The organism is Pseudoalteromonas sp. G5_S1_14_S5, assembly GCF_054968605.1.
This window is the reverse complement of the sequence record NZ_JBQKUM010000007.1, coordinates 1-56,357: the sequence shown is the minus strand read 5'-3', so window position 1 is coordinate 56,357 and position 56,357 is coordinate 1. Positions and strand designations below refer to the sequence as shown.

Below are 56,357 nucleotides of genomic sequence, written 5' to 3'. Positions count from 1 at the left end.
AGAACCGCAATCGCAGCCATTTGGTCGAGCGTTGCTTCAAACATGTTGGAAACAGATGCGGCAGCAAGCGCTGCTAGAACGTTAGCACCAAGCCATACGCTACGACGACGAGCCGATTTTACGACCGGTGCGAAGGTATCTTCGTCATCATCCATACCCGCCATACTCATCATTGAGTGTTCGGCATCTTCACGGATAACATCAACCACGTCATCGATGGTGATACGACCAACGAGATGTTGGTTGCTGTCGACAACCGGTGCTGAAACCCAGTTACGACGTTCAAATAAGCTCGCGATATCTGAAGCGCTGGTCTCGACAGAGATGGCTTCATCTGCATCGTCCATCACTTCTGAAACTGCGATATCAGGCTGAGTCGTAATCAGTGTCGTCAGTGACAAATTACCAATAAGGCGCTCTTCTTCATCAATGACATACAGAGCATCGGTTGCATCAGGCAGTTCGCCACGCATACGCAAATAACGCAGTACAACATCAACATCGACATCACCACGAATCGTGATTACGTCGGTATTCATGATCGCACCAGCAGAGTCTTCTGGGTACGATAGGGCGGTTTCAACTAGTGCACGATCGGCGGAGTCCATTTGAGAAAGGACTTCGCGAGAAACATCGTCAGGTAGGCTTCGAAGTACGTACGCGACGTCATCAGTCTCCATGCCCTCGGTCGCTTCGGCCAAGGTCTCTGGTGCCATTTTTGATACAAGAGCATCTTTGACGTCTTCGTTTAGTTCATCAAGAATTTCACCGTAGTCTTCTGGATCGGTGAGTTGCCAGAGTACGTCACGACTTTTGCGAGGGGAGGCTTCTAAAAGGTGTGCAATATCCTCAGGCTCCATGTCCTGAAGTTGTCGGCGTACGTGTACAAATCGGCCGTTTTCTAGGGCTTCGCTGACTTCTTGGAGGGTTTGGTGAGCTTGGTCGAATTCTAATTGCTCTGCCATATTTTCCTCCTATCTCATTATTCTTACAATGTTTGGAATAGTAACTTAATTCTTGGGCTTATTTAAATCATAAACTTAGGTAGAACTAAGATTTAATATAGGTTGGTTCACCGTTTGATTTTACGTCGTTATGAGTAAAGCGTCTTAGCTACTCACCTTCATCAAATTTATCTTCGATAAGGTGGCAAACGGCATCAAGTGCTTGTTGTGAATCAGTCCCCGAAGCTTGAATCGTGATGTGTTGTCCCTGTGCGGATTCCAGCATCAATAGTCCCATCACGCTGTCTGCGGTAGCACTTTTATCTTCTTCACTATGAATTGTGATAGTGGCATCAAAGCTTTGTGCAAGCTCAACCAACTTTACGGCCGCTCTAGCGTGAAGACCCAAGCGGTTTTGGATCAGTACAGTTCGAGTTAATTCCATGGTTAGCCCTGTTGGTGCTTCTCTAAAGAGGCATGTCTGATTTGAACTTGATGCCCAAGTTGTTCGAAGTATTCGCCAATTTTCTGCGTTAGATACACCGAGCGGTGCTTACCACCAGTACAGCCAATGGCAACCGTTAGGTAACTGCGATTGTTTTTCTCTAACATTGGCAGCCAATGTTCAACAAAGCCTTGAATCTGTTGTTTGAGTTCAATCACTTCTTGATGTTGCTCTAGGAAGGAGTGAATCGGGGCATCAAGGCCTGTCATTGGTCGTAGGTCAGGTTCCCAGTGAGGGTTTGGCAAGAAGCGAACGTCAAACACGTAGTCGGCATCGCTTGGCAGACCAAATTTAAAGCCAAAAGACTGAAAGACGATGATCAGCTCTTGCTTCTCTTTGCCTTCAATTCTAAAGCGCACTTTTTCACTCAACTCGTAGAGGTTGCAGTCACTGCTATCAATCACAATGCTCGCTTGTCCTGCTAGAGGGCTGAGAAGTGTCTTTTCTAAATCAATAGCCTGCTCCAGAGAAAGCTTCTCTTGGCCAATTGATAAAGGGTGGATTCTGCGGGTTTCACTGTAGCGCTTGAGGAGCGTCTGCTTACAGGCATCGAGGAACAATACATCAACATCGATGTTGGTAGCTGACTCGAGTTGCTCAAGCGTGTCGGTGACTAACTGAGGCTCTTTCGGTAGGTTACGTATATCAATACTTACCGCAACGTTTTGGTTGCTTTCGCGTACTGATTCGACAAAGTTGTTGAGCAGGTTTACCGGTAGATTATCGACACAGTAGTAGCCCAAGTCTTCTAGGACTCGTAAAGCTACACTTTTACCGGCCCCTGATTGGCCACTAACCACGATTAATCGCATGTTATTGCTCGCAAGTTGGCACTTGAATCATGATGTCGTAAAGCTCTTGATCGCTCTGAGCATTACGTAACTGTTTAAGCGTCTGCTTGTCGTTTAGTCGTTCTGCCATACAAGAAAGGGTTTTCAGATGCTCTTTACACTGTTCGCTAGGAACCAGCAGAGCAAATAGTAGGTCGACAGGACGGTTATCAATCGCATCAAATTCGATCGGATCTTGGCATTGCAGTAATACAGCAATCGCTTTATCACTGACATTCATACGAGCATGGGGTATGGCGATACCATTACCAATACCGGTACTGCCCATCTTCTCGCGGCTCAACATGCATTCGAATAGCTCTGTTGAATCTTGACCACAGCTCTCTGCTGCGATTTGACTGATGAGCTCAAGAGCTCTTTTTTTGCTTGTGCATTGGACTGCACTTTTGGTGCAGTCCAATGAAAGTACTTCGCTTAATTGCATGTTAGTGACTACTTAGCTTTTCTTTGTGCTTGTTGAGTTGGCGAACGAGTTTATCAACCAACGCATCAATCGCAGCATACATGCTTCCATCTGTTGCTGTTGCATGAATCTCGCCTTGGTTTACGTGAAGGGTCGCTTCTGCAATTTGATTGATTTTCTCAACTTTTAAAACAACCTGAACACTATTGATATGATCAAAGAAGCGTTCAAGCTTGTCGAATTTGGTGTGAACATAGTCTTGCATTGAATCGGTAAGATCAACGTGATGGCCTTGAATATTGATTTGCATAGACTTTCCTTTTCAGTTGGTGCCCGATAATAGCGATTGAGTTAAGAGTAACTCAATGAGCTTATAGTAGGCGTTTACGCTGACTCGATGGGGCAATGCCCAGAGACTCACGGTATTTCGCTATCGTACGTCTAGCTACCTGAATTCCTTGGTCAGCCAGTAAAGCAGCTATCTTGCTATCACTGAGAGGCTTAGCGGTATTTTCTGCCGCAACAAGCTTCTTAATGAGTGCTCGAATTGCTGTCGATGAACATTCACCGCCATTGTCAGTACTGACATGGCTCGAGAAAAAGTATTTCAGTTCGAAGATGCCACGAGGCGTATGCATGAACTTTTGAGTTGTCACACGAGAGATCGTGGATTCGTGCATATCAACGGCTAAAGCAACATCGTTGAGTACCATTGGCTTCATCGCTTCTTCGCCATGTTCGAAGAAATCGCGCTGATGTTCAACAATGCATCGCGCAACTTTGAGTAGCGTCTCATTTCGGCTTTCCAAGCTTTTGATTAACCACTTCGCTTCTTGCAAGTTTGAGCGAATGTATTGGTTATCAGCGCTGTTGCCTTTACTGCCTAAGTCAGCGTATTGCTGATTGACTTTCAGCTTTGGCACACTATCCGGGTTAATGGTCACTAACCATTTACCTAGATCTTTAAATACCGACACATCAGGAACCACATATTCGGTTTCGTCTGGCGTAATCTTACTGCCAGGTCGTGGGTCCAGTTGTTGAATGAGCTGTAGAACCTCACGTAGCTCTGCTTCTTTCAACTTGGTTTCCTTGATCACGAGTTTGTAATCACGATTACCGAGTTGGTCAATATGGCTAGTAAGTACTAACTGAGCTTCTTCAAGCCAAGGTGTGTCTTGTGGGAAAGTCGCCAGTTGTAGCAGTAAGCAATCTTGAAGATTTAGCGAGCCAACACCCAATGGATCAAACTGTTGGATTCTTTTGCGTACTGCTTCGATTTCATCAAGCTCTATGTCTTCACTGTCGAAGTTTTCAAGGATATCTTCACAAGATACGGTGAGATAGCCATAGTCATCAATGGCATCGATTAGCGCGAATGCAATGCTTCGGTCTGTTTCTGTGAAGGGGGTGAGGTCGAGTTGCCAAAGTAGGTAATCGTGCAAGCTTTCGGTGGTTTCACCTTGATATACAGGCATGTCGTCATCGATAGCAATACCAGTGTTACCTGTATTTGCGCTGTAGACATCTTCCCAAGTTGTGTCGATCTCGAGCTCGTTTCCAATCTCTGATTTTTCGATTAAGTCTGAGCTGTCAGGTAAGTCTTGCTCTGCGGCTTCAACTGTTTCTTTCTCGTCACTGCTAGGCTTTTCTTCCGATGATGGCGTTTCTTCATTGCCTTCTTCGACATCGAGTAATGGGTTAGATTCAAGTGCTTCTTGGATCTCTTGTTGCAAATCTAAAGTAGACAATTGCAGCAAACGAATCGCTTGCTGCAATTGAGGCGTCATTGCTAACTGTTGGCCTAGCTTAAGTTGTAATGAGGGTTTCATTCAGTGTTACTTACCTAGTTATTATTCTTAGAACTCTCGATACTCTCTATATAATCATAGACGGAATTGTTCGCCTAGATAAACTTGTTTAACTTGTTCGTTATTGAGAACATCTTCAGGAGTACCCTCTGCGATCAGGTGTCCTTGGCTCACGATGTAGGCCTTTTCACACACGTCTAATGTTTCACGAACGTTGTGGTCGGTAATCAAAACACCCAAACCGCGATCGCGCAGGTGTTCGATGATTTTCTTGATATCGATAACAGAGATCGGGTCAACACCAGCAAACGGTTCATCTAGCAAGATAAACTGAGGGTTTGCTGCTAGAGCGCGAGCGATTTCAACACGACGACGTTCACCACCCGAAAGTGCCATACCATTACTGTGACGGATATGTTGGATGTGGAACTCTTCTAGAAGGTCTTCTAGTTTGTCCTGACGCTGTTCATTAGTCATCTCATTACGGGTCTGTAAAACCGCCATGATATTGTTCTCTACAGACAGCTTACGGAAGATTGATGCTTCCTGAGGCAGGTAACCGATACCAAGACGCGAACGGCTATGCATTGGCAAGATACTGATATCTCGGTCGTCAATGCTGATGGTACCTTCGTCACGAGCAACTAAGCCTACAATCATGTAGAAGGATGTCGTTTTACCGGCACCATTAGGACCAAGTAAACCGACGATCTGGCCTGACTCAACCTGTAGGCTTACGTCAGTCACTACTTTACGTTTGCTGTATGTTTTCGCTAGGTTTTGCGCTTTAAGGACGGCCATGGCTACTTATTCACTTCCGTTGGTTGTAAAACCGTTGATACTCGCTTGTTCTCACCACTGTCAGCGACTAGCTTCTGAGAGCTAATCTGGTAAGTGATCTTAGAGCCACGGATGACACTGCTATCTTGAGATAGCATTGCATTCTTGGTCATGATCAGTTTGTCGGCAACAAGCTGGTAATGCAGGTCGTCCGCTTCACCGTAGAGCGTCTTTCCGTCATCATTCAGCTGAGAGAAGGTCGCCGGTTTACCGAAGCCTTGAATGTCTTCAATTTCACCGTTTACGGCGTTGCGGGTAACAATAACCTTATCTGCATTGATATTGATGCTGCCTTGTTTAAGGTTTACATCACCAATGAAGGTTACTTGGTTACTTTTCATATCCAATTGCTGGCTGTCTGAGTCAATGTAGACAGGTTGCTCGCTATCAGAAGATAGGGCGTAGACATTTGGTGCCGCAAGAGTCAAAGCGAATAAACTAAGGTGTAAGAGTTTCATATCTACCTTGAACAGAATTAAAGAGAGTCGCATTGTTGGTACCGAAGTTACCTTTTATTGCTTGACCCTCATTTTCAAAAAATGTACCGATCATATGGACCGGAGTATCTGAATAAAAATCTCGGCTTTTCAGCTCAATAACCATTTTGTCTGTGGTCATTGTATCGAAGCTTGCCCCTGGCAGTAGATTCTTTGCCACAACGTTGTCATAAAAAGTGACAACTTGATTTTCATCCATAATCGCGAGATCAGCGGTGACTTGCCATTCAATTGTGTGTCCTTCTCGGAAGACCGAAAGAACAGGGTTTTGAAAGTGCGTGTCGCCAACTACTGAGAAGTGTTCTAAATATGTCGACTCAACTTGGTAGCTGCGAATACCTGACTCATCGTAACTGATGTTGTTTAGGCTGTTGCCGCTAAAAGCAGGTAGCTCCAAATTTGGAGCCACTTGTATCGCCGATGTTTGCTCTTTTTCGAACAAGTAGTAGGTCGACCAAGAGGCAATAAATATTAGTATTAAATAGATAATACGATTAAAACTCATATGCTTAAACCTTTGTGCACGTCGAGTTCATTTCTTGCTTGTAAAATCAGGTCGCAGACTTCACGAACTGCACCATGACCACCGTTGATGGTTGTCACGTAGTTTGCTCGCTGTGCGAGTAGCGGGTGACCATCTGCCACACAAACCTTTAAGCCAACTTTTTCCATTACCGGCCAGTCGATGAGATCGTCGCCGATATAACCTGTATTTTCAGGGGCAACTGAAAGCTTATCGCAAATATCTTGGTAAGCCTTAACTTTATCGTCTTGGCCTTGATAAATAAGTTTGATACCGAGAGCCGTCATTCGATTCTCAACAATCTGAGACTTGCGACCTGTGATGATTGCGATTTCAATGCCCGCGTTCATCAGTGATTTGATGCCGTAACCGTCACGAGTGTGAAAGGTTTTTAGCTCTTCACCATTGTTGCCCATGTAGATGCGGCCATCAGAGAACACGCCATCTACATCGCAAATTAGGAGTTTGATGTCTTTTGCGATTGCAAAAACATCTGAGTCAACAGTGCCGTATAGAGTTTCGACTTTCTGTGTCATTACATTACTCCAGCTTTCAATAAATCATGCATATTCAGAGCACCAACTAGTTTGTCATCTTGGCATAGCATCAAGCCATTGATGCTTTTGGCTTGCATTAAGTTTAAACCTTCAACAGCAAGCATGTTTGGATCGGCAACGGTAGGATTTAGCGTCATCACATCGCCAATTTGAGTACTATGGATATCAACGCGTTTATCCAAGATGCGGCGCAAATCACCATCGGTAAAAATACCGGCCATTTGGCCACCTTGGTCTACGATGGCTGTCATGCCCAAGCCTTTCTGAGATATCTCTAGTAAAGCATCTCTTACTAATGCATCCGGAGCGACAATAGGGAGTGCGTCGCCCGTGTGCATGATGTCGTCCAGTTTCAATAGTAGCTGACGACCTAAAGCGCCACCTGGATGAGATAGGGCAAAGTCTTGAGCTGTGAAGCCTCGAGCTTGTAAAAGTGCGACGGCTAATGCATCACCCATCACTAAGGTAGCTGTTGTGCTGGTTGTTGGTGCTAAACCTAGCGGGCAAGCTTCTTCCGACACAGAAATTTGTAAATGGATATCAGACAAGGTCGCCATATTCGACAGAGGCTTACCTGTCATGCTGATGATCTTGATGTTCAAACGCTTCAACACAGGGAACAGGCTAAGGATTTCACCTGACTCACCTGAGTTCGATATGGCAATCACAATGTCGCCCGGTTCGATCATGCCTAAGTCGCCATGTGCTGCTTCACCTGGGTGTACAAAGAAAGCAGATGTACCAGTACTTGCTAGCGTTGCTGCGATTTTGTTGCCGATATGGCCTGATTTACCCATGCCCATCACAACCACTTTACCCTTGTTGTTTAGGATTAGGTCGCAAGCTTTGCAAAAATCATCATTAAAATATTGGTCCAATTGAGTGAGACCTGCAACTTCAGTTTCCAAAACTTGTTTGGCAACACTGCGATAATCAAATGGCTGAGACATCAAATACTCCAAGTACGGAAAGTTAAGTCAACAATTAAGCCGACATGTTCATTAGTAGGTAGCTTTGGTAAGCCACAAACGTCACGATTAACACGCCACCTTCAATACGATTCACACTACGTGATTTACCTAGCGCCATCACAACAAGTAGCAGAGATACACCTAGCATGACCCAGAAGTCACGCCCCATCGCAAATTCGCTTAAGATAGAAGGGTTTAGGATGCCAGGAATCCCCATAACAGCCAGAATGTTGAATACGTTTGAGCCAATGATGTTACCCACCGCCATATCGTCTTCGCCTTTCATTACACCAGCAAGTGATGCAGCAAGCTCAGGTAAGCTAGTACCAACAGCAATAATGGTTAAACCGATAACAAGGTCGCTCATACCGAAGAACTTAGCGATGATCACGGCATTATCAACCAGCATATCAGCAGCTAAAGGAAGAATGATTAGACCAATTACAACCCACATTGTAGCTTTCGGGTTACTTACGCCCTCAGGAATCTCTGATTCTTGTTCATCAAGAAACGCATCGCCGTTCTTTTTCTCACTGCGGCTGATTTGCAGCATGGCAAACAAAAACGCACCGAACAGAACAAATAACAATACGCCTTCGTAGAAACCTAAGTGGTTATCCCAAAGCAGTGCGCCAGCTAGTAAAGTGACACCAATCATGAGTGGTAGTTCACGACGAATCACAGCAGAGCTGATTGATAGCGGCTTGATTAGCGCAGTGATACCTAAAATTAGCGCGATGTTGGCGATGTTTGAGCCTAGAACATTACCGACCGCGGTATCTGTTTTGCCATCAAGCGCAGCCGTTGCAGAAACCATCATTTCAGGAGCTGAAGAGCCCATTGCAAGAATCGTCATACCGATAACTAATGGTGAGATACCGAAGTTGCGAGCCAGAGCTGCGGCGCCGTAAACCAGCTTGTCTGCACTCCACACCAAAAAACCTAGACCGATAATAAGAAACGCAATCGCTTCAAGCATGATGATTCCTAAAAAATTAATAAAAACGGAGAATTAACCGCTAATTTTGACCTGTTGGTAGGTAAAAGGGAAGTCACTCGGTAAATTAATTACCAGTTGGTCACCAAGAAAGAGAGCTGAATAGATAATTTTCTAATGCTTTCAGATTCCTGCATACATTCCTGTTTAATATAAATTAATTGAACAGTGCTTTTAATTCTAAAGTAGACTCATTATTATTGCAGCTATAATTGACGTTTTTTAAAGCAAGGAAACTACAAGAGTATGTCGAATACTGAACTTGTAAAAGTTAAGAACCTTAGCTTCTCACGCGGTGATCGCGTTATTTTTGACGACATCAGTTTAGAGGTTCCTCAAGGCAAAATAACTGCAATCATGGGGCCATCGGGGATCGGTAAAACAACTTTGCTGCGTTTGGTTGGTGGGCAGTTGCCCCCAGATAGTGGTGAAGTTTGGTTTGATGGCGACAACATTCCGACCTTATCTCGTCGAAAGCTTTATCAAGCACGTAAAAAAATGAGCATGCTTTTCCAATCGGGTGCACTTTTTACGGATCTCAATGTGTTTGATAATGTGGCGTTTCCACTACGTGAGCACACTGAACTTAACGAAAAATTCATTCGCACTATCGTGTTACTTAAGCTTGAGGCGGTAGGGTTACGTGGAGCTGCTCAGCTCATGCCAAGTGAGTTGTCTGGCGGAATGGCAAGGCGTGCCGCATTGGCGCGTGCTATTGCACTCGATCCCGAATTGATCATGTACGATGAACCCTTTGTGGGGCAAGACCCTATTACAATGGGTGTCTTGGTAGAGCTTATTCGTAACCTCAATCAAGCGTTGGGCTTGACGTCTATCGTCGTTTCTCACGATGTTCCTGAGGTGATGAGTATCGCTGATTGGGTTTACTTACTCGCAGATGGCAAAATCATTGCGGCAGGGTCACCGGAAGAGTTGTACAACAATGACGATCCGAGAGTGCAGCAATTTTTGCAAGGTGAGGCGGATGGCCCTGTGCCATTTAGGTTCCCAGCGCAAAGTCTTGAAAAGGATTTGTTTTAATATGATTGGTAAAACTATTGCAGGTGTCGGTAAGCGAACACTTGCGATCTGTGAGTCATTTGGTCGAGCAAGCCTGATGTTATTCGGGGCTTTGTTTGGCATCCCGCGACTAAAAAACTTCCCTTTATTAGTTAAACAACTTTATAGCGTTGGCGTTCAGTCATTGGCTATTATTTTAGTTTCGGGTTTGTTCATTGGCATGGTATTGAGCCTGCAAGGTTATGTTGTGCTAATTGACTACGGCGCTGAGGGCAACCTTGGCCAAATGGTTGCGCTTTCACTATTACGTGAACTTGGTCCTGTGGTCACAGCATTGCTATTTGCAGGTCGTGCTGGTTCAGCGCTGACGGCTGAAATTGGTTTGATGAAAGCAACGGAGCAGATCTCCAGCTTAGAAATGATGGCAGTAGACCCTCTAAAACGCATTATCGCACCACGCTTGTGGGCTGGGCTTATCTCTATGCCTCTATTGGCGATGATCTTTATGGCGGTCGGTATTTGGGGGGGCCAGTTAGTCGGTGTTGATTGGAAAGGCATTGATCACGGCAGCTTTTGGTCTGCGATGCAGTCTTCTGTTGAGCTAGGTCGAGATATCGGTAACAGTATGATCAAATGCATGGTCTTTGCTATCACCGTAACTTGGATCGCTCTTTTCAATGGTTATGACGCGGTACCGACCTCTGAAGGTATTAGTCAAGCAACCACACGTACAGTAGTACACTCTTCTCTAGCGGTATTAGGGCTAGATTTTGTTCTTACCGCATTGATGTTTGGGAATTAATCATGCAACAAACTCGAAAGTTAGAATTATGGGTCGGCACCTTTGTTATAGCCGGAATTTGCGCAATCTTAATCATGATCTTTCAAGTCGCTGACGTAAAAGGGCTGGGTTCAAACCATACTTACAATCTAAAAGCGACCTTTGACAACATTGGTAGCCTAAAAGTTCGTTCTCCAGTGAAGGTTGGTGGCGTGGTAGTTGGTCGTGTTAAAAGCATTGAACTTGATACCGAGAGCTACCTGCCTGTGGTTGAAATGTCTATTGATGCGAAGTACTCACATTTTCCTGATACCTCTAGTGCTCAAATCTTAACGTCAGGCTTAATCGGTGAGCAGTACATCAGTTTAGTTCCCGGCTTCATTTTTGACGATGAAGAGATGTTGGTTGATGGTGATTCGATTGAAGACACTAAATCTGCATTGGTACTAGAAGACTTGATTGGCCAAGTGCTGTATAGCGTTGGCGGATCTGATGACAATAAAGCTGAGGAATAAGATGATGTTAAAAATGATGAGTCACTTGAAAATAGGGTTTGTCGCTGTAATGGCTTTGTTGATTTCTACTCAAGCTTTTGCTGATGCGACTATTGATAAAACGCAGCCTTACCAAATGATGACACAAGTTAGTGAGGTAGCATTTGAGCGTTTGAAGAGTGAGCAAGACAATATCCACAAAGATCCAGAATTACTCAAGGTGATCGTGGAAGAAGAGTTGATGCCTTATGTGAATGCTCAATATGCAGCACTTAAGTTGCTGGGGCCAAACTTGAAAGGCGCGGATAGAAAAGATGTGCGTGTATTTATCGATGCATTTCGTAAATACCTAGTCTCTTCATACGCACAAGTGTTAACTCAATATACAGATCAAACTATCGAGTTTGGCCCTGAACCAAAAATCAAAGCGGATAGCCGTATTACCAGTATCAAGGTTGATATCATTGATACGCCAAGACCTAACATCAAACTTGAATTCAAACTTCGTAAAGACAAAAATTCTGGCGAGTGGGAAGCATTTGATATGGTTGCGGAAGGGATTAGCTTACTGTCGAGCAAGCAATCAGAGTGGAATACTAAGATTCGTCAAGACGGTATCTTAGCGGTTGCTGGCGAGCTAGAGAAACTAGCTGCACAGCCTATTCGCTTTGAGAGTAATAAATAATGAGCCAATCTCAATGGCAAGCGCTAAGCCCTAAAGAGTATCAGCTTCTCGGAGATATCGACCGAGACAGCGTTCCTGCAATCTGGCGTATATTGGAAAAGTGGCAAACAACGGAATCGAGCGTTGAAATTGACCTTAGCCATATAAATCGAGTCGATTCAGCAGGAATGGTGATGCTAATTCACTTATTAGAGCATGCAAAAAATCAAAACTGTCATATAATGCTCAGTTTCGTGCCAGAACAATTACGAACGTTGTTCCAATTGAGCAATATCCAGCCAATGATGGCAGAACACATAAAAAATTAGGCAGGAGCTATTTGTGGACAGCACAAAAGTACAAGAATTATTAGCAGAGTCACTGAACCTTCAAGAGATTATCGTGAAAGGTGAAGGCAGTCATTACGAAGTTGTTGCGGTTGATCCATGTTTTGATGGCATGAATCGAGTTAAGAAGCAGCAACTAATCTACGGCCCACTAATGGAATACATTCAACGCAATGACATCCATGCTCTTTCTATCAAGGCATTCACGCCGGAAGAGTGGGAACGTGATAAGAAACTGATGTCACTTTAAGGTTTATGATGGAAAAGTTTCGAGTTATTGGATCAGACAAGCCGCTAAGCGGTGAAGTGACGATCTCTGGCGCAAAAAACGCAGCGCTACCAATCCTATTTGCTTCAATTCTTGCTGAAGAGCCAGTAGAAGTAAGTAACGTTCCTCACCTACGTGACATCGATACTACGATGGAACTGCTAAAGCGTTTAGGCGCGAAAGTATCACGTAATGGTAGCGTTCACGTTGATGGCAGCGAAATTAATGAATTTTGTGCGCCTTACGATTTAGTAAAAACAATGCGTGCCTCTATCTGGGCTTTGGGGCCTCTAGTTGCACGTTTTGGTGAAGGTCAAGTGTCACTTCCTGGCGGTTGTGCAATTGGTGCTCGCCCTGTTGATCTGCATATCCATGGCCTTGAGCAACTAGGTGCAACCATTACATTGAAAGATGGTTATGTGAAAGCAAGTGTTGATGGCCGTCTGAAAGGCGCGCACATCGTGATGGATAAAGTAAGCGTAGGCGCTACGATTACCATCATGTGCGCTGCAACACTCGCAGAAGGTAAAACAGTATTAGATAACTCAGCGCGTGAGCCTGAGATTGTTGATACGGCAGACTTCCTTAACAAACTGGGTGCGAAGATTTCTGGTGCAGGTTCAGATACGATTACTATCGAAGGCGTTGAGCGTCTTGGTGGTGGTCAACACTCTGTGGTTGCAGACCGCATTGAAACGGGCACTTTCCTTGTTGCAGCAGCGGTTTCTGGCGGTAAAGTCGTTTGTCGTAACACGAACGCGCATCTTCTTGAAGCTGCCCTAGCGAAGCTTGAAGAAGCGGGTGCGAAGGTTGAAACGGGTGAAGACTGGATCAGTCTTGATATGACAGGTCGTGAGCTTAAAGCGGTGAAAATCGTAACGGCACCTCACCCAGGCTTCCCAACTGACATGCAAGCTCAGTTTACTCTGCTTAACATGATGGCGAAGGGCAGTGGTGTGATCACTGAAACTATCTTCGAAAACCGTTTTATGCATATTCCTGAGCTTCTGCGAATGGGTGCAAAAGCGGAGATTGAAGGTAATACAGCTATCTGTGGTGAAACCGAACAGTTGAGCGGCGCCCAAGTAATGGCTACTGATCTTCGTGCATCTGCGAGCCTTGTTATTGCTGGTTGTATCGCACAAGGCGAAACCATCGTCGACCGTATCTATCACATCGATCGTGGCTACGATAAGATTGAAGATAAGCTTTCAGCACTTGGCGCAAACATTACCCGATTTCGTGACTCAAACTAACTCAGGTTAGTCAATTCATGAATCAGTAAAATGAAAACAGAAAAGTCGGAACCTTGGTTTCGGCTTTTTTATAGTTGTATTTACCGCAAGTGAATCTGTTTGCTTATTTTAAAGTGAATAGGTGGGTGGGCTCTGCGGTTGTGAGGAACAAAATGATAGCAATATTACGTATTTTCGCATTGGCGATCTTTGCGATTCTTATGTTTGTGTTCGGCTGTGGCTACTGTTTACTTAGCCCCCGTAATCCGAAGCACGTATTTACCTTTGGTCGTTACTTCGGTCGTATGTCGAAAGTGTTTGGTATCAAGCTAGAGCTACGTATCCCTGAAGATGCTTACTCTCGTGGCCAACATGTTTATGTTGCGAACCATCAGAATAACTGGGACCTGTTCACGGTATCATCGGCTGTGACACCTAAAGTGGTAACGGTTGGTAAGAAAAGCCTAGCGTGGATGCCTCTGTTTGGTCAGCTTTACTGGTTGACGGGTAATATCCTAATTGACCGTGCAAATCGCAGCAAAGCGGTTGGTACGATCGATCAAGTAGTCGATAACCTGAAAGACAGTGATGTTTCGGTATGGATGTTCCCTGAAGGAACGCGTTCACGTGGCCGTGGCCTGTTGCCATTTAAAACCGGTGCTTTCCATGCTGCGATTGGCGCTGGCTTACCAATCATCCCTATCGTATGTAGTTCTACAGGTGGCGTTAAGCTGAACCGTTGGAACAATGGCCACGTGATTGTGGAAATGCTAGATCCAATTAATACTAAAGGCTACGACAAGTCGAACGTGCGTGAATTAGCAAACCTAACTCGTGAACAGATGGCGACTAAGTTGGAAGAGCTAGACAAAGAAGTGATTGAGCTTAATAAAAAAGTAGCTTAAACAAAGAAAACGAATAATAAAAAAGGTTGCCAAATTGGCAACCTTTTTTGTATCTCATCAGTGCTTAGTTCCGCAATCAGCCACTGACTAAATAGAGTGAAATCTATTTACGAACTGCAATAGCTTCGATCTCGATACCAACATCTTTTGGTAGACGAGCTACTTCAACACATGAACGTGCAGGGTAGTTTGCAACGCCGTGCTCATCAAAGAATTTACCGTAAACTTCGTTTACTGTGCCGAAGTCGTTTAGGTCTTTAACGAATACAGTTAGCTTAACGATGTCTTTTACAGTCAGGTCAGAAGCTTCTACAACCGCTTTCACGTTGTCTAGAGATTGGCGTGCTTGCTCTGCGATATCAGCAGATACTTCACCAGTTGCTGGGTTTACTGGGATTTGACCAGAAGTCAGTACCATGTTGCCAAGGTCAACGCCTTGTACGTATGGGCCGATTGCAGCTGGAGCCGATTCTGTGTGAAGTACTTTTGTCATTAGTTTATTCCATCAGTTATTAGATAAAAATCGTTTTCAGTGTGCCTACAAACCGTGGTTAGGTAAAGCGCAAAATACCCCGCACGGGCGAGGTATTTCATAGTTTTTACATTTATTGCGTGTTAGGCGAAAGCTTATCTTTCGGTCACGATCTCGCGAGAGAAGACTTTTTCGCAGTACTTACATTTCAGGCGAATGTCTTCATTCTTTTCAAAGATCTTAAAGCTGCTCTCAACCGGCTCGTTGTGAGTGATACAGTTGGTGTTTGGACACTCAAACACATCGTTGATTTGCTCAGGCAGTTCAAGCGCTAGCTTCTTAACCACTTCGTAATCTTCGATTTGGTTTACCGTCGCATGAGGTGCGTACAGTGCTAATTTGTTTGCTTGCTCTTCGGTGATAAACACATTTTCAATTTTAAGTAAGTCTTTGCCGCCAAGTGCTGAAGAGGGCAGGTTCAAACCAATAGTGACACGCTGATGAGAGTTGTGCATATCAAACAGTTTTAGCACCTTGATCCCGATGTTTGCTGGGATATGGTCGATAACGGTACCGTTCTTGATTGCTTCAACTTTTAATTGAGTCTCTTTAGACATGATATCTCTCCTCTACAGCGTTTCGTTAAGAACAAGGGCTAGTAATGCTTCACGCGCGTAAACACCATTTTCAGCTTGCTGGAAGTAGTAAGCGTAAGGCGTTTTATCGACATCGACAGTGATTTCATCAACGCGAGGAAGTGGGTGCAGTACCTTCAAGTTATCACGTGCATTTTCCAATAGTGCAGCCGTTAGGATGTAGGCTGACTTGATGTGCGCGTATTCCGACTCATCAAAGCGTTCTTTCTGTACGCGAGTCATGTATAGAACATCTAGTTCAGGAATCACATCTTCCATGTCGGTCAGTAGTTGGTATTGGATGCCAGCTTCATCAAGCTCTTCACAGATGTAATCAGGCATAGCCAATGCTTCTGGCGCTACAAAGTAGAAACAGATGTTATCGAATTTAGCCAATGCTTGAGTGAGAGAGTGAACCGTACGGCCGTATTTAAGGTCACCAACGAATGCCACATTAAGGTTATCCAGGCGGCCTTGTGTTTCCGCGATAGAGAATAGATCAAGCAGGGTCTGTGTTGGGTGTTGGTTAGCACCATCACCAGCGTTGATTACCGGTACACCGTTCGAGAACTCTGATGCTAAGCGCGCAGCACCTTCCTGAGGGTGACGCATTACGTAAGCATCAACGTATGAAGAGATAACCTGTACTGAGTCTGCTAGCGTTTCGCCCTTTTTCGCTAGTGAGGTGTTACCGCCGCTGTCGAAACCAATCACATCACCACCGATGCGTTGAATCGCAGTTTCAAAAGAGAGACGAGTTCGCGTTGAAGGTTCGAAGAAGCAGCTAGCCACAACTTTGTTCTTGATAAGTTCTGGGTTTGGTTCTGCTTTAAGCTGACCAGCCGTTTGAACAATTAATTCTAGCTCTTCACGAGAAAGCTCTGGAATTGAGATGATGTGCTTTTGATAGAGCGAATTCGCCATGATCTTCTTCCCCACAGTAATGTATTGGCCACAAAAAAGCCCCCCATAATGGGAGGCTTTAAAAAAGTGCTGAAAAGCAGAATAGACCGCCTGGCAAGCATGCTAGCTTGCGAGCAATATTAGGTGTTTTCACAATTTTATTATGTGTGATCACAATATTGGTTGGCGTCATTTTCACTACTCTCAGACAAATTGCCGAGAATTATACGCTTTCAATTTGTGAGCGCAAGCGATTACATCAAGCTTTTGTTTACTTTCACTATTCTCAATTAACCGAGTGTTGCGACCATAACGGCTTTGATGGTGTGCATACGATTTTCTGCTTCATCAAACACAATAGAGTAGTCAGATTCAAATACTTCATCCGTCACTTCCAAACCGTTCATGCCATATTTATCAGCCACTTGCTGACCGATAACGGTCTCATTATTGTGAAAAGCGGGTAAGCAGTGCATGAATTTGACTTGAGGGTTGCCCGTCAGCTTAATCACATCCATATTCACTTGATATGGTTTCATCACTGCCACACGTTCATCCCAAGCTTCTGGCGCTTCGCCCATCGATACCCAAACATCGGTGTAGAGGAAGTCACAGTCTTTTACGCCTTCAGCAACGTCTTCAGTCAGCGTGATTTTAGCGCCGGTACTTTGCGCGATAGCTTGGCACTCTTCGACAAGTTGTGCTTCTGGCCAGAAGGCTTTTGGCGCGATAAGACGAATATCCATGCCCATCTTGGCAGCTCCTACTAACAGAGAGTTACTCATATTGTTACGAGCATCACCCAGATAAGCAAAGCTGATTTGATGCAGCAGTTTACCGCGACCATGTTCGAGCATGGTGAGGAAGTCAGCCAAGATCTGAGTTGGGTGAAATTCATCAGTAAGGCCATTCCACACTGGGACACCAGCATAAGCGCCAAGGTCTTCGACGATGCTCTGACCAAAGCCACGGTACTCGATGCCATCGTACATACGGCCTAATACGCGTGCAGTATCTTTCATTGATTCTTTTTGACCTATCTGAGAGCCTGAAGGGCCTAAGTAAGACACTTGAGCGCCTTGATCAAAAGCGGCGACTTCAAACGCACATCGAGTTCGTGTGGATGCCTTTTCAAAGATCAAAGCGATGCTTTTACCAGTGAGCTTCTTCTGCTCAGTACCTGCATACTTAGCTTTTTTTAGGTCAGCTGACAGGTCGAGTAAAAACTGAATCTCTTTAGAAGTAAAGTCGAGTAGTTTTAGAAAGTTACGATTGCGAAGGTTAAAGGCCATCTTTCGCTCCTTGCGTATATAGAATCAATGAAGAACTTAGTTAAACATAAAAATGCTATATTTGTGAATGCTTATTTTATTTGTTTCATGAAAAAGGCCAGTACAATAGCACTGGCCTAGTTGAGTTATTGTATTTTTACGCTATTGAGTTATCTGCTTAGATACCGTCTCTTTCAATAGGGCAGCTCATGCAGCGAGCGCCACCACGGCCACGACCCAGTTCATTGCCAGGAATCGTTAGAACTTCGATACCTGCCTTGTCGTACTTCTCGTTAGTGTAAATATTACGCTCGTAACCGATAACCGTGCCTGGTTTCACTGTTAGTACGTTGTTGGCGTCATTCCACTGCTCTCGTTCAGCCTCGTAGTTGTCGCCACCTGTGGTGATGATCTTAAGCTGATCAAGGCCAAGCGCCCCTTCAATCGCTGACAGGTAGTTTTCCGCTTTCTCTACACGCATCTCACCATTCTCCTTTGGTGTTAGGCGCCATGTGTCTAAATCTTTACGAACGATTTCTGGGTAAACAGAGAAGGTATCGATGTCCATGTGTGTCATCACCGTATCAAGGTGCATACATGAACGGTGCTTCGGTAGATCGATAGCGATCACTTCAGTAGCTTGCCCTGACTTAAATAGACTCGCCGCTAAGTTCTCAACACCTTGTGGCTTGGTTCGCTCAGAAATACCGATAAGTACCGCGCCTTTACCAATAACCAGTACATCGCCGCCTTCAATGTTGGCGTTGTCGTAATGAAGATCCTCATCACCAAAGTACTTAATGAAGTCTTGTCCTGCAAACACAGGGTGCCAGCGATAGATAGCACGCAGGTGGTTTGTCTCACGTTGACGTGCTGGCTTCATCATTGGGTTTAGTGACACACCGCCATAAACCCAACACGAAGTATCACGTGTAAATAGGTGGTTAGGCAGTGGTTCGATGACGAAATCTAGTGGGCGATGCATTTTAGGAAGCATCGATGATGATTTGATAGGAAGCTCTGAATACGCCAAGCCACCTAGTAAGATTGTTGCTAGATGCTCATTATCCATTTGAGCAAGATAGTTTCTTAGGTCACGGGCAAAAGTAGGCCCATAACGGAAATCTGAGATTTGAGTGTTTAGCAGCCATTCGCGAGCTTGAGGTACGGCAAGCGTCTCTACCAACAAATCGTGCAGTAGCAGCACTTCTACGTCTTGATTACGTAGTGTCTCTGCAAAGGCATCGTGTTCTTCACCAGCAGCTTCCACAGCCAACACATCATCAAATAGAAGGTCGTGACAGTTAGAAGGGGTGAGGTGGGTGAGTGCTCTTTCAGGTCGATTTAGGAGAACTCGTCTTAATTGACCGACTTCGGAGCCAACGTACAGCTTACTCATTTTGCATCCTTACTTTTAATCCAGCGTCTATTTATGACAAGCTTGATCGTAATATGCAAGTCTTATAGCTCGTGTAAAAGTAAAGTATTTTTGAAATTATCCGAGCTAAAAACCATTTTTAAATAGAAAACAGGTGTTAAATTCTAATTGAGTGCGTTTGGCATGGAACAACATTTTTGCGGATCTATGCTCAATCTGCGCTCTGTTTGAAATCTATTTTGCTTATTATTAATGATTTTTTATTCACTATTATGCACTTTTTGAAAGTAACTTGAGGTTTTATGCATCTCAAAACCAGTTCAGCATATGCATCCACCATGACTAAGCACGCAATTTCTATTTAATATGCTTAAAAGTAATAATAGAGACGAAATGCTGAAATAGTCGTCAGTTAATAAAATGTTGAAAATTTGTTTCTGTGATTTTGATTTCACTTTTGAATTGATATTACCTCTGCTATCTGGCGATAAACTTATCTTTCTAGGTCTGATCTGGGTGGCTTTTCTGGACGATCCGTGCCATATTTCGTGGCAATCAAATTTGATCTTTTCATAGTCAACACTCTGGAGCAGACACATGTCTCACGAAGATGAATATCTATCAGTAGCGGAATTAATTGAATTTCAAAAGGAAGAGACTCGCGACATCATTGAAGCACTAATTGAAGATGGTAGCGATCCTGAAGCTCTATACGATATCGAGCATCACCTATTTGCTGAAGATTTCGAAGTGCTTGAGAAAGCCGTTGTTGAAGCATTCAAAATGGGCTTTGAAGTACTTGAAGCTGAAGAGACAGAAGACGAAGATGGTAACAAGCTACTTTGTTGTGATGCGACTATGCAGTCAGCTCTAGATGCAGAAGCGATCGATGCGCAAGTTGAAAAGCTTGTGAACCTTGCAGAGAAATTCGACATTATCTACGACGGTTGGGGCACTTACTACGAAGGTGAAGATGCTATCTACTCTGAAGAAGATGATGAAGGCGGAGAGTAAATTTCTTCCCAGTTTGAAAATTGCCAGCCTTGAGCTGGCATTTTTATCCTCAGAAAAATAAATGTCTTTAAATGCATTCATTCATTATAATGCGGTCAAAATTGATCTGGCTCAAGGAATGATATGCGGTTACTTCTCGATGGTCTTTGGCAAATTTCGCCATTGACGGATCTTTCTATTCCACAAGATGACATTACCTTTCCGGCTCCGTTGAGTTCAAAGCTCCCTGATACCTTGAGTGAAGATCAAATCGCAGAGCAAGAGTGGCATTTAATGCACGACATTGAAGTCGATGATGCGATGCTGGCTTGTCCCTTTGTTGAGCTAGTCTTTGCGGGTGTTGATTACTTTGCTGAGGTTCGACTCAATGGTGTGGCTGTCTTTGATTGTGATGGCAGCCAAGAAGAGTACCGTAAAGACATCCGCCCTTACATGCAGCCTGGTCGAAACCGCTTTGAGATCCTGTTTCTTGAAGAAGAGGAAGGGTTGTTGCTCGAAGAAGATATGGATGAGCCATCGTCTTCGCCAGCTCTTGCTAAATCAGACTCTCGAATGGGTATTTGGCAAGCTCCTTATCTGCAGTTTGTTCGCAATGTGAAGCTGGACCAAGTCGTTACTGAGCAGATCTGGCACCACGGCGGTGGTTGTGAGTTTAAAGTGGATGTGATCTACCAGACGCTTAAAGCAGGGCTGGTATCGGCATCAATTAAGTTTGACGGTATGACACTGGTGATGCCGATAGATGTACGTGCAGAACACACTGGTGTTGTGTTCCAAGTTGAAGCACCGATTGTCTTTAATGTTGATAAGCCCAACCCTAAGCATTTATATCAATTAGAGGTTGAGCTCGATGGGCAAAAGGAGAGTTCTTTTGTTGCTCTTAATCCTGCATCTTGTGTGAGTAATTTTTTACGCTAGAAGCTGCACTACAACGTTTTGGCCATGACCACTTCACAAGCGTCGTGGCCTGTTTCTCCCCAAGTACTCTCTAGATGCTCAAAGCCTAATGCTTCATAAAGTTTAATCGCAGCTCCCAAACACTCTGTTGTCTCTAAGTACATTTGTTGATAACCCATATGTTTGGCAAGCTTTAAACTTAAAGCGACGATGCGTTTTGCCAGCCCTTGTCCGCGAGTCTGTTTTAAGAAGTACATCTTTTGTAGCTCACATACGTCTGGTCGGCCTGCTAGTGGGGCAAAGCCGCCGCCGCCTACAACCTCACCTTGATACTCAATCACCCAGTACATCGCATTTTCTTGGCTATACACAGAGTACATATCATCAAGTGTTGGGTCAGACACACCATAGCCTTTGTCTGCGGTTAGGCCATGTTCGGCAGAGACTTCTCGAATGACATCGGCAACTTGTTCGTTGTCAGCTTGAGTGAGTGGGCGTAATACAAATTCGTCAGCTTGGCAGACTTTAGTTAGCCCTTTGAGGTAAACCTCTAACCCAAGCTTTAACTGCTGCTGCTCATCCTCGCTCAGGCCTTCTAGCATATTGTCGAAGAAAGCGTTTTGTTGTAGATCGAGCTTAGACAGTACCTGCTGTCCTTGAGTGGTGAGTGTGACCTTTTGACTGCGTTTGTCATTCGGATTCTCGATACTTTCGGTCAAATTTAACTTGTTTAGCCCTGCGACAGTACGACTGGCATTCGACTTGTCGACATTCAATCGTTGTGCAAGTTGGTTGATCGTCAGCGGTTGGATCTGGACTTCTCCTAATGCATGAGCCTGGACTGGTGTTAGGGTGATCTCACCACACTGCTTATCGAGCATACCCAGTAAGCGAACGGCTTGGCGGGAGTAGTGTCTTAGTTGTCGAGTATTCATCATCACTTACATTATATAAAGTTGTGCACCACAACTAATTTAATTGCGGTGCACAACTTTGTCAAGGGCAGCCATTTATTCACCAGTAGACTATCGACTTTTCCTTAGATATATCTCTCTACTTTAAGCGTGCTGGTGGTGACAGAACTGAGGAACATTGACCTCTGATTTACGCTGCCAAACTTTCTCATGAAAGTAGTAAGCGACTGTATTCAATGTTGGTTCTAACATCGCCATCACGCCGCCCACAAAGGCATCACCTGTCAGCAAGTAAATTACAGTAAAGGCAACACTAAAGTGAATCGTTGCAAAGCTGGCCGTCTTTAATTTGGTCATCCATTGACGAGCTTTAAGTGCTGGAACTTGTGCCCATGCCTTTTCATGAAAATAGAAAGCGAAGGTATTTACTGAAGGTTCGATCATGGCAATTAAACTACCAATTAAGATGTCGCCTGTCAGAATGTAAGCGACACTAAACGCGATAGTAAAATGAAGCGCTGCAAAGGTTAGTGTCTTTTTCATGATAATTACTCAATCGTTGATGTGTTTCGATAGATTTATTATTGAGAATAATTATCATTAAGTCTAATGGGAAGTTAATATTGTTTTGATAGGCAGAAACTATCAAAGAAGAACAAGCAAAAGGTGCCTTAAAAATAGTATGCGTTTATTAGTGATAAATACATCATTAATTCTTATCTAACTTATTGTGGTTATTTGTAAAAGTTATGATAGCTTCCTTTGATTTATTAATTCAGCTGATTGATCAGCATGGCGTGTTTCTATAGCGTGCTCTCTCCTAATGTGCACTTAGATGTACATGGTTTAATGATAAACGTCAGATGGAGTAAAAAATGGAAACCAAAGGGTTAGAAACTAAAGTTCACTTTAGTGGCAAAGGTAAAGAGTACTTTGGCATATGGATTGTCAATATCCTGCTATCAGTGATTACGCTTGGAATTTATTCAGCGTGGGCCAAGGTACGTAATAAGCGCTACTTCTACGGTCATACATCGATAGCTGGTGATAGCTTCGAGTACCATGGACAGCCAATGCAGATTCTTAAAGGCCGTGCTATTGCGCTTGTTTGTGTCTTAGTGTGGTCGATTGCAGAACAGTTTTCTCCTGAGCTTTCTTTGGGATTAATTGTGGCTTTTGTTCTGCTGCTACCATTACTCGCTCGCAGCAATGCACGCTTTGACGCGGCAATGACGAGCTTCCGTAATGTGCACTTTTCGTTTCACGGCACAGTTGCTGGTGCTTACTGGTCTATATTAGGTCGTGGCATGCTTGCCATGCTTGGTTTTGTTGCAGCTATGGCTGCCGTGATCTTTACCATGAGTCTTAATATGACTGCTGGTGTAGCAGCCATCCTTATACTCTTGCCTGCTTATGTCTACCTGCAGGCTTGGTCTTTGGTCGGTATGGCTAATTACTTCTCAAATGGCTACCGCTATGGTGAGCGCCAATTTAGCGCAGATTACAAAAACGCATTTTACTTCAAGACCTATATGATCGCGACGATAGCGTGGCTTGTTATCACGGCGGTTTTAGTCGGTGCCTTCTTTATGATGGCTGGCGTTAATCTGATGAGTAACCCAGAATCGTATCTTGATCTCATGGGACATAGTGATCTAGCCGTTATCATGATTGGCTACTACTTTGGCTTCATTGCTATCGGTTTAGCCGTAGGCGCGTATTTGAAAGTGCGTGTTCGAAACTACACATTCTCGCAACTGGTTCTTCAATCTAGTGAAGCTGAGAGTGAGCCTAAGTTTACTTTTGCTTCGACTCTAACGGTTAAGGGTTACGTCAGCTTGGTTGTGGTTAACTTCTTATTGCAAGTCGTCACGCTAGGTCTTGCTCGTCCTTGGGTTATGGTAAGAACGATGAACTATTTAGCAGACAATACCTCTGTTTACGGCGATCTCGAGTTACTGGTCGCTATTGATCAAGACTCAAATGTGAAGTCAGCGGTTTCTGATGAAGTTGCACAAGCCTTTGATGTCGATCTTGGTATTGGCTAATGCTATCCGGTGTTGCTCATCCGCCTCGCAGCTCTGAACGCTGTGAGGCAACATTAGAGATATCGCTCGACGATATATTGGTGATTAATGCCTGCAATCAACGCAGTTCGGCCAACGTTGCTGATGTGAAAATCAATGTCGGTGTTGGCTCAACGCCAAGTAAGATCGCATTTCCTGACGGCTGGCTGTTTGTGGCGAAACCGAGTGATGAACTGACAGCGTTTTTAAAACAGCATGGTCAGCACGATTCGATGGGTAAGCTAGAAAAGAATGTTACGGCGATTCTGCTATCTTGTATCGTTATATTGACGTTGACCATTGGAACATTCACTCACGGCATCCCTTGGCTAACAAATAAAGTGGTCACTTACCTTCCTGACTCAGCATTAAAGATGGTAGAGGATAGGGTGTTAGTCTCTTTGGATGAGCAATTGTTTGAGCCATCGAACTTAACACTGTCTCAGCAAATTATGATCCGCCAGCGTTTTGAAAGTCATTTGAGAGCGATCGGTATTGATGAGGACGTCCGTTTGCTGTTTCGCTCCTCTGAGCTCGGTGCCAATGCTTTTGCCTTGAGCCACAGTACTATCATCGTGCTTGATGACTTGGTAGCGCTAACGGAAACTGAGCAGCAATTAGATAGTATCCTAATGCATGAGTTGGGGCATATTGAGCAACAACACGTCATGAAAGCGATTGTTCGTTCTAGCTTGCTTTCACTCTCTGTCGCAATGTTGACAGGTGAAAGCACAGGTGTGATCGATAATTTAGCTGGAGTCGGGGTTTTCGTCGCCAATAATGGTCAGTCGCAACAGGCAGAACGAGAAGCGGATAGGTTTGCGTCGGATTCAATGTGGCAGATACACGGCACCAATCAGCCTATGATTGAGATGTTTGAGTTGTTACAAGAGAGCTCTGAAAATGAGGCTGAAATACCTGCGTGGTTAAGCACCCATCCAGAGTTAACCGAGCGTATAAGTTCGCTAAAAAGTGCTCATTAGCGATAAACGACAAGATCAAAAAAGGGCAGAATTATCTGCCCTTTTTATATGCTCGAGTTGGTAAGTTAATTAGCTAACCAATTACAGTGCAGCGATAGTCGCTTTCTGTTCTTCAAGCTTCGCTAGTGTCTCTTGGTAGCCAACTAGCTTCTCACGCTCTTTCGCGATAACCGCCTCAGGGGCTTTAGCAACGAAACCTTCGTTACCTAGCTTGCCTTCGATACGCTTGATTTCGCCGTGCGTTTTCTTCACTTCTTTATCAAGACGAGAAAGTTCTGCATCTTTATCGATAAGACCTGCCATTGGGATCATCAGCTCAGATTGACCCACTAGCTTAGTCGCACATGCTGGAAGTTCTTTGTGATCAAGAGATGCATCGTCTGCAAGAACTGTTAGGCTATCTAGCTTAGCAAGAGAGTTCAGAACTACCTTGTTCGCTTCGATACGCGCCGCGTCTTTCTCGTTAGCCACTTTGATCATCACTTCTAGACCTTTGCTAGGTGCAATGTCGTATTCCGCACGTAGGTTACGGATAGCAGTGATGAAAGTCTTAACCCATTCGATGTCTTCTACGATCTCAGCGTTGAAGTTCTCTTCGTTAAACTGAGGAAGCGCTTGAAGCATGATAGTTTCACCTTCAACACCGTCTACTAGCGGCTTAACGCTCTGCCAGATAGATTCAGTAATGTAAGGAAGCACTGGGTGAGCAAGACGTAGTGTCTTCTCTAGAACAGTGATCAGCATGTAGCGAGTTGCTTGTTGCTGAGCTTCTGTACCTTTCCATAGAACTGGCTTCGTTAGCTCTAGGTACCAGTCACAGAATTGGTTCCAGATGAATTCGTAAAGCGTGTTTGCTGCCATGTCTAGACGGTAGTTGTCTAGGTGAGCATTAAACTCTTTCGCTGCTAGCTCAAACTGAGATTCAATCCACTTATCTGCTAGAGAGAATTCCATGTTTGCACGGTCCTCTGCAGATAGTGACATGCCACAATCGTGCTCTTCTGTATTCATCAGTACGTAACGGCTTGCGTTCCATAGTTTGTTACAGAAGTTACGGTAACCTTCAAGACGCTTCATGTCCCAGTTGATGTCACGGCCAGTAGATGCCATAGCAGCAAGAGTGAAACGCAGTGCATCAGTACCGTATGGTTCGATACCGTTTTCGAAAGTCTTACGAGTGTTCTTCTCGATCTTCTTCGCTAGTTGAGGCTGCATCATGTTGCCACAACGTTTCTCTACTAGAGACTCAAGGTCGATACCATCGATCATGTCGATAGGGTCAAGAACGTTACCTTTAGACTTAGACATCTTGTCGCCGTTTTCGTCACGGATTAGGCCGGTAACATAAACTGTCTTGAATGGTACTTGTGCTTTACCATTTTCATCTTTGTTGAAGTGCATGGTCATCATGATCATACGCGCAACCCAGAAGAAGATGATGTCGAAGCCTGTTACTAGAACATCTGAAGGGTGGAATGTCTTCAGGTCTTCAGTTTGCTCAGGCCAGCCTTGAGTACCGAAAGTCCAAAGAGCAGAAGAGAACCATGTATCAAGTACGTCGTCGTCTTGGCGAAGAACAACGACTGGAGCAAGGTTGTTGTTTGCACGTACTTCTTCTTCAGTACGACCTACATATACGTTGCCGTCGTTGTCGTACCAAGCTGGGATACGGTGCCCCCACCAAAGCTGACGAGAAATACACCAGTCTTGAATGTCACGCATCCAAGAGAAGTACATGTTTTCGTACTGCTTAGGAACGAACTGGATGTCACCATCTTCAACCGCTTTAACAGCAGGCTCAGCAAGAGGTGCAGCACGTACGTACCATTGGTCAGTTAGCATTGGTTCGATAACCACACCACCACGGTCGCCGTAAGGAACGGTTAGATCGTGATCTTTGATCTCATCAAGAAGACCAAGTTCTTCGAATTCAGCAACGATCGCTTTACGAGCAGCAAAACGCTCCATGCCGTGGTACTTAGCAGGAAGTTCTGTAGAGTAAACATCGCTAGCTTCACCGTTAGTGGTGAATACTTCAGCCGCATCACGGATGTCTGCGTTGAACGTTAGGATGTTGATCATTAGTAGGTTGTTACGCTTACCAACTTCGTAGTCATTGAAGTCGTGCGCAGGCGTGATTTTCACACAACCAGTGCCTTTCTCCATATCCGCGTGCTCATCGCCTACGATAGGGATTAAACGGTTAACGATAGGAAGTAGGATCTCTTTACCAATAAGATCTTTGTAACGTGGATCTTCTGGGTTTACTGCAACACCAGTATCGCCAAGCATGGTTTCTGGACGAGTCGTCGCAACAACAATGTAGTCTTTACCTTCAGCGGTCTTCGCGCCGTTTGCTAGCGGGTAGCGGAAGTGCCACATGTGGCCTTTTTTGTCTTTGTTTTCAACTTCAAGATCAGAAATTGCAGTGTGCAGTTTTGGATCCCAGTTTACTAGGCGCTTACCACGGTAGATTAGGTCATCTTCGTATAGGCGAACAAACACTTCTTGAACAGCGTTAGATAGGCCATCATCCATAGTGAAACGCTCACGGTCCCAGTCTACCGATGCGCCTAGACGACGAAGTTGCTTAGTAATTGTGCCACCAGATTCATTTTTCCATTCCCAGATCTTGTCGATGAAAGCGTCACGACCGTAATCGTGCTTAGTTTTGCCTTCTTCTGCCGCGATCTTACGCTCAACAACCATTTGAGTTGCGATACCAGCGTGGTCAGTACCCACTTGCCAAAGCGTGTTCTTACCTTTCATACGCTCAGCACGGATTAGAGTATCCATGATAGTGTCTTGGAACGCGTGACCCATGTGTAGGCTACCAGTGACGTTCGGTGGCGGGATCATGATGCTGTAAGCTTCTTTTGATGTGTCACCGTGTGGCTTAAAGTAGCCTTTCTCTTCCCAAGTCTGATACAGAGCTTGTTCGATTGATGTTGGGTTGTATGTCTTTTCCATAGTGCTCTTAAACGGATACTGTGAATGGTTAATCGTGGTCAAACTTCATAAGTGAAGCTTCTTGAATCTAAATTCAAAGATAGCTTTATCTATGAGGTTTGACTATGGATGTTGAATCTCGATAGTCTGCAGCTGATATCCAGCCTGACGGTAAATTTTATACCTTTCTCGAGCGAGTTGCTTAGCTTTTTCTTCGCAAGGGACGAAGTCTATCACCTGAGCAAAGGCGTTCGCAAAGGTTGTATGATTATCGGCCAGATTAATTACTAGCTGACGATTCCAATTGTGCTTTACACCTTGGTAGCCAATCTCAATGTTGGTTGAATACTTCGGGCCTTCGCCAACCAAGTTATGCGCAATAAATTCACTGGGATCGACTTGCCAGAAAAATTCTGCGATACGCTCGGCATGGGCTTTGTCATTACAGTTGAGATAAAGTTTAGCGCCTTGTTTTGCAAAGTGCTGAGCAAGAAACAGCACATAGTTAGTGAAACCTTCTTCACTGGCTTGTGGGCTGTCTGATGACACTATGTAAAACGTAGCTGTCTGCATACTTGATACTCGAACTGAAAATTGTGGCAATTTATCTTACTTGGTCAACAGGCCCTAACAAATAGCGCTTATTAAAAAAGGGCCCGTAGGCCCTTTTTATTATTTTGAAGATTGCTCTTCAGTCTCTTGGCCGCTGCGGTTCAATAAGAATTGGACTAACATTGAGACAGGACGACCTGTCGAGCCTTTTGCTGCGCCAGATTTCCAAGCTGTACCTGCTATATCTAGGTGAGCCCAGTGATATTTCTTAGTGAACTTAGACAGGAAGCAACCAGCAGTGATAGTACCGCCTGGGCGGCCGCCGATGTTCGCCATATCTGCGAATGGGCTGTTTAGCTGCTCATGGTACTCGTCTGCCATTGGTAGACGCCATGCTCGGTCACTTGCTTGCTCAGATGCATTCACAAGTTCGTGAGACAGTGGGTTGTGGTTCGATAGAACGCCACTGATGTGGTGACCTAGAGCGATAACACATGCGCCTGTTAGTGTTGCAACGTCAACCACACAATCTGGTTCGAAACGCTCAACGTAAGTTAGCGCATCACAAAGAACCAAGCGACCTTCAGCATCAGTGTTTAACACTTCAACTGTTTGACCTGACATCGTCGTTAGGATATCACCTGGGCGGTAAGCATTGCTACCTGGCATGTTTTCACAACCAGCAAGAATACCTACAACGTTGATTGGCAGGTTCAGTTTAGCTAGCGCTTTCATAGTACCGAATACAGACGCAGCGCCACACATGTCGTACTTCATCTCATCCATACCTTCGCCAGGCTTAAGTGAGATACCGCCTGAATCGAACGTTAGGCCTTTACCAACAAGTACAATCGGTTTTGCATCAGAATCTGGTGCGCCCTTGTACTCCATGATAGACATCATAGATTCGTTCTTTGAACCACGACCGACCGCTAGGTAGGAGGTCATGCCCAGTTTTTCCATCTCTTCTTCGCCGATGATCTTAGTCGTTACGGTTTCGAAGTCGTCAGCTAGACGACGAGCTTGAGATGCAAGATATGCTGGGTTTGCGATGTTTGGTGGCATGTTGCCAAGGTCTTTAGATGCTTTCACACCTGAAGCAATCGCAAGACCGTGAGCAATCGCTTTTTCACCTAGGCTCAGTTCACGACGTGTTGGTACGTTGAATACCAATTTACGTAGTGGGCGACGAGTCTCTGGCTTGTTGCTCTTGAATTGGTCAAACGTGTAAAGACCATCTTTAGTCGCTTCTACCGCTTGACGAACTTTCCAGTAAGTATCGCGGCCTTTAACGTGCAGTTCTGTTAGGAAACATACTGCTTCCATAGAACCAGTTTCGTTTAGTGTGCTGATGGTTTTCTGAATAATTTCTTTGTATTGACGTTCGCCTAGCTCACGCTCTTTACCACAGCCTACAAGTAGAACACGTTCTGAAAGTACACCAGGTACTTGATGCAGTAGTAGCATCTGGCCAGGTTTACCCTCTAAGTCACCGCGACGAAGCAGTGAACTAATGTAGCCATCACTAATCTTATCTAATTGCTCGGCTACTGGAGAAAGGCGGCGCGGTTCGAATACACCGACAACGATACATGCGCTGCGTTGTTTCTCTGGGCTGCCACTTTTTACACTGAACTCCATGCGTACTCCTACATCCTGAAGACAAATCGAACTAAATGTTAGATAATGAGTTCTTACTTGTTGGATCCTATAATGGAACTAACCTTAAAGAAGAACGCTAACACTTAGTTAAAAATTTAAAAAAATAAAAGGTTCAACGGGAAATTATAGTGATTCAATCAAAAAAACAAGTTTTGTATAGGTAATTTGAGCGTGATTATTGTTAGATATTTGATCCGCGAGACAATCAAGAGCCAATTTGCGATCTTTTTTGTTCTCTTTCTCGTGTTTCTCAGCCAAAAATTTATCAGTGTGTTAGCGGACGCCTCTGATGGTGCTATTCCTGCGAGTCTAATTTTGTCGATCGTTAGCCTTAATATGCCTGCGATGGGCTTATTGATGCTTCCGCTCAGTATCTATATTGGTATTTTGCTTACTTTTGGGCGTCTTTACGCTGAAAGTGAAATAGTGGTCATGAACGCGACCGGCATCGGTAACAAATTCCTGATTCAATCGGCGCTGTACTTAGCTTTGATTACCGCATCGGTTGCTGCTTTTAACTCATTCTGGTTATCCCCTTGGTCGCAAGACAAGGTTGAACAGATGTATGAGGAAGTGGCCGCAGAGAACAGTGTTGATTTGCTACCAAAGGGTAAGTTTGAAGGAACGCCAGACGGTTCGTCTGTGGTGTTCATCGATGATATCGACGGTAATAAGCTAGAAAACGTGTTCGTTGCTCAAATGCGTCCACGTGATTCCGTGCTTCCAAGTGTTATGTATTCGAAGTCGGGCGATGTAAAAGAGCTCAGCGACGGTCGCCAAGTTATCGTGATGTACGATGGTACTCGTCATGAAGGTGTTCCAACTCGTCTTGATTATATGGTGACACACTTCGAAGAGTATGAAGGCTTGATTGGCCAGCGAGAAGTTGCGAAGAAAGGTCGTGATTGGGAAGCGATTCCGACACTTGATCTTATCGGCAATCCAAATAATAGCGCAAAAGCTGAATTGCAATGGCGTATTTCATTGGTACTCTGTATTCCATTGTTGACCATGCTTGTTGTGCCACTCTCGGCGGTAAACCCAAGACAGGGACGCTTCGCTAAAATTGGTCCTGCAATTTTGATTTATCTGACTTACTTCTTGGCAATCAGTGCAACTAAGTCAGCAATAGAAGAGGGCAGTATCCCTGAAGTAATCGGCATGTGGCCAATCAATGCGTTGTTGTTAATTGTCGCGATTGGTGCAAACTTTATGGATAGCGAGCCAGTAAGGCGTTTGAAAGAAAAATTCAAGAATAAGAGGTTGGCTTAAGCCGTGTTTAAGATTCTCGATTTATATATAGGCAGAACCATCATCGCAACTACGTCACTAGTATTAGTGACGTTTGTTGGCCTCTCAGGCATCATCAAGTATGTAGAGCAGTTGAGAAAAGTGGGGCGTGGTACCTACGATTTACTCCAAGCTCTGTACTTTGTTTTGTTAAGTATCCCGCGTGATATCGAAATGTTTTTCCCAATGGCAGCTTTGCTTGGTGCATTGATCGGATTAGGTATGCTCGCTGCGAGCTCTGAACTGGTAGTCATGCAGGCGGCGGGTTTCTCTAAGCTAGATATCGGTTTATCGGTACTTAAGACTGCGATTCCATTAATGATAGTGGTGACGCTATTAGGGCAGTGGGGTGCACCTCAAGCACAAAAGATGGCTCGTGACTTAAGAACCATATCGATTGCAGGGGGGAATATCATCTCCACGCAAAGCGGTGTCTGGGCTCGTGATGCCAATGATTTCATCTTTATTGTCAAAATTGATGATGACAAGCTATATGGCATGAACATGTGGCGCTTTGATGAAAATAAGGCTTTGAAAACCGCTATCTATTCTAAAGAGGTTGATTACGTTGGAGATAACGTTTGGACGATGAAAGATGTTGTCGTCACTTCGTTTGAAAATGAACTGCAGATAACGAAAGAGAATTTGCCATCATACACTTGGAAAACATCACTCGCACCAGACAAACTTGCAATCGTGACCGTGAAACCAGAAGAGTTGTCATTGAGTGGGTTGTATGATTACGTATCTTATCTGAAAGCGTCAGAACAAGACGCGGCTCGTTACGAACTGGCGTTGTGGAGAAAGATAACCCAGCCAATCTCTATCGCGGTGATGATGTTGATGGCGCTGTCATTTATCTTTGGTCCGCTGCGTAGTGTGACCATGGGGGCAAGGATCCTATCTGGTGTTATCGCGGGCTTTACCTTCTATATATCTAGTGAGTTCTTTGGTCCAGTGAGTTTGGTGTATCAGATACCTCCGGCCTTTGGTGCTATAGCCCCGAGTGTGGTATTCCTCGGAATAGCCGTGATGCTCTTGAGGCGGAAGTTATAAATGAAAAAGGAAGGCATAACGCCTTCCTTTTTTGTTCTTGGTTGCAGCTGTTTAGAATCGCTATCGCGCTTGAGGTAATACAACCACTTCTGTTTTCGCCCAGATATCGTGAAAGCCACGTTTTTGAGGATCTAATGGAACGCATAGATTGGCTAAACCAAAACCAGAGGTTCCTAAGCGAATAAGAGCTTGAGTGACAGTAATCGCAGAGCCATCTTTGTTCTGAACGCGAAGTTTCCATGCTCTCATTCCCAGGGTTTGACCAGCTCGAGTCCAGAAGAACACAAAGAAGTAAACCCAAACCGCCATTAGATAAAATGTGTAAACAGGGCTCCAGATAGGATGGTTGGTTAGGAAGTCACTGACATCGGCATAACCACTGTGGTCAAAAATGCCAAGAGCCATAAGCGCATGCAGTAAAGCGATTATGACGCCAGCCGCCATCATTTCAATAGCGATTACGATTAAGGCGTCATAGAATAAAGCACCGAATCGGCGCATCACTCCTGCTGGTGGCAGTGTGTTGGTAGATGTCATGGTGTTAATACTTCTTCAAAAATTTAGGCATCAGAATATAGTTTAAGGCTGATCGTGAAAAGAGACATAACGCACAGCTTATGACTTAGTGGCGAAATTATCGGCAAACACACGTGAATTCAAGTTTTTATACTTGCCACATCAGCTTGCATACGTATAATGACAAACATCGAAAGGGCAATGCCCACGATAATGCCGGTATGGTGAAATTGGTATACACGACGGATTCAAAATCCGTTGCCTTCGGGCGTGGCGGTTCAAGTCCGCCTACCGGTACCATATTCAATATGACAAAGCCTCGACTCACGTCGGGGCTTTGTTGTTTCTAGGCTAATCAAAAGCTTAGCTTAGTTTTCCTTTTCTGTTATCAGCAAAAAATCTCTCCAAATCGACTCACTTTATAAGCCTTCAAACTCTGTCCATGGTGCATCTATGGTTCATCGCATGTCGAATCTGTGCGCAAGGGAATCCTAGTAAATCCAACAAATGCAAACTTCTGCAATCTTGCAAGCCAGTATCTCCAAGGGCTGTCGAGTCTGAGAACCATGGTACGACCATGGTGACTTTACGGTGCTATGGGGTTCTGGCTTAAAGAAAAGATCGTTTTTATGAATTGGCGCTAAAGCCTTATCGGATGGTGGCTGATGAGTAGTGTGTGATTAATTCGTTGGGGATATACATTAACAACTAATCACGCACTTTGGCAGAACTTACTAATTTAAGTTGAAGGTTAGCCTTCTTTACCAAACCCAGAAAGACTAGATGTAATTTCAGCAGCACTTTTGTCGCTAAAATGCTCGTCAATATAATGATCAATCTTATGAGCCATAGCGATATCGGTTGCTCGTTTAGCCTGTTCTACCGTGAACCCATCTCCGATATATGTACTCATTAATTCTGTCGAGCTTTGCCCTACGTTTTTGCTGAATTGTTTAATTCCCTTTGACATACTCATGCATACTTTCCTCAAGCTTGGACACCGAACTTTAAGTCTAGATGGTTTTATTAAATTTGCTTGCCTTACTCTAGCTGGTTCCCTGCCCCCTACCGCTATTACTAACCCTCAATGGGTTAATATCGCCGCTACAACCCCAGTGAGTGACTTTCTGGCTATTGCCCTGCGGTAACAGTCGCTGACTACTGAGTGAGGTGTCACCGTAGATCTAAACCAATGATGCTGGTGGAAATGCTATGTAAGTTATGCGTTTTGATTGAGGTGGTGGTATCGGTGGCTAGTTGATTGTATGAATGTGGTGGGATGAATTGAGAGCTAGGCTTCGGATAGGATATTGATATTAAATATATAATAACCAGTACAACAGCTTGCCGTAGGCCGCTGTTGTACTGGTTATTATTAATATGTTGGTGGTTCTTGTAGTGAAGTTCGGTCTGCGAGTTCTCATGAACTTTAAGGGGAAAGTGTGAGTAAGATAATTTTGGTTCGAAGCCCAAGTGAATTGATTTCTAAAAATTTAGCTGGGTATGGGTGGGACTGTATTGAGATGTCGTCTTTCTGCGACTTTAAAGATTTAATGAAATACGTTGAAGACGAACAGATCAACCTTGGTCGACAAAGAAACCAAATCTCTCGATTTTTCCATGCTAAGCCTGGAGATATAGTTGTAGTTCCTGTACATCGCGCGATAGTTGTTGGGATTGTTCGAGAAGGTAAGTCCTATGATGAGAATGGGGGTTATGGCGCAAACCGTATTAATGTTGACTACTTCAAGGACGAAAATGGTTTAGCTATTAAGATTCCACGTTCAAAGTTATCTCAGGCATTGGAAAGTCGATTGAAAATCAGAATGACAATTGCCTCTTTGAATGAATTCTCCGGTGAGATTGAAGGGTACGTAGCTCAGTTAAAAGATAACAACCAAGTTTGTTTTGATAGCATTTTTCAGCAGCAGAAAGATAAACAAGTTGCTGACTTTAAAGAAACATTACTTGCAAAGCTTAGAAGCGGTACAACTACGTTAGAAAGTGGTGGTTATGGCTTGGAGAGGTTGGTTAAAGAGCTTATGGAGTTGGAGGGATATTCAGCTCATATCGCTGCTAAAAATAAGACCTCAGACATTTCTGATGTTGATATTGAAGCAAGTCGCACTGACCCTGTATCGAGTAACCGAGTGTTTATCCAAGTTAAGCACCATAGAGGTGAAACTAGTGGGTGGGGAATTCGTCAACTTGCGGCTATCGAAGAAGATGAGCATGTTGATAAATGGCTCATTACAACAGCTACTGTGGCTGACTCTACCTTAGAATTTGCTAAGCGTGAAAATGTTTCTGTGATGGACGGTGAAAAACTCGTTGATTGGATTTACGATAGAGTTGATGAGCTGTCACCTTCCACCAAAGAGCAGCTGGGTATTGGGGTAATGCCTCAAGTAATTTTTCCTAGTTAATGCTGTTTAATTATAAAATAACGACTTCCATCAATTAGTCATTTGGGATTTAAAAGGTGTGTATTGGCTGTTATTTATGTCTTTGTGATTTATGTAGATGGTGCAGTATTAGATGCTGGATTGATGTATGTCTGGATGTCATACTACGACCATATGAAACATCAATTTCAATGAAGAACAAGATGTAATGAAAGACTACTCAAGGCCCTTAAATAATAACCTAAAAGTACATGACTTTTTAACTCGCTCTTTAGGTATGACTAATACACGAAAGTTGGGTGATAGCGTTCAAGAGGTTGTTACCGCTGAGAAGCTAATAGAAAGCACGACAGCTGAATCAACATTAAGTCATAAAGTTAACCGACATCCGTACTATTCAACCACTGATGAGCGAAGAAAACTTCGTAAAAGAATTTTTAAAGAGTTGGTAGCTAAGAAAGTATTGACAAATGACGATAAGATTCGTCTTGGTCATGGTGGTGTACGCCCTGAAAAACATCTAGTGCAAAGAAAGGCTTTTATTATTTCAGGACTACCAGGTTCAGGTAAGTCTTATGTTGCCTCAAAGGTTTCTAGTCATTGTTGCGCCGCTATAATTGATACAGACTTTGCCAAAAGGAAGTTCCCCGAATTTAAGCTTCCTCAAGGTTCTACCATCGTTCATGAAGAAGCAGCTAAAGTTATGTTTGAAGTGAAAGGTGATGAACCATCGGTTTTTGAAGCTATGACTGTTCATGGGGCTAATGTTGTCATACCGAAGATCGGGTATGATGTAGATTCAATTATAGAATTAAAAAATTATCTTTCTGAACAAGCTGGTTATGATGAAGTACATCTCATCACAGTTAGTATAGAAAGAGATCTTGCTACTCGTCGGGTCCTCGAGCGCTTTTTAAAAACAGGGCGATATGTGCCATTGGGGGTTGTCTTTGATGTATTTGCTAATGAACCAACATTGACATATTATAGGTTAAAGAATGGTCACTCGTGGAGTTCCATTTCCAAACTGGTTTGGGATAATCAAAGTGGTACTTTGGGTTGGTTTGAGCCACCTTGTGTTAATAACCCAATTGCAACTTTGTTTTGAAGATAGGAGTAATCATGAATGGTAAAAAAGTGACAGTCTCTTATTCAGATAAAAACTTTGAGACTTACAAGAAAAAAGCTCGAAACATTTCTACTGAAATTTACAAAATGAATATTCGCTTGTACCAGAGCGAAGAGATTGTAGAAAGTGCCTCCTTTAAGAAGCACCCTACATCTGATAAGCAGGAGATATTAGATAAGTATCAAGAGTTTAACTTAAGCTTTGATTGACTTTAACTTTATTCAGGAAGCTGTGTCACTTTGTATTCTTCACAAAAAAGCATAGCTTCTCCTAAAAAGTCTTTTGGTAATTCAGAAATAGACTTTACACAGTAATAATACTTACTATCCAACCATTTTGTTATTTCTTCAGGTCTTGCACCACAAATCCCGTCAAAAGTGTGGTCTAGAAAGTCATATACGTACGCACTGTAAATTAACTTGTAGTCTCCGATAGGTTCTATCTCTAATATCGCCCCATCGTCCCCAGAATAAGTGTTAGCTTGTTTTTTACATGTAGATACAAAAATGGTTTGGCTACGGGCCTTTATTTTGAACTTCTTAAAAAACCATAAATCCGCTTGCTCATGAATAGCGGGGTGTGTATCTGTTGGTTTTCTAGGCGCTTCTAAATATGCGTTAGGCAATATGGTATCAGTAATATGTTTTTTGGTTCCTCTGTATAGTTTCATCTTAAATCCTACTAATCTATTGATTTTAAAGTTGTTTAAGTTTAACTCGATAGTTCTATTAGAGGAACAGTTTATTTGAGTGCTTAATGAAGTTAGATTTGGATCTTTCACCGCAATAAGTTGCTTTTCAAGCTTATATTAACTAATTGAATATCTAGTTAATGGAGGTTTGAATGAGCAAATCACAACGACTCACCACCACTTTCCTCAACAATCTCAAGCCCAATCCTGCCAACGCTAAATCCACCGATTACGAAATTAATCTATCTGCTATGAAAGACTCTGGTCTGCCTGTAGGTGTTCGCTGCTTGGTAGGTAAGCGTCAGGGTTCAGTTCGCTATCTTCTACGATATACCAGTCCGGTTACAGGTAAGAAAGCATCCATCGGTCTAGGGCGGCTCAATGACACTGACCTAATCACCTTGCGCAAGAAAGCGAAGGAGTATCGTCAGCAAGTTCTTGAAGGTATTGATCCGAAGATCGAGCGTGACACTGAAAAGACTGATTCTTCTATGACCCTTGAACGGTTTTTCGATACTGTTTATCTTCCGCTTCAAAAACAGCGCCGCACATGGAAAGATGATGTCGCTCGGTTTCGGTTACATGCTAAGTCGATACATCATGTTCCAATAAACCAGCTCACAGCTGCTCACATCGTTAAAGTTCAGATGGAAATGCAAGGTAAGATCAGCAAAACCACTGGTAAACCTTACGCAACTGCCAGTATTTGCAGGGTATTAGCACTTCTCAAGTCGATAAATAAACATGCATACCGTCTTATGGATTGTCCCTTGGTCGCTGATAAGGTCAGCTTACCTAAGCTTGATAATATCCGCACTGGTTATCTCTCCGAGAGTCAGTTGAAAGATTTTGTTCGCCATGCATTGGAGTATCCAGATAAACATACCGGAGCGTTCCTTGCTTTGTTGTTTTTGACTGGATTAAGAGATCGTGAATTGAGGTACTTAACCCACGAATCGATAAACTGGGAACAGAAAACTTTGTATATAAGTCGAACAAAAAATGGTCGTGACCACATTGTTTATCTGAGTGATTACATGCTCTCTATTTTGAAGTCGATACCCAAAGTGGCGAATAATCCCTATATCTTTGCTGGACGTAGAAAGGGTAAACCTATCAGCCCAGCTAGGCACGCATTGAAGGTAATCAAGGAGAAGATGGGACTGCCTGATATACCAGGAGATAAAGCCAATATAACCCTGCACAGTGCCAGACATACTCTCGGAACTTTGCTTGCGGCAAAAGGAGTACCTTTACATGATATTGCTAAACAATTGAATCACTCGGAGATAGGTATAACGAGTAAGTATTATGCCAAGCATACCGTTGGTCGTAGGCGTAAAGTTGGCTCTCATCTATCGGATATGGTAAGTGACAATCAAGTTGCCTTTGGTAGAGAATAGTGAGTCACGGTTATTGTATAGGTGTAGGAAAAGTATGAGGTTTTCGGAGTGGAAAGGTGGCTGTCGATTATCTGAACTTTCAAGTAATGAAGTTCCCCAAGACGCTGGAGTGTATATTATTTCAGTTCGACAAAAAATTAATAGAGCTCATGGTGTTGATGAGAATGGTATTTTAGATGTAGGAGAGAGTGGCAATCTGAGAGAGCGTATTAAGGCTTTCTACTCTTGTGCTAGAGGCTCTAGAAAAGAGGGGCATATGGCGGGTTGGAGGTTCCGAGAGTTTGATTTAAACAGCGTTTTTCCTATTGATTCTTTATACATTTTCTGGAAAACGTGCAGTAATAAAGCGGCAGCAGAAGTATTAGAAGGAGAGATCTTAAGTGAATACCTATCGCAACATTATGAATTACCGCCATTAAATTATAAATTTAACTGGAAGAGATAAAAGCTACATTAACATTAGAAAAAGCCCTCGTGCAGCGAATAGCTGGACGGGGGCTTTTTCATTATTAGGAAAAAATAATTATGAAAAATGTAAACAAGTTTGAAGATATTCAATCATTGCCAATGCCTGATGGTGTGAAAGCAAAACTGCTAGAGCACTTGATAGAGCCACTCGGTGATGAAGAAAGTACGAAAGCGTTCTGGGATGAGGTTGGCACTACTTTGTATTTGATTGAAGCCGATGATACCGATGAAACCTTGAGTGAAGAATCTGAGGAAAATCAGCATTTTTTAAGGTTCCTCAGTAACTACAGCGAATGGGTGCTTTTGCTAAATGATGATGACTCTCCTTGGCTACTTGCTGTTGCCATTGTCACTACGGCAGGTAGTGGGGTGTATTGCTGCGCTCCAATGAACAGTCCAACGTTCCCAGTCGTCAAGCTTGCTGATCAAGCTGAATCTTAATCTCGAATTTAATCTTAATAGTCACTAATAGTATGGAGGTGTCCCATGGCACGTAAAACCAATCAAAAAGAAAAAGTCGTTCAACCTGAAGTCATAGAGGGTAATGAACAAGTCACGGTTACTGACGACAATCCAGTAGACCATTTCACTAATATCGTGCTCGAAGGTAAAGCAAAAAAGTTATCACCGAAAACTCAGAATCATGTGTTCTACGAGCTTTCGGTATATGATGATCTAAATACTCTATTCTTTAGGCTTTCGGGTAATGAAGGTGGTGGGCTTCATAGTAAAGAGTGGGTAGCCTTTGAAGATGTTGTCGCTGTGTTAAATGAGCAAGACGACAAGCCGTTTAAAAGCACTGTACTTAAATCTGTGTTCAAAGGTGGGTCTGCTAATAATGCTGGATTTATGGCGGCGGCACTGCGTGGGTTATTACTTATCCTGCCGTCGGAGAAATCGGTGTTTCTCCACGTTCTTGCGCCTGACTACAAGCAACGTCGTGATGAACTCCTGTCATTAGTGGACGGTGAAACCGAAGTTAAATAACTTCGAATTTCTTATCAATCCTTGCCGACCAAACTACTTCCCAAGTTTCATACCGCGCACTACCCAAGAGTGCACCCCTAACAAATTAAAAGAGAATTTATTATGAACTTAACTTTTGACGTTGAGCGCTTACTGCTGCCAGTAAGTGTCGATCTTCAAGATACTTTAAACCGAGTGATCAGCGAATCGGGTAAATGGACACCCATGATCCAATCGGTCGTGATTAACTTTCGAGAAAAATCATACAGTCCTGAGAACGGTGGCTACCACCCTGTGGAAATCCGTATCAGTAGGCTTAATGATCAATGGGTTTTCGATTACATCACTGACTTTAGTTACTGTGGATTGATGCCTGAGCTAGAGAAAGAAATCGACTTTGATTTTGGTCATGGTGTGGCTTATATCCGATACATGGGGGGAGTTCCCATTACTGAATCCAGTGTCGCTGAGTTCTATTCAATGTGGGAAACCAACTTTCTAGGCTACATCGGAATGGACTGCTTTGATGAGATAAAAGTCACGGTGGATTAGTCCATTACTAACGAATCAAGTTGAAAGCACCATGTATGCACCATAAAATCCGCCTCTCACTTCCTAGTGAAATCAAGGCTTCTCATTGTCCCATGTTTGTCATGGTGTGATGGGAAGCCTTTTTCATTTGGGTAACGTTCTACAACGGATTACTTAAACGTTGCCGTCGGGGTTTAGAGAGGATGGATTTTGGGATAGCTATGGACGGTGGAAACACCAAGGAAGGGAGATTCAATTTTAACGAGTTTGCTTGGTTCTTACTGGTGTTTTGTTATTAAAAGCTCCCATTGCTATCTGGAAGCAATGGGAGTGTAGTATTCGTTTTCTCTAGGGTGCGTATAGGTAGCCGATCAGAAATGCAATTTACCCTGAAATTCTTTATGGCCATCTGTTCCTAATTAGGCACCAAGAGTGCACCTTAATAAGGTTGTTTTTAATTTGGAGTTAAAGTTGAGTTTTAGTTAAAATCTATCCAATGAGGCATACAACTCACGCATTAACTCAAGTTTCAAAGTGGTAGGTGAAAGAATTTCTATGCGTGGCATCCATTGTTTTAAAATCGGCATGATGTCGCCTAGTTTGGATACTCGACTGGAGACTAATAAGCTTCCATCAGGAAGCTCTTTCAATACCTTTTGGTTAGGGAGAATAACACCATCAATAAAGTGTGAAGCTACCTCAACATCAACCTGTAATAACACATCTGCATTTTCAGCTGTTAACCACTCCATTCCCACCCTACGGATGTTTTCTAGTACCTTTGGGTCAGGATAGTATTTATCTTCGGCGGTGTGAATCTGGGAAACCTTAGCAAGACGGTACGAATATAGCTGACCTGACGCTACCCCACTGAGGTACCAGATACCCCTGTCATTCACCAATCGGTACGGATGCACCTGAGTTATCAGGCGACCTTGGTAGGTAAGGTCAATGATAGTTCTAGAGGTAATCGCACTATTTATCTGAGTAAACACACCATCAAACTTGTGAGTGTCTTCGATACGTGGATTCTTGAATAGGATGGTTGAAGCTGAGGTACCGATATTGTGCTTTGGTGGAAGCAGACTCGATAACCCTGATTCATCAAGAACACGCTGAGTGGTTGTTATGCTTGAGCTAAGCTGACTTTCTAACTGATATCCATGTTCTGTTTTCATGATAGGAGCACTGACCAATCGCTGGTTGAAGTCCCGGCGCAAGGTCTTTTCACTCACACCGTATTCTTCCATCATCCAACTTATAGATAACACTTCACCTCGGTATAACCGAGTCAGTATATCTCCAAGTCTTAGGGCTAGCTTTTCGCTCTTATCATTCATCTCAATATCGTAACGAACCAATTGGACGGGTTGTGTCCGTTAGATTTTTAAATCTTTCAATTCGTTACGCACTAAGAACTGGCATAGCTTTCATCAACCTAGATGGAGCAATGGCTATACAAAATATTCAATCAATTTCATCTTGCTGGACACAACCTGACCTTCACCCTCTTTAAACTAATCATCAATCACGTTAACGCCGTCTTTATCGGTGGTGTCATTACGTCTTTAAGGAAAACAACAATGAAAAAATCAATTGTCCTGCTAGGTCTAACTTCGCTTTTCGCATCTTCAGTATTCGCAGGTGGCACGTTCGGCGGTAATCCGGGTGATATATCTAAAATGAAAGAGCTGCTAGAGCCTCAATGGAATGGCAAGGCAGGTATTCAGAACACATCGTCTTACGGTGTCATTGTGCAGTGGAAAGCCGATGTCTGCGGAACAATGAATGGTCATGTTACTGATGTGACTCAATGCGACTCAGATACCCCGAAAGGTAAAGCACAATAAATTTTGTTGCGGAGCTTGGCTCACGATGCCTCAGTTTCGAAATTGGAACTCTCTTGGCTGAGGTATCAATGAGCTTCGCAACACCCCAATAAACCAACAAGAAGGAGCCTTTACATGGCGATTAAATCAATTACAACACTCGTTACAACCTGTCCTGCATGTGGTGAACGTGCTTATGATGATGGTAGCTGTCAGGTGTGCGGTCACTCTCATTAGGTAGTAATCGTAATTATCCAAGGGCGATATCGAGAGGTATCGCCCTTTTCGATTTCTAGAGGAAAGGAAAAACATTATGGCGAAAACACATTTTCATTCTAACTCTCAACAGCGTTGGTTTAAGCCTAGCGTTTCAATGGGATTAAAAGGGGCACAGTATAGTTCTATTGCTGCATCTCGTGTTTGCCCTCAATTTATCGTTCTTGCGGGAGCTGTGGGGTTTGTCACTGGCGCTGTCATTGGTGGTGTTCTGGATGAGCTAGACGTTCTCTAATGAAAAAATAAGTAGAGGTGGTTTTTCCTCTACTTTTTTCTTTATCGTAATTTGTGTTTTTCGTTTTCCCTTATCTCATTGGGCTTTTTCCCCTGTGATCTCTTAGGCCGTTGGGGAATTAATAACACTCCAAATTCGCACTACCATCAGTTACCTCGATCATCGGTATATCACTGTCGCTATTTACTTCTGCAAGTATGAGGTCTTTGCGCTGCTTTAGATTGAACACCGATAGACGCTCATGAAACTGATACCAAGTAAGCTCAATGTTTCGAGTATCAGTCCCACCTGTTTTGGAAACGATGTTTACTTGTGTACTTGATAGGGGAGCATCTTTCACTATCAAGTATTCCTTATCTGGAAGTTTCTCATTCCATACATAGTCAGGCTTGAACACTGGCGTACTTCCGAACGGTGTATTGACCTGTCGAATATCTTGCTTGAGCTTTAAGGCATAACGACAACGGTCACCGTCTTTGTCTTTGAAATCAATGTAAAGTGTACAAACCTTTCCCTCTTTCTGTAGACCGAGGGTGTACTTGTATTCGTCGTGTTTAAGCTTGTCACTTTCGAAGAATGGGTTGTCCCGTAGGTGTAATTTGCAAGGGATATAGCCGATGTGGTCGTAGGGCTTGAGCAGCAAAGTCATTTCTATCGGATCTTCTTCAATCTTACCTGTGGCTATCGTAGTGAACAAAGCCGCATAAAAAGGTTTGTTCTTTATCTTGGGCAGTACAGAATCTTTACTTATGTTTTTCCGGAACCATCGTTTGGTCGGTTCAATTAGGTGCTTTTCATTCGTTGGCGAGTAACTTTGGAGTACTTGTAAGATGATCTCTAAGCACTCATCTTCGTACTTTGTATCGTCATTGGCTAGCTCATTCACTTTGGCGATAAATGCTTTGTTTATCTCGTACCATAGTGGGAACTGGGTACTTTTGATAGAAAACGTTACCGGAACATGCGTGTATGCTTTGGCACGATTATCGTTAATTTTCTCGTGCATTTCAGCCTGTGTATTACGGGCTTCATCCTCACTTTTCTTGAACGGCTTTACGGCGAGTGGACGGTGCGGATAATCTTCGACAATATTGTTTTTGTTGATAGTGATGTGGATATCGATTGTATTATCGAGTTTATCGATAGCTGATTTTACAGAGTACTCCTTTACGAACGAAGAATGTGCAGATCTGTTTGTAAAACGTGCATTGATACCTGCTTTAGCACAAGCGAGAGAGAGTTGGTTGGTGACCTTATCGACACTTAAACCGAGTAGGTGTGTAAGTGTCTCGATCAGCTCATGTTTTTGATGAGATGTCTTTAGGCTATCGCGATGAATATGTAGATTGACGATCTTATCGAGGTAGTGAGTCTTTTTTCTTGACATGTTAAATCAAACAAATGTGTTCCTTTTCTAGTACTTTACTCTTTCTTATCCCCTTATGTCTCCTAGGTTTTTACTTCAATGATGGCTTTGACGGTTATTGGATGAGGTGACTCACTCAAAACCTTCAAGATAGCGAAAACAATAAGTTAGTGCTCACGATTTACTTATACGGAGTGTGATATTGTGAGCACTGCACCGATAGAAATGAACCAGAAGGTACTGAACGCCTTGCCTCGCCCAGCTAAGGGCGAGCAAGGTGTTGAGTATCCTTGGAAGAAAAACCCTCGATTGCGCGTACTTGTGACCGCGAAGAGTATGCGCTGGATAGCTCGCCTTGGCTGGAAAGGAAAGCGTTACTACGAGTCGTTTGGGACTTACCCCGAAATGAAGTTTTCTGAATTCAATCAGTTGGCTTACCAATTTATCGCTGATGTTCAGTCTGGGGCATATCAGAAGGGGGCATGTTTGACTGTACAACAGTTCTTTGATGGCGTTGTACTTCCATACAGTCGTAATCATCACCGCGATTCTAAGACCTTTTTATCCCGTTCTAAGCGTGTAATGGCTGCGTTTGGTAAAGAGCGTGTTACGGACGTGACTCGCCGTGATGTTGAACGGTTTCTTAATTCACTTACAGACTTAAGCAATTCCTCCATTAACCGTTATCACGCCTTCTTGTCGAAACTTTTTTCGATGGCGGTTGAGCATGAGATTATCGATAAAAATCCAGTAAAGGGCATTAAAAAACGGTTGGAGAACAATGCGAAAGACCGAGTGTTGTCCTCTAAAGAAATGGAAAGCTTTTGTCGTCATGCTTGCGCTGAACCTAACTTCATTCATGCCTATGCTTTGATGCTTAGCCTGCTTACAGGTATGCGTGTTGGTAACGTGATGGGCCTTACGCGTTCCATGTTAGCTGTTGATTTATCGTCTGCTTTATTACCTATGACTAAATCCGGTAAATCACAGCGAATTTATTTCTCTGAGCCTGCACAACGTCTTGTCCGAAAGTGCCTCAAGGTTTCTTTTAATGATTGGGTATTTCCCTCGTTAAAGAACCAAGGTGAGCACATTGCCTACCCACGCGCTTGTATGGAACGCATTCAACAAGCCATGAAGCAAGAAGGTTGTCTGGAAGCGCCTTTTACTATCCACGATCTTCGTAGAACGTATGCAACCCAAATGTTGATTGCAACGAACGATATTCGCCTCGCGCAGCAAAGTCTTGGTCATTCCAATGTGAGTGTTACCGAGCGTTACGCCTATTACCAAAACACCCATTTAGCACAAGCCTCTCAGCAGACCGTTGACGCCATGCTGCCAAACTTACAAATCGATTAAGGAGTTCGATATGTCCAGAGTACTAACTATTGAAGAATTTGCTGAAATGTACGGCTTAAACCCTGCAACTGTCCGAACCAATGTGACTCGTAACCCTAAGAGTTTACCACCAGTGATACGCATAGGTCGTAGTGTGCGCTTTTTGCGTAGTGAGGTTGAGCGTTGGGAAAAAGAGATGACAATGTATTAACACAGTAATATCTCTCAATACAGATAAAAGCCCAAAGGCGTCCGTTAGGGCGTCTTTGGGCTTTTTAGTGCGCATCTATAAAAATCAAACAAAAGTGTACCTAACCTTGATCTTTTTACTATCACAGCCTTGACGAGTGATATTTCTTCTAGCGCGTTTCGTGACTTAGGTTCTGCTCTTAAGCTTCACTGTCTTTTGATCGGTGAGTTAATTGTTTTTGTGGCTTATCGACTCGATTCCCTTCTTAGTTGAATGCTTTCTTTCATCTCTAATATGTACCTCAGCAACGCAGCGATTCTCTCGCTTGCTTGTTTTGAGGGGGCAGCGAGCTTCTTCGCTGTTCTTTAACAATTCAATTTTTAGAAGGATAAGAGAAAATGAACGCAATGTTTGTAAAAACAAGATCTGGTGTCGCGAATGTGGCTAATGGCAAAACAGTATTGCCGTCTGATGATCGTTTAGTGGTTTTGGATAAGACTTGTAATTTGATTATTAACGAGTCTGGTGATCAGGTTGGTGAGCTGTTCGATAAGATCTTAAAAGCGGTGAAGCCAGAGAAAGGTAAGTGCTTAATGTTGGAAAGCGGCGGTTGGATTCACGCGAGTGCGATCTCCAACGCTTTCATTTCAGGTAAGTCCGGAGCACTTCTGATCACGGCGATGAATAGCGATAACCTCTTAGCGATGTTCACTCCCGAAGAATATTCAGATCTAGATGGTTTACGAGATGCGATTGTTGATGCGCTGATAGCGTTCTCTGAGGGTAAAGATTTACCAACAGTGAACTGGTCAGAGTATCGATAAGACCTGTCTTTTAACCCTTTCAAAAAGATGCCCTCGGGCATCTTTTTGCGTATCTGGAGTAACCCTAATGAGTGAAAATTTTGATTGGTTAGAGCAGGCTTCTGACTTAAGTATGGATAACCTAGCAACATCAGGTTGGACTGAAGAAGAGGCGGCAAGTTCTTGGGATGAAGCTCAACCGAGTGAGCCCACTTCTTTTGATAGCGTTAAGCGCAAAGCTAAACCGCTGGTGGGTCGAAAACCTAAAAAGAAGAAGCAGAACAAGCGTAAAAAGCGAAAGCCCACACCGTTCTTTGAACGCCCCGTGATAGCTATGGATACTGAGTATGTAGCGTCTGAATGCGGAACCTACAACCGTATCTTGAGTTACCAGTTCGCGGTTCTATTCAATGACAAACTATCAACGATTATCTTGTTTCCTGAATCGACCAAAAAATCTGGACGACTAGCACTGGACAAATGCTTGGTTCAGGCTATCGAAAAAGCGATGGAAGATGAAGTACTTGATAAGTGGCCGACTGACATCATTTTGTGTGCTCATTGGCTATCGGCTGATTTGTTTAACTTCAGCCAAGCCTTTGATCAGCTAAAGGCCCACGTAAAAGGGTTGCGTAAGACGGTGGCGAGTCTTGATGACGTATACGGACTGGAACTTGATAAAGTTATGTCTCGACGTATCGATAAAGAGCCACTACAGACTTACTCGAAGTCTGGTAACAAGAAAACGCTCTTCATCACTTTCTATGACACCATGCTTTTATCGCCTAATGGCTCATCCCTCTCATCCGTAGGTGACCTATTGTCTATACCCAAAGTTGAAATTCCAGAGCCGTATTCCATCTCCCGGATGGATGAGTTTCTGGAAGCACAACCGGAGAAATTCGCTGAGTATGCAATTACTGACTCAATTATCAGTGCTCGTCATTTCCAGCGGGTTTCTTCCTTCTGTCAAAATACACTCGGTCTAAATTCGGTTCCGTTCACCATCGGTGGTATTGCCGTTAAAGCCTTTGTGAATAGCTTGGATGATAAGCGCGGTTATCGTGGTTTGTTTGGCTTTGAGAAGGTGACTAAAGAAGTGTGGCCTTCTGACCGAAGTAAACCTTTAACCATTACACGGGATGTTCCTGTAACGGCTCGTATGACATTAGAGCATTTTTCGACCATGGCTTACCATGGAGGTCGCAACGAGTCATTTATTGTAGGCTCTACAGGTATAGATACTTGGCGAGATTACGATGTTCCATCGTGCTATAGCTCAATTTGTCTAGGTCTACGTGAGCTTGCATACGATCAGATGTACATGACCAAAGATCTTAATGAATTGTTTGGTGATAAATGTGCAATGGCTTGGGTTGAATTTTCCTTTCCTGAAGGGACTCGATTTCCTAGCTTAGCCGTGCGATCTGACTATGGATTGGTGTTTCCAATATTTGGCGAGACTTACTGTACTGGTCATGAACTTGAAGTCGCCTATAACCAAGGTGCAGAGATAACTATAAAGCAAGCCTTTGTGGTTCCTTGGATGAATGATAAACGTATCTTTGAGCCATTCATGAAGTGGGGGCGAGAGCGTCGTAAGTCATTCGATAAGGGAAGTTTTGATGAAAAACTAACCAAGGAAATGTTAAATAGTTGTTATGGAAAGCTGGCGCAGTCATTGCGCCCGAAGACCGCGTTTGATATCCAAGCTGGTTATTCTAAGCAGTTACCACCATCCACTCTAACCAACCCTTTCTTTGCTGCCTATACAACAGGGCTTGCTCGTGCTTTATTGGGGGAAATGTTGCAAAGCATCCCCGATGATAAGGTCGTAGTGTCTGTTACAACGGATGGATTCTTAACCAATGCAGAGTTGGATGAGATTGATCTTAGTGGTGTTATTTGTCGGCGGTTCCGTGACCTTTACCATCGTATTGATCCGTCTAAAGGTGAAGTGCTGGAGTTAAAGCATCAAGCGAAGCAGCTAATCGGTGCGAAAACTCGTGCTCAGTACACTGTTATTGAGAGTGAAGGCTATGAGCCGATACTGGCTAAAGGCGGTGTTAAGGTTGATCCAACCATCACTGACCAGAGTGCTTATATGGTCAATAAGTATCTCACCCGAAAGCCCGGTGACAAAGTTGATGGTAGCTACCTGACACCGAACCGGATGCGCTTTTTAGAGCATAAGGATTTGATGCTTGAGAAGCGGTCTATCTATCTGAACATGGAGTTCGACCAGAAACGTGAAATGTTGAATCCGGTGATGGTTGACGTGAAAGGACGTCAGCATATCGCACTTGAAACCAAGCCGCACAGGTCGTTGGATGAAATGTTGTTTACGCGATTGCGTTTTGATCGCTGGCGTAAGTCTCATGTTCTAAAAGATTTTGATGATTGGTGTTCGTGGCAAGATCGCTTGATAATGGCAGAAAGTACCAGTCACAAGGATGTTCGTTTAAAGGTTGATGAGACCTCAGATACTTTGATGGCACGCTTATTCTTGCGGTTCTACGCTCAAGAGCAAGGTGGTATGAGTAAGAAACAGATTACCGCCAAAGCATTAGCTGAGTGGATGACTGATATTGGGTATCCAACCAAAGCGACCGCAGTTCGTAGTGCTAAGAACGCCAAATTGATTGAAGGCGCTGTACCGATGACTGAGCTGACAACCAAGTTAGCTCTCTTAATTGTCTCGAAGTTTCCTGACTTCGAAGTTGAAATCCTCTTCGACCCTGAATCTCGTTCCTCACTACGAGAAGCTCTCAACGCCCGTTGAGATCGTAAATATTGACCTATCGAAAGCCCTTTTCCCGAAGGGCTTTTTCTTTATGTGTTGAGTTTGACCGTAGGGGAGATAATAGGGGATATGACATCTCAAATTTAAGTAGTAATGGAGTTATCAAGCATTTTCGTACCTTTTACTGCTAATGCTTCCCCTGAAAACCCTTGCGAGATGGTGGCTACGATCAAAACCTGATCGGTTTACGCTTAACTCTAAAGGGCTCCTCTCAAACTCATTACTCTCAAAAATCTAGTTAAATCGATGATGCCACAACGTCGTGGTGATATTGAAAAATATAGGATCAGTTATGTCTAAAACTAAATATTATGCTGTATTAAACGATCAGTCTGCCGATGTCGTTACTAGCTTTGAAGCAGCAAAGAAAATCTTTGAAGGTAAACCGGGCGGTCATAACCGTAAATTCAATACTTATGCCGAAGCTGAGGTTTATCTACTTGAAAAGATTAAAGAGCGTGATAGTCGATTAAAGTTTAACAAACCTAAACGTGGAAAACGTAACCCATATCAAAAGAAGCCTACTGCTATGCAATTACTGGGAATTACCCCTGACAGCTTAGAAGTAAAACCAGCTAAGGCAACTAAGCGAGTGCTAACTTGCTACTTCGGTGGTAAGAGTGCCGATTCAACCATTATATGCTCTGATGGAAAGAGTGAGATTGTTGTTCTGAGTTCTGGAGCTACTGCCAAGCTGAAATACCTAGAGCTGGCTTATGCAGCGATTAAGGTAGCTGATAACGAGATAAGTGATGGTGTAGATTTTGTCGAGGTTTGGGGTGTTGATGGTTCAGTGCTAGTGACTATGAATGAATGGGCTCCGAGATACCGCGAACGTGGTTGGGTTAATTCGTTCGGTAAGCCTGTTGCTCATCGTGAAGTTATCGAACCTATGTTGGCTCTGTATGAAAAGCTAGGCAATAAAGTGAAACTGAACTCTGGTGAGCAACCAGCAGATAACGGCGCACCATTCTAATTAGAAATTAAGTAGCCCTACAGGGGCTGAGAGGCTTGTCCTCTCGGCTCCTGTGGGGATTTTTGTTATCTGAATTACAGGAATAATACCGATGAAAAATACTAAAACATTGACCGTAGAAGGTCTTACATTCACTTCTCGCACTGCTGCTGCGCGTCACTATGGCTTAAACCCCAAATTGGTTAATGAGCGCGTTACAAAGTTCGGCTGGACGCTAGAACAAGCCCTTGAACTTGAGGCTCGCCCTACGACACCGTACCGCAAGAAAGTTGTTATAGACGGCACTGAGTATTCAAGTATGCGCCAAGCGGCTAGAAAGCTAGGTGTGGCGCAAAGTACGCTGATGAATCGCATAAAGTCTGGCATTGGCGTAGAGGAAGCGTTGTCGATTGCGCATACCGAGCGTGAGAAGTTGAAAGGTCAATCTAAGCCTATGTTCTACATGGGTAAGTTGTATCCATCTGCGCGTCATCTTTTGCTTGCTAACCCTGTACTTGTTGCAGGTGGTGATTTGAAGAAGGCTGTTACTTCGCTGAATGACAAGGCTCGTCGTGCTAAGAATAAAGGTGAGATTGAGAATCTGTCGATTGATGAGATTTCGACTAAGTATGGTTTGCCGAAGATAAGGTTTGTTGATGAGTTTGATAAATGTATGAAATTATATGAGTTAACTATTAGCGGTGAATCAAAAGGATTATTTTATCAGTTGAGATAAGTTCAAGAATGACTTGAAATTCGGCCGCAGAATGGAACGGCCGGAATTTAATTTATGTAAAAATAAATTCATTAATATCAGTTACTTGTTGTTTTTTGCTTAATGTTTGCGTAGTAATTCAGTAAGTCATCTTGTACTATTTGTTTAACTTAAGTTAGAGAGAAAATTATGAATGTAGTTGATGCTACTAATATTTTGATATCTAAAGGTCTGGTTAAAGATATAAATGGAACCAGAAGGTTTATTCGTAAAGGTGAACTTGTGGCGACGAAAGAGTGTAATCATGATGGGTATATTATTACACCTGAAGCATTGCAAGCTTTTCTATGGGTTAAAGAGTCATCTGATGCAGACATGGTTAAACATATTTTGGATAATGTAATAAAGCTGCCTTCAGCAGAAAATCCGTATAAGGTCGCTTCTTTTTTTGCTGGAATTGGTGGGTTTGATTTAGGTTGTGAACGAGCTGGAATGGAGGTCGTTTTTCAATGTGAGGTCAATACTTTTTGTCAGAAAGTTTTAAAGAAACATTGGCCTACAACCCCTTTACATTCAGACATTAAAACACTTAAAGCGTCTGAAATACCAGATGCGAATATCTGGTGTGGCGGATTCCCTTGTCAGGATGTGTCACTTGCAAATCAAGGCAAAAGAAAAGGTTTAAAAGGAGAACGAAGTGGACTCTTCTACACTTATGCAGAACTCGTTAGAGAAAGAAAGCCTGACTGGTTGGTCATCGAAAATGTTCCCGGATTACTCAATAGCCACGACGGAGCTGATTTCGGAATCCTTCTTAAAACGTTGGATGAACTCGGGTATGGTGTATCGTGGAGAGTATTTGACACTAAATACTTTGGAACACCACAACGAAGACGTCGAGTGTATATTGTCGCAAGTTTTGGAGACATGCGCTCCGCTAGAGTCCTTTTTGACGATCGAGCAAATTCAGTCGTTGATAAGTCGGGCAGAGGCGAGAGGTCAAGCTTTGCACCCGAAGCTAGAAAAGGCTTATCAAAGTCAGATATCTTTGCTATCCAGCATGCAAGCATCGGAAGAAAGAATACAGCAGGTCCCCAAGCAAAGGGATACAGAAATGATGGAGAAACTTACACGCTTGATTCAAGAGGAAGTGCCGATGCTGTATGTGCGCCGAATGCTCCCTTCAGAGTACGAGAAACTACAGGGGTTTCCGGAGGATTGGACTCTAGTCGACTAAAGGCTGTTGGCAACGCAGTTTCCGTACCTATTGTGGAGTGGATAGCTAAAAAAATAATCTTTGTTGATAGTCAAGGTCTATAACAATTAGTCAAATAGTAACAAGAGTAAACCAGCTCTTGTTACTATTACTTGGTAATCTAACTTTGAGCTATTTCACTGTAATGGTCTGATTCTTTAAGCTTATGAAGTCGCCCTCAAAAATCTCAGGGCTAGGTACTCCTTGGTCTGTCAGAAAGCGCACAAATGTAGAGTAATTGGTAAAAAGTAAGTTCTCCTCATCCACCTCAAGTGGAATAGCACCATGTTGTGCTGGTTGGCTTTTGTCTTCCTTGAAAGGTAAAATACATAGAGTCCAATTATGCTTTCTGAGATCAGTGAGATTGGTATTTTTGAATTTATTTTGTAGGTACTTGTTTATTAATGAGCCAACAGCAAATACTATCTTACCACCAGTTTGACTTACGACATTTCCTTTGACTAGAAACTGTTCTTGTTGTCTCCTCCAAGCATTTGTCACCATAACGCTTGCTTTTGAGGTTGGTGTTCTTAATAAAGCATTATCGCGGTTTGTTGAATTTTCCCAATCGAGCATATGGCTAGCAGTAGAACCTGAACATTCACCACCACCTTGCATCTCTAGTAGTATTTCGTCTACTTTAGAGTTGTTCGTAAAATTCCTCATGATGTAATCTGCATGATAATTATGTTTTCGAGTTTCATCTAGGGGGATTGGTACTTCCCTACGAACTCCAATATCATCGAGTTTAAAATTGTTGGGGTAGATTGTAGTTGCGACTTTATTGAGAATGTCAATTTGATGGTCAACTAACCCTATTTCAACATCCTTCTTGCCAACTTTTTTTTTGCTGTAAGTTGCGCATAACCTATGTTCACAATTAATCCAAAGTTCACCATCTGGCTTTCTCACTGAGCATACAGGGTGGTAGCCTTTAGCATTTTTATCACAAGCTCGATCCATAAATGGGCAGAGCGCTCCGCTTTTAGGTTTTGCTGGTGAGATTATGGGATAATCAATGTCTGTTCGTTGTCCTAGGTACTCAGCAATGATAACTGCCATTGGTAAGCTTTCCTCTATTCTGATTTTAATATCGTCAGTGTAAAGTTTTCCAAGTCATGAGCATAGATGAAGTGTCACAAATATGTAGGTTTATAGTAGCTGGCAGCTAGTTGACGTTTTCTGTGCTCAAAGCATGCAACCTGAATCCAACAGAATCCCATTTCATGGTCTTTTATATCTAACAAGATCTTAGTAAATACAACTAGTTAAAAGCCCATGTAAGGAATTCAAAATCCGTTGCCTTCGGGCGTGGCGGTTCAAGTCCGCCTACCGGTACCATATTTTAAGATAGAGCCTCAACGAAAGTTGAGGCTTTGTTGTATCTGGAGTCTGGAAAGCGTTGCCTTCGCGGTGGCGGCAGGAATGCCTGTCCAATCACTTCGCCTAAATCGGTACCATTTATAGAAAGGTCGCTTTATATATAGCGACCTTTCGTCATTTTGGGCGTTTGTGAATATGAAATCCAGCATGTCGGCTTGGGTGCAAGCTACGAATCAGTTAAATCTTGATGTTTCACTCATAAATCTCATTGATTCCCATCGTGTTAATAACCTTCAATAAATTAATCATCTTAAATCAGCCTGTTACCTGTAATTATTACTTCTATTGTCTATGTTTAAAGTAGCAATAGAGGAGAAAGATATGCTGACAGTAACCCCTTACTTATTTTTCGATGGTCGTTGTGACGAGGCATTGGATTTTTATCATAAATGCTTTGGTGGAGTGGTCTTATCGAAACAACTCTTTAGTAATGCTCCACAGGTAATAGAGGGAGCGCAGCCTGATTGGATCATGCATGCTGAATTCGAAGCCTTTGGTATGAAGCTGATTATGTCTGATGGGGTTAAAGCTAAAGAGCTCGAAGGGAACAACCTTGCACTTTCTCTTGTGACAGACGACACAGCGACCCAAGAGCAGATCTTTGAAAAACTAACGCAGGGCGGGCGAGTTATGACGCCACTTGCAGACACGTTTTGGGGCGCTAGGTTTGGCAAAGTTGAAGATAAGTTCGGTATAAGATGGATGGTGCATTGCGATTCTTTAAACTGAACCTGTGAAATAGGATAGTGAAATTGCTGCTTGGTTTTATTAGAATTATAAATAGAGATTATTAATCAACGTTATATATAAAAATGGGCAGCATAAAAATTACCGTAGATCGCATTCAGCCTGGTCTACATATACGACTTCCCGTCAAGTGGAATGAACACCCGTTTCTATTCAATAGCTTTAAAATAAAAGACGATGCTCAGGTTAAGATCATTCGACACCTTGGTATCAAGCACGTCTATATAAACCTTAATCAAAGTAATACTTCACCTTTGTCAGTTAACCATGTGGTTGAGTTTGAATCAGGTGATGACAATCAAGTTAGTCTTGAAGCTGAAAAAATGTGGAAAGAAAAGCATGATCGCATTGAAACTTTAAGTTCTTACCGACGCAGAGTGAGTAATTGTGAGAAAGAGTTTGAGCGTTCACTTGCTCGAATGCGCTCAGTCATGACCAAAATTCGCAATCGTCCTTTAGATGCGGTAGGGGAGGTGAAATCCCTCGTTGATAATATTGTCGAAACATTAGTATGTGATGATAACGTCACACTTCACCTAATGAATGGTAAAGCTAACTTTGAAGATATCTACTTCCACACATTAAATGTTGCTGTTGTTGCCATGATGATCGGCAAAGTTAAAGGTTACAACACTCAACAATTGAAAGAGCTCTCTTTTGCTGCGTTATTCCATGACGTGGGCAAAATCAAAATACCTGTCGCTATATTAAGAAAGCAGAGCGCATTGACGGTGCCAGAAGAGAACTATTTAAAGCTTCATACTAAGTATGGTGCGGATATCGTTTCTGCAATAGAGGATTTTCCTGAAACAGCTAAAAAGGTAATTGCTCAGCATCATGAGGTGAATGATGGTTCGGGTTACCCTGAAGGCTTAAAAGAAGAAGAGATTGATGAGTTTGCCAAGATAGTGGCGGTGGTCAATGCATTCGATAATTTGTGCCATGGCAAAACACAGTCACAGCCAATGATCCCTTATTTATCGCTTTCCCACTTATATAAGAACTGCAAACACCTATATAGCCAAGACAACTTAAGTCTATTGGTTAAGTTTATGGGAGTGTACCCGCCAGGAACAGTGGTCCAGCTCTCCAATGATTCAATTGGTATTGTGATTTCGGTAAATGCCAAGCATATGCTTTATCCTAATGTGCTGACCTATGACCCTAGCGTACCCAGAACGCAAGCTCCTGTAATTGACCTGCTTGCTAAAGATATCAAGATCGTTAATGCGGTTAATCCCAACAAACTACCTGAACAAGTGAGAGAGTACTTAAACCCTAGATCTCGATTGTCTTATTTTTTTGATAGTGATGAGTAGTTATCCACAGGCTGTTGTTAGTAATTTGTTCGAAAGTTGGGCTTAAAGTGGTACAAATAAGCCCTTGGTTGAAATGTCTTCGCTTAACCTCTTTTTTCAATAAAAAATGCATTTAATGCTTGCCAATATGAGAGGCATCTCTATAATGCCGCCTCACTGACACGGCAGGCGCCACAAGGCTTCAGTAAAGAATGTTAGTAAAGGCAACTAGCTTTGAGTGATAATTCACTCCTACTTTTAGAAAGTAGAAATTAATTCCAAATAAGTGTTTGACACTGAGAATTAAGTCGCTAGAATGGCCGCCTCTTACGAAGTGACGCAAGTCACAATGAAGAGAAGCTCTTTAACAATTTAAATCTATCAATCTGTGTGGGCA

61 protein-coding genes and 1 tRNA gene (1 of these 62 running past the window's edge) are annotated in these 56,357 nt (G+C 43.3%); 34 read left to right on the top strand and 28 right to left on the bottom strand.

Going from position 1 to position 56,357, the window contains the following annotated elements:
* The 12 genes from mgtE to ACTRWI_RS03685 form a co-directional block, all read right to left on the bottom strand.
* On the bottom strand, positions 1–965 hold the 5' portion of the coding sequence (gene mgtE / locus ACTRWI_RS03740) for a magnesium transporter (RefSeq protein WP_499129503.1). Its footprint begins 391 nt before the window's first position; the window shows 965 of its 1,356 coding nt (coding positions 1–965); the start codon lies at positions 963–965; the stop codon falls past the left edge of the window.
* A gap of 148 nt (positions 966–1,113) precedes the next feature.
* Complete coding sequence (locus ACTRWI_RS03735; protein ID WP_008220439.1) at positions 1,114–1,389, bottom strand: HPr family phosphocarrier protein; 276 nt, start codon at positions 1,387–1,389, stop codon at positions 1,114–1,116.
* A 2-nt stretch (positions 1,390–1,391) separates the two neighbouring features.
* Positions 1,392–2,261, bottom strand: a complete 870-nt coding sequence (rapZ, locus tag ACTRWI_RS03730; RefSeq protein ID WP_499129501.1) for an RNase adapter RapZ — start codon at positions 2,259–2,261, stop codon at positions 1,392–1,394.
* Position 2,262: 1 nt separating this feature from the next.
* Positions 2,263–2,724, bottom strand: a complete 462-nt coding sequence (gene ptsN, locus ACTRWI_RS03725; RefSeq protein WP_004738707.1) for a PTS IIA-like nitrogen regulatory protein PtsN — start codon at positions 2,722–2,724, stop codon at positions 2,263–2,265.
* A gap of 1 nt (position 2,725) precedes the next feature.
* A complete protein-coding gene (hpf, locus tag ACTRWI_RS03720; protein ID WP_499129492.1) occupies positions 2,726–3,013 on the bottom strand; it encodes a ribosome hibernation promoting factor in 288 nt (95 codons plus the stop codon).
* Between the two features lie 61 nt (positions 3,014–3,074).
* The gene (locus tag ACTRWI_RS03715; RefSeq protein WP_499129489.1) at positions 3,075–4,535 is read right to left on the bottom strand and encodes an RNA polymerase factor sigma-54; all 1,461 of its coding nucleotides are present in this window, start codon (positions 4,533–4,535) and stop codon (positions 3,075–3,077) included.
* Between the two features lie 54 nt (positions 4,536–4,589).
* Positions 4,590–5,315: an LPS export ABC transporter ATP-binding protein gene (gene lptB / locus ACTRWI_RS03710; protein WP_499129486.1), complete on the bottom strand. Its 726-nt coding sequence runs from the start codon at positions 5,313–5,315 to the stop codon at positions 4,590–4,592.
* Positions 5,316–5,317: 2 nt separating this feature from the next.
* On the bottom strand, positions 5,318–5,812 hold the full coding sequence (gene lptA, locus ACTRWI_RS03705; protein ID WP_499129485.1) for a lipopolysaccharide transport periplasmic protein LptA: 495 nt from the start codon (positions 5,810–5,812) through the stop codon (positions 5,318–5,320).
* The gene (gene lptC / locus ACTRWI_RS03700; RefSeq protein ID WP_499129483.1) at positions 5,793–6,356 is read right to left on the bottom strand and encodes an LPS export ABC transporter periplasmic protein LptC; all 564 of its coding nucleotides are present in this window, start codon (positions 6,354–6,356) and stop codon (positions 5,793–5,795) included. The genes lptA and lptC overlap by 20 nt, the downstream gene beginning before the upstream one ends.
* Positions 6,353–6,910, bottom strand: coding sequence for a 3-deoxy-manno-octulosonate-8-phosphatase KdsC (gene kdsC / locus ACTRWI_RS03695; protein WP_063522561.1), 558 nt, complete (start codon positions 6,908–6,910; stop codon positions 6,353–6,355). The genes lptC and kdsC overlap by 4 nt, the downstream gene beginning before the upstream one ends.
* On the bottom strand, positions 6,910–7,881 hold the full coding sequence (kdsD, locus tag ACTRWI_RS03690) for an arabinose-5-phosphate isomerase KdsD (protein WP_499129481.1): 972 nt from the start codon (positions 7,879–7,881) through the stop codon (positions 6,910–6,912). The genes kdsC and kdsD overlap by 1 nt, the downstream gene beginning before the upstream one ends.
* A 34-nt stretch (positions 7,882–7,915) precedes the next feature.
* Positions 7,916–8,881, bottom strand: coding sequence for a calcium/sodium antiporter (locus tag ACTRWI_RS03685; protein ID WP_499129479.1), 966 nt, complete (start codon positions 8,879–8,881; stop codon positions 7,916–7,918).
* Between the two features lie 264 nt (positions 8,882–9,145).
* Between ACTRWI_RS03685 and mlaF the strand changes: the two genes are divergently transcribed.
* The 8 genes from mlaF to ACTRWI_RS03645 all read left to right on the top strand — a co-directional run bounded on the left by mlaF (position 9,146) and on the right by ACTRWI_RS03645 (position 14,613).
* A complete protein-coding gene (gene mlaF, locus ACTRWI_RS03680) occupies positions 9,146–9,940 on the top strand; it encodes a phospholipid ABC transporter ATP-binding protein MlaF (RefSeq protein WP_499129477.1) in 795 nt (264 codons plus the stop codon).
* 1 nt (position 9,941) lies between these two features.
* A complete protein-coding gene (mlaE, locus tag ACTRWI_RS03675) occupies positions 9,942–10,721 on the top strand; it encodes a lipid asymmetry maintenance ABC transporter permease subunit MlaE (RefSeq protein ID WP_004738692.1) in 780 nt (259 codons plus the stop codon).
* Between the two features lie 2 nt (positions 10,722–10,723).
* A complete protein-coding gene (mlaD, locus tag ACTRWI_RS03670) occupies positions 10,724–11,215 on the top strand; it encodes an outer membrane lipid asymmetry maintenance protein MlaD (protein ID WP_373945787.1) in 492 nt (163 codons plus the stop codon).
* 1 nt (position 11,216) lies between these two features.
* Positions 11,217–11,879, top strand: a complete 663-nt coding sequence (locus tag ACTRWI_RS03665) for an ABC transporter substrate-binding protein (protein WP_499129475.1) — start codon at positions 11,217–11,219, stop codon at positions 11,877–11,879.
* Positions 11,879–12,187, top strand: coding sequence for an STAS domain-containing protein (locus ACTRWI_RS03660; protein ID WP_499129472.1), 309 nt, complete (start codon positions 11,879–11,881; stop codon positions 12,185–12,187). The genes ACTRWI_RS03665 and ACTRWI_RS03660 overlap by 1 nt, the downstream gene beginning before the upstream one ends.
* Before the next feature lie 13 nt (positions 12,188–12,200).
* The gene (gene ibaG / locus ACTRWI_RS03655; RefSeq protein WP_499129470.1) at positions 12,201–12,455 is read left to right on the top strand and encodes a BolA family iron metabolism protein IbaG; all 255 of its coding nucleotides are present in this window, start codon (positions 12,201–12,203) and stop codon (positions 12,453–12,455) included.
* Positions 12,456–12,463: 8 nt separating this feature from the next.
* Positions 12,464–13,729, top strand: a complete 1,266-nt coding sequence (gene murA, locus ACTRWI_RS03650) for a UDP-N-acetylglucosamine 1-carboxyvinyltransferase (RefSeq protein ID WP_499129468.1) — start codon at positions 12,464–12,466, stop codon at positions 13,727–13,729.
* A gap of 152 nt (positions 13,730–13,881) precedes the next feature.
* The gene (locus ACTRWI_RS03645; protein WP_499129467.1) at positions 13,882–14,613 is read left to right on the top strand and encodes a 1-acylglycerol-3-phosphate O-acyltransferase; all 732 of its coding nucleotides are present in this window, start codon (positions 13,882–13,884) and stop codon (positions 14,611–14,613) included.
* 103 nt (positions 14,614–14,716) lie between these two features.
* Here the strand turns inward: ACTRWI_RS03645 and ACTRWI_RS03640 are convergent, their stop codons facing one another.
* The 5 genes from ACTRWI_RS03640 to arcA all read right to left on the bottom strand — a co-directional run bounded on the left by ACTRWI_RS03640 (position 14,717) and on the right by arcA (position 19,293).
* Positions 14,717–15,106, bottom strand: coding sequence for a RidA family protein (locus ACTRWI_RS03640; protein ID WP_499129465.1), 390 nt, complete (start codon positions 15,104–15,106; stop codon positions 14,717–14,719).
* Positions 15,107–15,240: 134 nt separating this feature from the next.
* Complete coding sequence (gene pyrI, locus ACTRWI_RS03635; protein ID WP_004738681.1) at positions 15,241–15,702, bottom strand: aspartate carbamoyltransferase regulatory subunit; 462 nt, start codon at positions 15,700–15,702, stop codon at positions 15,241–15,243.
* A 12-nt stretch (positions 15,703–15,714) separates the two neighbouring features.
* Positions 15,715–16,644, bottom strand: a complete 930-nt coding sequence (gene pyrB / locus ACTRWI_RS03630; protein WP_499129462.1) for an aspartate carbamoyltransferase — start codon at positions 16,642–16,644, stop codon at positions 15,715–15,717.
* A 269-nt stretch (positions 16,645–16,913) separates the two neighbouring features.
* Complete coding sequence (gene argF / locus ACTRWI_RS03625; protein ID WP_499129460.1) at positions 16,914–17,915, bottom strand: ornithine carbamoyltransferase; 1,002 nt, start codon at positions 17,913–17,915, stop codon at positions 16,914–16,916.
* Between the two features lie 157 nt (positions 17,916–18,072).
* Complete coding sequence (gene arcA / locus ACTRWI_RS03620) at positions 18,073–19,293, bottom strand: arginine deiminase (RefSeq protein WP_499129459.1); 1,221 nt, start codon at positions 19,291–19,293, stop codon at positions 18,073–18,075.
* Between the two features lie 576 nt (positions 19,294–19,869).
* On the opposite strand from arcA, the gene rraB reads away from it, so the two are divergent.
* Positions 19,870–20,286 (top strand): ribonuclease E inhibitor RraB, encoded by a 417-nt coding sequence (rraB, locus tag ACTRWI_RS03615; protein WP_499129457.1) that lies wholly within the window; start codon positions 19,870–19,872, stop codon positions 20,284–20,286.
* Positions 20,287–20,409: 123 nt separating this feature from the next.
* Positions 20,410–21,204, top strand: a complete 795-nt coding sequence (locus tag ACTRWI_RS03610; RefSeq protein WP_499129454.1) for a glycosyl hydrolase 2 galactose-binding domain-containing protein — start codon at positions 20,410–20,412, stop codon at positions 21,202–21,204.
* 8 nt (positions 21,205–21,212) lie between these two features.
* On the opposite strand, the gene ACTRWI_RS03605 is transcribed toward ACTRWI_RS03610, so the two are convergent.
* Positions 21,213–22,121, bottom strand: a complete 909-nt coding sequence (locus tag ACTRWI_RS03605) for a bifunctional helix-turn-helix transcriptional regulator/GNAT family N-acetyltransferase (protein ID WP_499129452.1) — start codon at positions 22,119–22,121, stop codon at positions 21,213–21,215.
* A gap of 120 nt (positions 22,122–22,241) precedes the next feature.
* Complete coding sequence (locus ACTRWI_RS03600) at positions 22,242–22,640, bottom strand: DUF2061 domain-containing protein (protein ID WP_499129450.1); 399 nt, start codon at positions 22,638–22,640, stop codon at positions 22,242–22,244.
* A 332-nt stretch (positions 22,641–22,972) separates the two neighbouring features.
* Between ACTRWI_RS03600 and ACTRWI_RS03595 the strand changes: the two genes are divergently transcribed.
* Together ACTRWI_RS03595 and ACTRWI_RS03590 are read left to right on the top strand one after the other, a co-directional pair.
* Complete coding sequence (locus ACTRWI_RS03595) at positions 22,973–24,145, top strand: YjgN family protein (RefSeq protein WP_499129447.1); 1,173 nt, start codon at positions 22,973–22,975, stop codon at positions 24,143–24,145.
* Positions 24,145–25,146, top strand: a complete 1,002-nt coding sequence (locus ACTRWI_RS03590; RefSeq protein ID WP_499129445.1) for a M48 family metallopeptidase — start codon at positions 24,145–24,147, stop codon at positions 25,144–25,146. Before ACTRWI_RS03595 ends, ACTRWI_RS03590 begins: the two co-directional genes overlap by 1 nt.
* An 81-nt stretch (positions 25,147–25,227) precedes the next feature.
* Here the strand turns inward: ACTRWI_RS03590 and ACTRWI_RS03585 are convergent, their stop codons facing one another.
* From ACTRWI_RS03585 to pepA, 3 genes are all read right to left on the bottom strand, one after another.
* Positions 25,228–28,116, bottom strand: coding sequence for a valine--tRNA ligase (locus tag ACTRWI_RS03585; RefSeq protein WP_499129442.1), 2,889 nt, complete (start codon positions 28,114–28,116; stop codon positions 25,228–25,230).
* A gap of 102 nt (positions 28,117–28,218) precedes the next feature.
* Positions 28,219–28,668, bottom strand: coding sequence for a DNA polymerase III subunit chi (locus ACTRWI_RS03580; RefSeq protein ID WP_499129441.1), 450 nt, complete (start codon positions 28,666–28,668; stop codon positions 28,219–28,221).
* 99 nt (positions 28,669–28,767) lie between these two features.
* The gene (pepA, locus tag ACTRWI_RS03575; RefSeq protein ID WP_004738667.1) at positions 28,768–30,288 is read right to left on the bottom strand and encodes a leucyl aminopeptidase; all 1,521 of its coding nucleotides are present in this window, start codon (positions 30,286–30,288) and stop codon (positions 28,768–28,770) included.
* A gap of 192 nt (positions 30,289–30,480) precedes the next feature.
* Between pepA and lptF the strand changes: the two genes are divergently transcribed.
* Positions 30,481–31,581 (top strand): LPS export ABC transporter permease LptF, encoded by a 1,101-nt coding sequence (lptF, locus tag ACTRWI_RS03570; protein ID WP_499129437.1) that lies wholly within the window; start codon positions 30,481–30,483, stop codon positions 31,579–31,581.
* Between the two features lie 3 nt (positions 31,582–31,584).
* Complete coding sequence (gene lptG, locus ACTRWI_RS03565) at positions 31,585–32,655, top strand: LPS export ABC transporter permease LptG (protein WP_499129434.1); 1,071 nt, start codon at positions 31,585–31,587, stop codon at positions 32,653–32,655.
* A gap of 60 nt (positions 32,656–32,715) precedes the next feature.
* Here lptG and ACTRWI_RS03560 read toward each other — a convergent pair whose 3' ends face one another.
* Positions 32,716–33,192: an RDD family protein gene (locus ACTRWI_RS03560; protein ID WP_499129431.1), complete on the bottom strand. Its 477-nt coding sequence runs from the start codon at positions 33,190–33,192 to the stop codon at positions 32,716–32,718.
* 194 nt (positions 33,193–33,386) lie between these two features.
* Between ACTRWI_RS03560 and ACTRWI_RS03555 the strand changes: the two genes are divergently transcribed.
* Positions 33,387–33,471 (top strand) — tRNA-Leu (locus ACTRWI_RS03555).
* A gap of 451 nt (positions 33,472–33,922) precedes the next feature.
* On the opposite strand, the gene ACTRWI_RS03550 is transcribed toward ACTRWI_RS03555, so the two are convergent.
* A complete protein-coding gene (locus ACTRWI_RS03550; RefSeq protein WP_499129429.1) occupies positions 33,923–34,147 on the bottom strand; it encodes a hypothetical protein in 225 nt (74 codons plus the stop codon).
* A 466-nt stretch (positions 34,148–34,613) separates the two neighbouring features.
* On the opposite strand from ACTRWI_RS03550, the gene ACTRWI_RS03545 reads away from it, so the two are divergent.
* From ACTRWI_RS03545 to ACTRWI_RS03535, 3 genes are all read left to right on the top strand, one after another.
* Complete coding sequence (locus ACTRWI_RS03545) at positions 34,614–35,597, top strand: restriction endonuclease (protein WP_499129426.1); 984 nt, start codon at positions 34,614–34,616, stop codon at positions 35,595–35,597.
* A 187-nt stretch (positions 35,598–35,784) separates the two neighbouring features.
* Positions 35,785–36,684 carry a zeta toxin family protein gene (locus tag ACTRWI_RS03540; protein WP_102381668.1) on the top strand — a complete coding sequence of 300 codons (900 nt, stop codon included), beginning with the start codon at positions 35,785–35,787 and terminating at the stop codon, positions 36,682–36,684.
* Positions 36,685–36,698: 14 nt separating this feature from the next.
* Complete coding sequence (locus ACTRWI_RS03535; RefSeq protein WP_499129423.1) at positions 36,699–36,914, top strand: hypothetical protein; 216 nt, start codon at positions 36,699–36,701, stop codon at positions 36,912–36,914.
* 8 nt (positions 36,915–36,922) lie between these two features.
* Here ACTRWI_RS03535 and ACTRWI_RS03530 read toward each other — a convergent pair whose 3' ends face one another.
* Positions 36,923–37,375: a hypothetical protein gene (locus tag ACTRWI_RS03530; protein WP_102381666.1), complete on the bottom strand. Its 453-nt coding sequence runs from the start codon at positions 37,373–37,375 to the stop codon at positions 36,923–36,925.
* Positions 37,376–37,548: 173 nt separating this feature from the next.
* On the opposite strand from ACTRWI_RS03530, the gene ACTRWI_RS03525 reads away from it, so the two are divergent.
* The 5 genes from ACTRWI_RS03525 to ACTRWI_RS03505 all read left to right on the top strand — a co-directional run bounded on the left by ACTRWI_RS03525 (position 37,549) and on the right by ACTRWI_RS03505 (position 40,785).
* On the top strand, positions 37,549–38,799 hold the full coding sequence (locus ACTRWI_RS03525) for a tyrosine-type recombinase/integrase (protein ID WP_499129420.1): 1,251 nt from the start codon (positions 37,549–37,551) through the stop codon (positions 38,797–38,799).
* A gap of 34 nt (positions 38,800–38,833) precedes the next feature.
* Positions 38,834–39,244, top strand: coding sequence for a hypothetical protein (locus tag ACTRWI_RS03520; RefSeq protein ID WP_499129417.1), 411 nt, complete (start codon positions 38,834–38,836; stop codon positions 39,242–39,244).
* 80 nt (positions 39,245–39,324) lie between these two features.
* The gene (locus ACTRWI_RS03515) at positions 39,325–39,708 is read left to right on the top strand and encodes a hypothetical protein (RefSeq protein WP_499129414.1); all 384 of its coding nucleotides are present in this window, start codon (positions 39,325–39,327) and stop codon (positions 39,706–39,708) included.
* 45 nt (positions 39,709–39,753) lie between these two features.
* Positions 39,754–40,254, top strand: coding sequence for a hypothetical protein (locus ACTRWI_RS03510; protein ID WP_499129412.1), 501 nt, complete (start codon positions 39,754–39,756; stop codon positions 40,252–40,254).
* A gap of 102 nt (positions 40,255–40,356) precedes the next feature.
* Entirely contained in the window at positions 40,357–40,785 is a 429-nt protein-coding gene (locus ACTRWI_RS03505) for a DUF2787 family protein (protein WP_499129409.1), read from the top strand.
* Positions 40,786–41,246: 461 nt separating this feature from the next.
* Here the strand turns inward: ACTRWI_RS03505 and ACTRWI_RS03500 are convergent, their stop codons facing one another.
* Positions 41,247–42,104, bottom strand: a complete 858-nt coding sequence (locus tag ACTRWI_RS03500; RefSeq protein WP_499129407.1) for a helix-turn-helix transcriptional regulator — start codon at positions 42,102–42,104, stop codon at positions 41,247–41,249.
* A gap of 243 nt (positions 42,105–42,347) precedes the next feature.
* Here ACTRWI_RS03500 and ACTRWI_RS03495 point away from each other — a divergent pair, with 243 nt between their 5' ends.
* Together ACTRWI_RS03495 and ACTRWI_RS03490 are read left to right on the top strand one after the other, a co-directional pair.
* Positions 42,348–42,614 (top strand): hypothetical protein, encoded by a 267-nt coding sequence (locus tag ACTRWI_RS03495; RefSeq protein ID WP_499129404.1) that lies wholly within the window; start codon positions 42,348–42,350, stop codon positions 42,612–42,614.
* Between the two features lie 292 nt (positions 42,615–42,906).
* Positions 42,907–43,104, top strand: a complete 198-nt coding sequence (locus tag ACTRWI_RS03490; protein WP_017084383.1) for a hypothetical protein — start codon at positions 42,907–42,909, stop codon at positions 43,102–43,104.
* A gap of 118 nt (positions 43,105–43,222) precedes the next feature.
* Here the strand turns inward: ACTRWI_RS03490 and ACTRWI_RS03485 are convergent, their stop codons facing one another.
* Complete coding sequence (locus ACTRWI_RS03485) at positions 43,223–44,491, bottom strand: hypothetical protein (protein ID WP_499129402.1); 1,269 nt, start codon at positions 44,489–44,491, stop codon at positions 43,223–43,225.
* Between the two features lie 183 nt (positions 44,492–44,674).
* Here ACTRWI_RS03485 and ACTRWI_RS03480 point away from each other — a divergent pair, with 183 nt between their 5' ends.
* The 7 genes from ACTRWI_RS03480 to ACTRWI_RS03450 all read left to right on the top strand — a co-directional run bounded on the left by ACTRWI_RS03480 (position 44,675) and on the right by ACTRWI_RS03450 (position 52,597).
* Entirely contained in the window at positions 44,675–45,832 is a 1,158-nt protein-coding gene (locus ACTRWI_RS03480; protein ID WP_499129400.1) for a tyrosine-type recombinase/integrase, read from the top strand.
* A gap of 10 nt (positions 45,833–45,842) precedes the next feature.
* Positions 45,843–46,022 carry a helix-turn-helix transcriptional regulator gene (locus ACTRWI_RS03475; protein ID WP_499129397.1) on the top strand — a complete coding sequence of 60 codons (180 nt, stop codon included), beginning with the start codon at positions 45,843–45,845 and terminating at the stop codon, positions 46,020–46,022.
* Positions 46,023–46,399: 377 nt separating this feature from the next.
* Positions 46,400–46,825, top strand: coding sequence for a hypothetical protein (locus ACTRWI_RS03470; RefSeq protein ID WP_102409452.1), 426 nt, complete (start codon positions 46,400–46,402; stop codon positions 46,823–46,825).
* 67 nt (positions 46,826–46,892) lie between these two features.
* Positions 46,893–49,586: a hypothetical protein gene (locus tag ACTRWI_RS03465; RefSeq protein WP_499129394.1), complete on the top strand. Its 2,694-nt coding sequence runs from the start codon at positions 46,893–46,895 to the stop codon at positions 49,584–49,586.
* A 313-nt stretch (positions 49,587–49,899) separates the two neighbouring features.
* Positions 49,900–50,583, top strand: a complete 684-nt coding sequence (locus tag ACTRWI_RS03460; RefSeq protein ID WP_499129392.1) for a ribonuclease H1 domain-containing protein — start codon at positions 49,900–49,902, stop codon at positions 50,581–50,583.
* A 91-nt stretch (positions 50,584–50,674) separates the two neighbouring features.
* The gene (locus ACTRWI_RS03455) at positions 50,675–51,298 is read left to right on the top strand and encodes a hypothetical protein (protein WP_499129390.1); all 624 of its coding nucleotides are present in this window, start codon (positions 50,675–50,677) and stop codon (positions 51,296–51,298) included.
* 168 nt (positions 51,299–51,466) lie between these two features.
* On the top strand, positions 51,467–52,597 hold the full coding sequence (locus ACTRWI_RS03450; RefSeq protein ID WP_499129389.1) for a DNA cytosine methyltransferase: 1,131 nt from the start codon (positions 51,467–51,469) through the stop codon (positions 52,595–52,597).
* A 67-nt stretch (positions 52,598–52,664) separates the two neighbouring features.
* Here the strand turns inward: ACTRWI_RS03450 and ACTRWI_RS03445 are convergent, their stop codons facing one another.
* Entirely contained in the window at positions 52,665–53,594 is a 930-nt protein-coding gene (locus ACTRWI_RS03445; RefSeq protein ID WP_499129387.1) for a hypothetical protein, read from the bottom strand.
* 642 nt (positions 53,595–54,236) lie between these two features.
* On the opposite strand from ACTRWI_RS03445, the gene ACTRWI_RS03440 reads away from it, so the two are divergent.
* Both ACTRWI_RS03440 and ACTRWI_RS03435 read left to right on the top strand, forming a co-directional pair.
* The gene (locus ACTRWI_RS03440; protein WP_499129385.1) at positions 54,237–54,644 is read left to right on the top strand and encodes a VOC family protein; all 408 of its coding nucleotides are present in this window, start codon (positions 54,237–54,239) and stop codon (positions 54,642–54,644) included.
* 83 nt (positions 54,645–54,727) lie between these two features.
* A complete protein-coding gene (locus tag ACTRWI_RS03435) occupies positions 54,728–55,981 on the top strand; it encodes an HD-GYP domain-containing protein (protein WP_499129383.1) in 1,254 nt (417 codons plus the stop codon).
* Positions 55,982–56,357: the final 376 nt, after the last annotated feature.

Bases quoted from the DNA above. Each gene is read 5' to 3' on its own strand.
- ptsN (WP_004738707.1), bottom strand. From the start codon at position 2,724: ATGCAATTAAGCGAAGTACTTTCATTGGACTGCACCAAAAGTGCAGTC.
- ACTRWI_RS03485 (WP_499129402.1), bottom strand. From the start codon at position 44,491: ATGTCAAGAAAAAAGACTCACTACCTCGATAAGATCGTCAATCTACAT.
- pyrI (WP_004738681.1), bottom strand. From the start codon at position 15,702: ATGTCTAAAGAGACTCAATTAAAAGTTGAAGCAATCAAGAACGGTACC.
- ACTRWI_RS03525 (WP_499129420.1), top strand. From the start codon at position 37,549: ATGAGCAAATCACAACGACTCACCACCACTTTCCTCAACAATCTCAAG.
- ACTRWI_RS03540 (WP_102381668.1), top strand. From the start codon at position 35,785: ATGAAAGACTACTCAAGGCCCTTAAATAATAACCTAAAAGTACATGAC.
- ACTRWI_RS03455 (WP_499129390.1), top strand. From the start codon at position 50,675: ATGAAAAATACTAAAACATTGACCGTAGAAGGTCTTACATTCACTTCT.
- ACTRWI_RS03435 (WP_499129383.1), top strand. From the start codon at position 54,728: ATGGGCAGCATAAAAATTACCGTAGATCGCATTCAGCCTGGTCTACAT.
- ACTRWI_RS03465 (WP_499129394.1), top strand. From the start codon at position 46,893: ATGAGTGAAAATTTTGATTGGTTAGAGCAGGCTTCTGACTTAAGTATG.
- ACTRWI_RS03500 (WP_499129407.1), bottom strand. From the start codon at position 42,104: ATGAATGATAAGAGCGAAAAGCTAGCCCTAAGACTTGGAGATATACTG.
- ACTRWI_RS03590 (WP_499129445.1), top strand. From the start codon at position 24,145: ATGCTATCCGGTGTTGCTCATCCGCCTCGCAGCTCTGAACGCTGTGAG.
- ACTRWI_RS03610 (WP_499129454.1), top strand. From the start codon at position 20,410: ATGCGGTTACTTCTCGATGGTCTTTGGCAAATTTCGCCATTGACGGAT.
- ACTRWI_RS03510 (WP_499129412.1), top strand. From the start codon at position 39,754: ATGGCACGTAAAACCAATCAAAAAGAAAAAGTCGTTCAACCTGAAGTC.
- ACTRWI_RS03580 (WP_499129441.1), bottom strand. From the start codon at position 28,668: ATGCAGACAGCTACGTTTTACATAGTGTCATCAGACAGCCCACAAGCC.
- pepA (WP_004738667.1), bottom strand. From the start codon at position 30,288: ATGGAGTTCAGTGTAAAAAGTGGCAGCCCAGAGAAACAACGCAGCGCA.
- ACTRWI_RS03470 (WP_102409452.1), top strand. From the start codon at position 46,400: ATGAACGCAATGTTTGTAAAAACAAGATCTGGTGTCGCGAATGTGGCT.
- ACTRWI_RS03495 (WP_499129404.1), top strand. From the start codon at position 42,348: ATGAAAAAATCAATTGTCCTGCTAGGTCTAACTTCGCTTTTCGCATCT.
- ACTRWI_RS03460 (WP_499129392.1), top strand. From the start codon at position 49,900: ATGTCTAAAACTAAATATTATGCTGTATTAAACGATCAGTCTGCCGAT.
- ACTRWI_RS03505 (WP_499129409.1), top strand. From the start codon at position 40,357: ATGAACTTAACTTTTGACGTTGAGCGCTTACTGCTGCCAGTAAGTGTC.
- argF (WP_499129460.1), bottom strand. From the start codon at position 17,915: ATGGCCTTTAACCTTCGCAATCGTAACTTTCTAAAACTACTCGACTTT.
- ACTRWI_RS03445 (WP_499129387.1), bottom strand. From the start codon at position 53,594: ATGGCAGTTATCATTGCTGAGTACCTAGGACAACGAACAGACATTGAT.
- ACTRWI_RS03550 (WP_499129429.1), bottom strand. From the start codon at position 34,147: ATGAGTATGTCAAAGGGAATTAAACAATTCAGCAAAAACGTAGGGCAA.
- pyrB (WP_499129462.1), bottom strand. From the start codon at position 16,644: ATGGCGAATTCGCTCTATCAAAAGCACATCATCTCAATTCCAGAGCTT.
- lptB (WP_499129486.1), bottom strand. From the start codon at position 5,315: ATGGCCGTCCTTAAAGCGCAAAACCTAGCGAAAACATACAGCAAACGT.
- arcA (WP_499129459.1), bottom strand. From the start codon at position 19,293: ATGAGTAAGCTGTACGTTGGCTCCGAAGTCGGTCAATTAAGACGAGTT.
- ACTRWI_RS03535 (WP_499129423.1), top strand. From the start codon at position 36,699: ATGAATGGTAAAAAAGTGACAGTCTCTTATTCAGATAAAAACTTTGAG.
- hpf (WP_499129492.1), bottom strand. From the start codon at position 3,013: ATGCAAATCAATATTCAAGGCCATCACGTTGATCTTACCGATTCAATG.
- mlaF (WP_499129477.1), top strand. From the start codon at position 9,146: ATGTCGAATACTGAACTTGTAAAAGTTAAGAACCTTAGCTTCTCACGC.
- ACTRWI_RS03440 (WP_499129385.1), top strand. From the start codon at position 54,237: ATGCTGACAGTAACCCCTTACTTATTTTTCGATGGTCGTTGTGACGAG.
- lptA (WP_499129485.1), bottom strand. From the start codon at position 5,812: ATGAAACTCTTACACCTTAGTTTATTCGCTTTGACTCTTGCGGCACCA.
- ACTRWI_RS03450 (WP_499129389.1), top strand. From the start codon at position 51,467: ATGAATGTAGTTGATGCTACTAATATTTTGATATCTAAAGGTCTGGTT.
- ACTRWI_RS03605 (WP_499129452.1), bottom strand. From the start codon at position 22,121: ATGATGAATACTCGACAACTAAGACACTACTCCCGCCAAGCCGTTCGC.
- ACTRWI_RS03585 (WP_499129442.1), bottom strand. From the start codon at position 28,116: ATGGAAAAGACATACAACCCAACATCAATCGAACAAGCTCTGTATCAG.
- ACTRWI_RS03685 (WP_499129479.1), bottom strand. From the start codon at position 8,881: ATGCTTGAAGCGATTGCGTTTCTTATTATCGGTCTAGGTTTTTTGGTG.
- rraB (WP_499129457.1), top strand. From the start codon at position 19,870: ATGTCTCACGAAGATGAATATCTATCAGTAGCGGAATTAATTGAATTT.
- ACTRWI_RS03520 (WP_499129417.1), top strand. From the start codon at position 38,834: ATGAGGTTTTCGGAGTGGAAAGGTGGCTGTCGATTATCTGAACTTTCA.
- ACTRWI_RS03645 (WP_499129467.1), top strand. From the start codon at position 13,882: ATGATAGCAATATTACGTATTTTCGCATTGGCGATCTTTGCGATTCTT.
- lptC (WP_499129483.1), bottom strand. From the start codon at position 6,356: ATGAGTTTTAATCGTATTATCTATTTAATACTAATATTTATTGCCTCT.
- murA (WP_499129468.1), top strand. From the start codon at position 12,464: ATGGAAAAGTTTCGAGTTATTGGATCAGACAAGCCGCTAAGCGGTGAA.
- ACTRWI_RS03490 (WP_017084383.1), top strand. From the start codon at position 42,907: ATGGCGAAAACACATTTTCATTCTAACTCTCAACAGCGTTGGTTTAAG.
- ACTRWI_RS03640 (WP_499129465.1), bottom strand. From the start codon at position 15,106: ATGACAAAAGTACTTCACACAGAATCGGCTCCAGCTGCAATCGGCCCA.
- ACTRWI_RS03595 (WP_499129447.1), top strand. From the start codon at position 22,973: ATGGAAACCAAAGGGTTAGAAACTAAAGTTCACTTTAGTGGCAAAGGT.
- ACTRWI_RS03600 (WP_499129450.1), bottom strand. From the start codon at position 22,640: ATGAAAAAGACACTAACCTTTGCAGCGCTTCATTTTACTATCGCGTTT.
- mlaD (WP_373945787.1), top strand. From the start codon at position 10,724: ATGCAACAAACTCGAAAGTTAGAATTATGGGTCGGCACCTTTGTTATA.
- ACTRWI_RS03515 (WP_499129414.1), top strand. From the start codon at position 39,325: ATGAAAAATGTAAACAAGTTTGAAGATATTCAATCATTGCCAATGCCT.
- kdsD (WP_499129481.1), bottom strand. From the start codon at position 7,881: ATGTCTCAGCCATTTGATTATCGCAGTGTTGCCAAACAAGTTTTGGAA.
- ACTRWI_RS03715 (WP_499129489.1), bottom strand. From the start codon at position 4,535: ATGAAACCCTCATTACAACTTAAGCTAGGCCAACAGTTAGCAATGACG.
- ACTRWI_RS03530 (WP_102381666.1), bottom strand. From the start codon at position 37,375: ATGAAACTATACAGAGGAACCAAAAAACATATTACTGATACCATATTG.
- rapZ (WP_499129501.1), bottom strand. From the start codon at position 2,261: ATGCGATTAATCGTGGTTAGTGGCCAATCAGGGGCCGGTAAAAGTGTA.
- ACTRWI_RS03660 (WP_499129472.1), top strand. From the start codon at position 11,879: ATGAGCCAATCTCAATGGCAAGCGCTAAGCCCTAAAGAGTATCAGCTT.
- ACTRWI_RS03735 (WP_008220439.1), bottom strand. From the start codon at position 1,389: ATGGAATTAACTCGAACTGTACTGATCCAAAACCGCTTGGGTCTTCAC.
- mlaE (WP_004738692.1), top strand. From the start codon at position 9,942: ATGATTGGTAAAACTATTGCAGGTGTCGGTAAGCGAACACTTGCGATC.
- ACTRWI_RS03665 (WP_499129475.1), top strand. From the start codon at position 11,217: ATGATGTTAAAAATGATGAGTCACTTGAAAATAGGGTTTGTCGCTGTA.
- ACTRWI_RS03560 (WP_499129431.1), bottom strand. From the start codon at position 33,192: ATGACATCTACCAACACACTGCCACCAGCAGGAGTGATGCGCCGATTC.
- kdsC (WP_063522561.1), bottom strand. From the start codon at position 6,910: ATGACACAGAAAGTCGAAACTCTATACGGCACTGTTGACTCAGATGTT.
- ACTRWI_RS03475 (WP_499129397.1), top strand. From the start codon at position 45,843: ATGTCCAGAGTACTAACTATTGAAGAATTTGCTGAAATGTACGGCTTA.